The organism is Alienimonas sp. DA493 (assembly GCF_043951915.1).
Lineage (GTDB): Bacteria > Planctomycetota > Planctomycetia > Planctomycetales > Planctomycetaceae > Alienimonas.
In genome coordinates this window covers 1-57148 of the sequence record NZ_JBINJD010000010.1, presented here as the reverse complement: position 1 = coordinate 57148, position 57148 = coordinate 1, and the positions used below count along the sequence as shown (strand labels likewise).

44 protein-coding genes and 1 pseudogene are annotated in these 57148 nt (G+C 71.7%); 24 read left to right on the top strand and 21 right to left on the bottom strand.

The features are described 5' to 3' along the window. Positions 1-146: 146 nt before the first annotated feature. From ACG2DA_RS02845 to ACG2DA_RS02835, 3 genes are all read left to right on the top strand, one after another. Positions 147-521, top strand: a complete 375-nt coding sequence (locus ACG2DA_RS02845) for a hypothetical protein (RefSeq protein WP_395253951.1) — start codon at positions 147-149, stop codon at positions 519-521. 111 nt (positions 522-632) lie between these two features. Then, positions 633-944: a hypothetical protein gene (locus ACG2DA_RS02840; protein WP_395253950.1), complete on the top strand. Its 312-nt coding sequence runs from the start codon at positions 633-635 to the stop codon at positions 942-944. Between the two features lie 78 nt (positions 945-1022). Next, a complete protein-coding gene (locus tag ACG2DA_RS02835) occupies positions 1023-1466 on the top strand; it encodes a hypothetical protein (RefSeq protein WP_395253949.1) in 444 nt (147 codons plus the stop codon). 106 nt (positions 1467-1572) lie between these two features. Here the strand turns inward: ACG2DA_RS02835 and ACG2DA_RS02830 are convergent, their stop codons facing one another. Together ACG2DA_RS02830 and ACG2DA_RS02825 are read right to left on the bottom strand one after the other, a co-directional pair. Then, positions 1573-2388, bottom strand: coding sequence for a 23S rRNA (guanosine(2251)-2'-O)-methyltransferase RlmB (locus tag ACG2DA_RS02830; RefSeq protein WP_395253948.1), 816 nt, complete (start codon positions 2386-2388; stop codon positions 1573-1575). Positions 2389-2436: 48 nt separating this feature from the next. Continuing rightward, entirely contained in the window at positions 2437-2808 is a 372-nt protein-coding gene (locus tag ACG2DA_RS02825) for a PH domain-containing protein (RefSeq protein WP_395253947.1), read from the bottom strand. Between the two features lie 198 nt (positions 2809-3006). Between ACG2DA_RS02825 and ACG2DA_RS02820 the strand changes: the two genes are divergently transcribed. From ACG2DA_RS02820 to ACG2DA_RS02805, 4 genes are all read left to right on the top strand, one after another. Further along, the gene (locus ACG2DA_RS02820; protein WP_395253946.1) at positions 3007-3783 is read left to right on the top strand and encodes a DUF6655 family protein; all 777 of its coding nucleotides are present in this window, start codon (positions 3007-3009) and stop codon (positions 3781-3783) included. Between the two features lie 133 nt (positions 3784-3916). Then, positions 3917-4678: a hypothetical protein gene (locus ACG2DA_RS02815; protein WP_395253945.1), complete on the top strand. Its 762-nt coding sequence runs from the start codon at positions 3917-3919 to the stop codon at positions 4676-4678. A 62-nt stretch (positions 4679-4740) separates the two neighbouring features. After that, entirely contained in the window at positions 4741-5766 is a 1026-nt protein-coding gene (locus ACG2DA_RS02810; RefSeq protein ID WP_395253944.1) for an ABC transporter ATP-binding protein, read from the top strand. A gap of 97 nt (positions 5767-5863) precedes the next feature. After that, positions 5864-7267: an ABC transporter permease gene (locus tag ACG2DA_RS02805; RefSeq protein WP_395253943.1), complete on the top strand. Its 1404-nt coding sequence runs from the start codon at positions 5864-5866 to the stop codon at positions 7265-7267. Here the strand turns inward: ACG2DA_RS02805 and ACG2DA_RS02800 are convergent. Beyond that, entirely contained in the window at positions 7264-9570 is a 2307-nt protein-coding gene (locus ACG2DA_RS02800) for a hypothetical protein (RefSeq protein WP_395253942.1), read from the bottom strand. The two genes, ACG2DA_RS02805 and ACG2DA_RS02800, sit on opposite strands and share 4 nt — an antisense overlap. Before the next feature lie 107 nt (positions 9571-9677). On the opposite strand from ACG2DA_RS02800, the gene ACG2DA_RS02795 reads away from it, so the two are divergent. The 4 genes from ACG2DA_RS02795 to ACG2DA_RS02780 all read left to right on the top strand — a co-directional run bounded on the left by ACG2DA_RS02795 (position 9678) and on the right by ACG2DA_RS02780 (position 15416). Beyond that, positions 9678-12260: a PSD1 and planctomycete cytochrome C domain-containing protein gene (locus ACG2DA_RS02795; RefSeq protein WP_395253941.1), complete on the top strand. Its 2583-nt coding sequence runs from the start codon at positions 9678-9680 to the stop codon at positions 12258-12260. An 8-nt stretch (positions 12261-12268) separates the two neighbouring features. Next, complete coding sequence (locus ACG2DA_RS02790; protein WP_395253940.1) at positions 12269-13729, top strand: DUF1501 domain-containing protein; 1461 nt, start codon at positions 12269-12271, stop codon at positions 13727-13729. Positions 13730-14052: 323 nt separating this feature from the next. Further along, positions 14053-15042 (top strand): endonuclease/exonuclease/phosphatase family protein, encoded by a 990-nt coding sequence (locus ACG2DA_RS02785; RefSeq protein WP_395253939.1) that lies wholly within the window; start codon positions 14053-14055, stop codon positions 15040-15042. Next, the gene (locus ACG2DA_RS02780) at positions 15039-15416 is read left to right on the top strand and encodes a cupin domain-containing protein (RefSeq protein ID WP_395253938.1); all 378 of its coding nucleotides are present in this window, start codon (positions 15039-15041) and stop codon (positions 15414-15416) included. The genes ACG2DA_RS02785 and ACG2DA_RS02780 overlap by 4 nt, the downstream gene beginning before the upstream one ends. On the opposite strand, the gene ACG2DA_RS02775 is transcribed toward ACG2DA_RS02780, so the two are convergent. Then, positions 15417-15728 carry a putative signal transducing protein gene (locus ACG2DA_RS02775; protein ID WP_395253937.1) on the bottom strand — a complete coding sequence of 104 codons (312 nt, stop codon included), beginning with the start codon at positions 15726-15728 and terminating at the stop codon, positions 15417-15419. A gap of 170 nt (positions 15729-15898) precedes the next feature. On the opposite strand from ACG2DA_RS02775, the gene ACG2DA_RS02770 reads away from it, so the two are divergent. Then, positions 15899-17422, top strand: coding sequence for a cytochrome P450 (locus tag ACG2DA_RS02770; RefSeq protein ID WP_395253936.1), 1524 nt, complete (start codon positions 15899-15901; stop codon positions 17420-17422). A gap of 157 nt (positions 17423-17579) precedes the next feature. On the opposite strand, the gene dusB is transcribed toward ACG2DA_RS02770, so the two are convergent. The 6 genes from dusB to ACG2DA_RS02740 all read right to left on the bottom strand — a co-directional run bounded on the left by dusB (position 17580) and on the right by ACG2DA_RS02740 (position 26693). Beyond that, positions 17580-18692, bottom strand: coding sequence for a tRNA dihydrouridine synthase DusB (dusB, locus tag ACG2DA_RS02765; protein WP_395253935.1), 1113 nt, complete (start codon positions 18690-18692; stop codon positions 17580-17582). A gap of 76 nt (positions 18693-18768) precedes the next feature. Then, complete coding sequence (pheT, locus tag ACG2DA_RS02760; protein WP_395253934.1) at positions 18769-20823, bottom strand: phenylalanine--tRNA ligase subunit beta; 2055 nt, start codon at positions 20821-20823, stop codon at positions 18769-18771. A gap of 61 nt (positions 20824-20884) precedes the next feature. Further along, positions 20885-22282, bottom strand: coding sequence for a hemolysin family protein (locus tag ACG2DA_RS02755; RefSeq protein WP_395253933.1), 1398 nt, complete (start codon positions 22280-22282; stop codon positions 20885-20887). A gap of 33 nt (positions 22283-22315) precedes the next feature. Continuing rightward, positions 22316-22894 carry an rRNA maturation RNase YbeY gene (gene ybeY, locus ACG2DA_RS02750; protein ID WP_395253932.1) on the bottom strand — a complete coding sequence of 193 codons (579 nt, stop codon included), beginning with the start codon at positions 22892-22894 and terminating at the stop codon, positions 22316-22318. 38 nt (positions 22895-22932) lie between these two features. After that, the gene (locus tag ACG2DA_RS02745) at positions 22933-25440 is read right to left on the bottom strand and encodes an HD family phosphohydrolase (RefSeq protein WP_395253931.1); all 2508 of its coding nucleotides are present in this window, start codon (positions 25438-25440) and stop codon (positions 22933-22935) included. Positions 25441-25649: 209 nt separating this feature from the next. Continuing rightward, complete coding sequence (locus ACG2DA_RS02740; protein ID WP_395253930.1) at positions 25650-26693, bottom strand: PhoH family protein; 1044 nt, start codon at positions 26691-26693, stop codon at positions 25650-25652. 319 nt (positions 26694-27012) lie between these two features. Between ACG2DA_RS02740 and ACG2DA_RS02735 the strand changes: the two genes are divergently transcribed. The 3 genes from ACG2DA_RS02735 (at position 27013) to ACG2DA_RS02725 (ending at position 30702) form a co-directional block, all read left to right on the top strand. Continuing rightward, positions 27013-27882 carry a hypothetical protein gene (locus ACG2DA_RS02735; RefSeq protein ID WP_395253929.1) on the top strand — a complete coding sequence of 290 codons (870 nt, stop codon included), beginning with the start codon at positions 27013-27015 and terminating at the stop codon, positions 27880-27882. A gap of 221 nt (positions 27883-28103) precedes the next feature. Continuing rightward, entirely contained in the window at positions 28104-30017 is a 1914-nt protein-coding gene (glgB, locus tag ACG2DA_RS02730; protein WP_395253928.1) for a 1,4-alpha-glucan branching protein GlgB, read from the top strand. Between the two features lie 151 nt (positions 30018-30168). Continuing rightward, entirely contained in the window at positions 30169-30702 is a 534-nt protein-coding gene (locus ACG2DA_RS02725) for a LysM peptidoglycan-binding domain-containing protein (protein WP_395253927.1), read from the top strand. Between the two features lie 85 nt (positions 30703-30787). Here the strand turns inward: ACG2DA_RS02725 and xerC are convergent, their stop codons facing one another. The 4 genes from xerC to ACG2DA_RS02705 all read right to left on the bottom strand — a co-directional run bounded on the left by xerC (position 30788) and on the right by ACG2DA_RS02705 (position 33360). Then, a complete protein-coding gene (gene xerC, locus ACG2DA_RS02720; protein ID WP_395253926.1) occupies positions 30788-31726 on the bottom strand; it encodes a tyrosine recombinase XerC in 939 nt (312 codons plus the stop codon). Positions 31727-31844: 118 nt separating this feature from the next. Then, complete coding sequence (locus tag ACG2DA_RS02715) at positions 31845-32078, bottom strand: hypothetical protein (RefSeq protein ID WP_395253925.1); 234 nt, start codon at positions 32076-32078, stop codon at positions 31845-31847. 155 nt (positions 32079-32233) lie between these two features. Next, entirely contained in the window at positions 32234-32995 is a 762-nt protein-coding gene (locus ACG2DA_RS02710) for a hypothetical protein (protein ID WP_395253924.1), read from the bottom strand. A gap of 68 nt (positions 32996-33063) precedes the next feature. After that, positions 33064-33360: a hypothetical protein gene (locus ACG2DA_RS02705; protein WP_395253923.1), complete on the bottom strand. Its 297-nt coding sequence runs from the start codon at positions 33358-33360 to the stop codon at positions 33064-33066. 247 nt (positions 33361-33607) lie between these two features. Here ACG2DA_RS02705 and fbaA point away from each other — a divergent pair, with 247 nt between their 5' ends. Continuing rightward, positions 33608-34639 (top strand): class II fructose-bisphosphate aldolase, encoded by a 1032-nt coding sequence (fbaA, locus tag ACG2DA_RS02700; protein ID WP_395253922.1) that lies wholly within the window; start codon positions 33608-33610, stop codon positions 34637-34639. 114 nt (positions 34640-34753) lie between these two features. Here fbaA and ruvA read toward each other — a convergent pair whose 3' ends face one another. The 3 genes from ruvA to ispF form a co-directional block, all read right to left on the bottom strand. Further along, positions 34754-35377, bottom strand: a complete 624-nt coding sequence (ruvA, locus tag ACG2DA_RS02695) for a Holliday junction branch migration protein RuvA (RefSeq protein WP_395253921.1) — start codon at positions 35375-35377, stop codon at positions 34754-34756. A 76-nt stretch (positions 35378-35453) separates the two neighbouring features. Beyond that, the gene (locus ACG2DA_RS02690; protein WP_395253920.1) at positions 35454-35996 is read right to left on the bottom strand and encodes a crossover junction endodeoxyribonuclease RuvC; all 543 of its coding nucleotides are present in this window, start codon (positions 35994-35996) and stop codon (positions 35454-35456) included. Next, complete coding sequence (gene ispF, locus ACG2DA_RS02685; RefSeq protein ID WP_395253919.1) at positions 35993-36508, bottom strand: 2-C-methyl-D-erythritol 2,4-cyclodiphosphate synthase; 516 nt, start codon at positions 36506-36508, stop codon at positions 35993-35995. Before ispF ends, ACG2DA_RS02690 begins: the two co-directional genes overlap by 4 nt. A gap of 160 nt (positions 36509-36668) precedes the next feature. Between ispF and ACG2DA_RS02680 the strand changes: the two genes are divergently transcribed. Continuing rightward, complete coding sequence (locus ACG2DA_RS02680; protein ID WP_395253918.1) at positions 36669-37622, top strand: hypothetical protein; 954 nt, start codon at positions 36669-36671, stop codon at positions 37620-37622. Positions 37623-37683: 61 nt separating this feature from the next. On the opposite strand, the gene ACG2DA_RS02675 is transcribed toward ACG2DA_RS02680, so the two are convergent. The 3 genes from ACG2DA_RS02675 to ACG2DA_RS02665 all read right to left on the bottom strand — a co-directional run bounded on the left by ACG2DA_RS02675 (position 37684) and on the right by ACG2DA_RS02665 (position 39512). After that, positions 37684-38322, bottom strand: a complete 639-nt coding sequence (locus tag ACG2DA_RS02675; RefSeq protein WP_395253917.1) for a UbiX family flavin prenyltransferase — start codon at positions 38320-38322, stop codon at positions 37684-37686. Between the two features lie 133 nt (positions 38323-38455). Continuing rightward, on the bottom strand, positions 38456-39196 hold the full coding sequence (locus tag ACG2DA_RS02670) for a ubiquinone/menaquinone biosynthesis methyltransferase (RefSeq protein ID WP_395253916.1): 741 nt from the start codon (positions 39194-39196) through the stop codon (positions 38456-38458). Positions 39197-39245: 49 nt separating this feature from the next. After that, positions 39246-39512 (bottom strand): transcriptional regulator, encoded by a 267-nt coding sequence (locus ACG2DA_RS02665; RefSeq protein ID WP_395253958.1) that lies wholly within the window; start codon positions 39510-39512, stop codon positions 39246-39248. Between the two features lie 317 nt (positions 39513-39829). Here ACG2DA_RS02665 and ACG2DA_RS02660 point away from each other — a divergent pair, with 317 nt between their 5' ends. Then, the gene (locus ACG2DA_RS02660) at positions 39830-43084 is read left to right on the top strand and encodes a hypothetical protein (RefSeq protein ID WP_395253915.1); all 3255 of its coding nucleotides are present in this window, start codon (positions 39830-39832) and stop codon (positions 43082-43084) included. Positions 43085-43300: 216 nt separating this feature from the next. Here ACG2DA_RS02660 and topA read toward each other — a convergent pair whose 3' ends face one another. Beyond that, complete coding sequence (topA, locus tag ACG2DA_RS02655) at positions 43301-45997, bottom strand: type I DNA topoisomerase (protein ID WP_395253914.1); 2697 nt, start codon at positions 45995-45997, stop codon at positions 43301-43303. Between the two features lie 309 nt (positions 45998-46306). Here topA and ACG2DA_RS02650 point away from each other — a divergent pair, with 309 nt between their 5' ends. From ACG2DA_RS02650 to ACG2DA_RS02625, 6 genes and pseudogenes are all read left to right on the top strand, one after another. Next, a complete protein-coding gene (locus ACG2DA_RS02650) occupies positions 46307-49309 on the top strand; it encodes a hypothetical protein (protein WP_395253913.1) in 3003 nt (1000 codons plus the stop codon). A gap of 251 nt (positions 49310-49560) precedes the next feature. Then, positions 49561-50277: an ABC transporter ATP-binding protein gene (locus ACG2DA_RS02645; protein WP_395253957.1), complete on the top strand. Its 717-nt coding sequence runs from the start codon at positions 49561-49563 to the stop codon at positions 50275-50277. A gap of 109 nt (positions 50278-50386) precedes the next feature. Further along, the gene (locus tag ACG2DA_RS02640; protein WP_395253912.1) at positions 50387-53128 is read left to right on the top strand and encodes a Gldg family protein; all 2742 of its coding nucleotides are present in this window, start codon (positions 50387-50389) and stop codon (positions 53126-53128) included. Between the two features lie 74 nt (positions 53129-53202). After that, on the top strand, positions 53203-55173 hold the full coding sequence (locus ACG2DA_RS02635; RefSeq protein ID WP_395253911.1) for a DUF4340 domain-containing protein: 1971 nt from the start codon (positions 53203-53205) through the stop codon (positions 55171-55173). A 131-nt stretch (positions 55174-55304) separates the two neighbouring features. Beyond that, positions 55305-55871, top strand: a complete 567-nt coding sequence (locus ACG2DA_RS02630; RefSeq protein WP_395253910.1) for a thioredoxin family protein — start codon at positions 55305-55307, stop codon at positions 55869-55871. Positions 55872-55999: 128 nt separating this feature from the next. After that, a pseudogene (locus ACG2DA_RS02625) lies at positions 56000-57148 on the top strand (hypothetical protein); the annotation flags it as partial.

Below are 57148 nucleotides of genomic sequence, written 5' to 3'. Positions count from 1 at the left end.
GTTATCCTGCGTCCGCTCGCCCAAGTCCCCGATCCCGGTCGGCGGTCTTGCGGCTTTCGAAGGTCCGCCTGATAACCAACTCGCGTTCTCGAGCGGTCCGTCAGACAGGTACCAATTCGCTAGCTGAAACCATTTGGATTGGAGCGATGATCTCGTTACTCAAACGATTCCTCGGACGATCGGCGAGCGTGATCGATGTCGGACAGCCGACCGAAAAGACCGGTAACCAATGGACTGAGGACGACTTCTCACACTTGAATTCCGAGCTTGCGACGGTTGGGGGAAACGAATTCGCGGACTTCTGCATCGCGGAAGGCGACTGCGACATCGCCGGCGACGTGCTCGACAAGTTCCAAGAAATCCTCAAACGTATTCCCACCGACGACGAAGAGGAGTACGACTTTCTCGGCGTGGTGGTTCGGCAGCGGTTAATCAGTGCAAACCTTCTGCCCGAGGGGGATCCGGAGCGATATCAATACAAAGTCGCCCAGTGGGGATCGAGCCTTGCGAAACACGGCTGAGGTTCCCAAGGCGGCGGAGCAGCGGCAAAGCGCCGCGACGGAACAATTCTTCCGAACAGGAGATAAGCCATGGGTCGATGGGGTAATTCGTTCTTCGAAGACGACCTCGCGATGGACGTCAAGGCTGAGTTCGAACAGGCCGTCGAGAACGGCGAAGATCCTCCGGCCGTCGCCGCCGGCCTCCTTCAGACTGCGACCGCACGGGAGATTCTCGACGAATTTCCCGAAGACGAACGCGACGCGACGTTCTGGGAGGAATGCTCCGGGCTTATCTTCGCGGCAGCAGTCCTTCAGGTCGAACATGACGTTGTTCAACCGGAAACACGAAAGCTTGCCGCCGAAGCCATCGCTCAAGAACGACAGACAGGCGCCGACGACGAGCGTCTTCGGCTCCTGACTGATTTAGAGCGACAATTGGAATAGGTGCAGCTCCGTCCTGCAGCCTCGGACCATATCCGTCGACGGCTGCGCAACGCGTTCGTTCCCTGACCGAGCTTCATCATGAAGACACTCGAAATCAAACCGAGAATCGGGGTCGGCCCGATCCGTTTCGGCATGACTCGCGACGCACTTCGTAAGCATCTCGGTGAGCCGGACGCCGACGATGCCGCACGGGAGTGGTACCTCGAGGATATGGCGATCGATTTCGACCCGTCAGGCAGCGTCGTCTTTGTCGAGCTCGCCCGATCGGAGAATTACAAGGCAATGTTAAACGGCAAATGCCTGCACGAACTCGACGCCGATCAGGCGGTCGCGCACCTTCAGGCGATCGCTCCCTACGATGAGAACGATCCTGAGCTCGGATACGCCTATCGATTTCCTGAATTGCAGATGAGTCTTTGGCGCCCCGCGATCCCTGACGGCGAACAAGCCCCGGACGACCCGACCGGCCGGTGTTTCGAATCCGTCGGGGTCGGCGGCGAGGGTTACTTCAATCCTGAATAGAATCGGGTCGCGATCACGTTTCGCACCGCGAATCCTTGCGAGGTCGGCGGACCAATGTCATTGGACGCCCCGGCCTCGAGCCCCGGCTTTGACGTGAGCGGCCGGTTCACCCGGTCACCGGCCGGGACAGCGCCGCGAGGATCGCCCCGCTGGCGACGGCGGCGTTCAAACTCGTCACCGGGCCGACGTTGCCCGGGCCCGGGGGGAGCTGGCAGACCTCGTCGCACAGGTCGAGGGTGCGCTTCCGCAGACCCTTCTCCTCGCCGCCGATCACCACCAGCCACGGGCGGGCGCGGTCGACGTCAAAAGCGGAGCCGGAGGGGACGTCGGCGCCGTCGCCGAGGATGCCGGCGTGCTCGCTGGTGCCGAGCGCCCACAGGCCGGCCTCCTTCGCCTTGGTCAGGGCGGAGGCGAGGTTCGCCGGGGCGGCGTGCGGCACGGCTTCCACCCCGCCGCAGGCCACGTCGTAGGCGGCGGCGGTCAGCGGGGCGGACTGGTCGCGGGTGAAGATCAGCCCCCGCACGCCGAAGAACGCCGCGTTGCGAAAGATCGCCCCCAAATTGTGGACGTCCTGGATGCGGTCCAGCGCCAGCCACAGGCCGGCGGCGTTCGGATCGACCTTCGAGAAGAGCTCACCGAGGCTCACCGGCGGCTTGGGCGCGACGAGGGCCTCGCCGCCGCCGCCGCGGGCGTCCCGGTCGGCGGGGCCTCCGCGGCGGCCCCGCCGGCCGCCGCCCTTCCCACCGGACGAGGGGCGGGCCGGGGCGTCGACCAGCGGCACGCCGGCCTCGTGGGCGGCGTCGAGCACGGCGGCCCAGGCGGGCGTCGGGCGGCCGGCGGGCGGGGAAACGGAGGTGACCGACCCGGGCCGCAGCCGCAGGGCCGCCAGCACGCTGTGGGGGTTACGCAGGGAAAGGCTCATCCCGCCGAACATAGCCGAAACGACCGGCGACGCTCGACGGCAACGGCCTCAGAGCACGTGCGTGGCCAGCAACCGGGCGACCTCGTTCTCGCCGCCGGCGGGAAACTTCCAGACGAACGGGTCGGTCGCCCCCCGCACCCAGACCTTCACGTCGCTGTCCAAGTCCGCCCGGCCGGCGGTCTCGACGCTGAACATCGTGATCTGCTTGTAGGGCAGCGTGAGGTACTCCCGCTTCTTGCCGGTCACCCCCTGCTTGTCCACCAGCACGATGCGGCGGTCGGTGAACACGATCAGGTCGCGGACCAGTTTGAAGGCCTTCTCGATATTCTCCGACGGACCGAGCAGCGATTGGAACTCGGCCTCGATCGCTTCGACGTCGGCCTCGCCGGCGTGACCGAGCAGCGTGCTGAACAGACCCATGGGATCTCGGAGGCGGGGGTTCGGAAGGGGGAGGCGAGCGGTCAGCGTAACGTCCGCGGCCGCCCGGCGGTTCACCGGTCCCGGTCCGGCCTCCCCGGCGGGGGGTGCGTTCTCGGGGCTGATCTTGCGTCGGAGGGCGACCGCGGCCTATGCCCCGGCCGCGCTCCCTCCCGTTGACAACCCGACCGGGTTCTTCTCATGCGTTTCTCGGCCCCCGTCGCGGCGTGCGCGGCCGCCGTTCTGCTGCTGACGGCCACCGGCTGCGCGACCACCCGCAGTTCGGACACCGCCCGCACCGGGATGGAGCAGTTGCTCGTCTCCGACGCGATCGACCGCAGCATCTCCAAGATCGACCTGCGGCCGCTCGCCGGGAAAAGCGTGTTCGTCGATCCGCAGTACCTGGACTGCGTGGACAAGGGCTACCTGGTCAGCAGCATTCGGCACCGGGTGATGACCTCCGGCGCCCGGCTGGCCGCCAAGCCGGAGGAGGCGGACGTGATCGCCGAGATCCGCAGCGGCGGCGTCGGCACCGACCGTCAGCAGAGCTACGTCGGCACGCCGAATATCTCCCTGCCGGGCATCGCCCCGGTCGAGATCCCCGAAGTCAAGGTCTGGAACCGCGACCGGCAGATCGCCACCGCCAAGATCGGCCTGGCGCTCTACGACGCCAAAACCCGTGAGCCGCTGGGCCCCGGCGGCATGAGCCTCGCCCGCAGCGACGATTCGAACTCCTACCTGCTGGGCATCGGCCCGTGGCAGAACGGCTCGGTGAAGCAGTCGATCGCCGTCGGCGAACGCACCGGCCGTCCGATCAATCCGCTGCCGTACTCCGTCGCCGTCAGCGCCCCGCCCGCCGGCGCCTCCTCGGTGCGGCTGGCCGAGGCGAAGGAGGACGAGGAGAAGCCGGTCGCCGCCGAGGCGACCGTCGACGCCGCCGACGATCCCGCCGACGATCCGTTCGAATTCGAACCGTGAGCCCCGGCCGGGTCGGTCCCCCGCGGACCGGTTCCCCCCGGACCGGTTCTCTCCGCCCGAGGCGGACGCCCCTTGACGCTGCGGGAACGCGAAGCGGACAGTCGGCGATCGTGACCTCCCCCGCCCCGCCGCGATGAGCGCCGCCCGCCCGCTGCCGCCCTCCGCGCGGGAGAACGGGGCCTCGGCCGACGCCCCGCCGGTCGACACCCCAACGGACGACGGCCCCGCCCGGCGCCCGGGCCGATTGTCGCCGGCGGAGTGGCGGCGGCGGGCCCTGCACTTCAGCCCCGGCCTGTTGCCGCCGCTGCTGTGGTACGTCCCGCACCGGGTGCCGCTCTCGCCGATCCTGCGGGGGATCCTGCTGACCGTCTTCGTCGCCCTGACGGCGACGGCCTGGTTCCGCTGGCGGGAGGTGCGACGGACCGAGGGCGAGGAGGACGCCTTCAACGGCCGCTTCGCCAGCGTGTTCGGCTACGCCGCCGGGGTGGTGCTGCCGCTGTTCTGCTTCCCCGACCGGCCGGAGTGTGCGTTCGCCGTGCTGGGCGTGCTGGCGTTCGGGGACGGCTCCGCGACGCTGTTCGGCAAACTGGCGGCCGGCTCTCGGTGGGGCGCCCGGTTGCCGTGGAACCGGGAGAAATCGTGGGTCGGACTGCTCGCCTTCGTCCTCTGCGGCACGGCCGGGGCGGCGATTCTGTACCGGGGGGAACTGATGAATCCCGAGGCGGTCACCCCGCTGCCGGATTGGGGAACGGCCGCCCTGATCGGGCTGGGCGGCGCCCTGCCGGCGGGGCTGTGGGAGAGCGCCCGCAGCCGGATTAACGACAACGTCCGCGTCGCCCTCGCCGCGGCGCTCGGCGTGCTGGGCGCCCACGCGGTGCGGGTCGGCGGGTTTTGACCGACCGCCCCGCGGGGGGCCGCAGGGTCGCCGTGCGGCGCCGTCGGCCTTAGGTTCCCGCCGTGACCGCCGCCCTCGCCCCGCCGCCCGCCAACCCCGCCGCCGCGTCCCCCGCCGCCGGGGAGGCCGCCCTGCGCCTGCAAAACCTGCGGAAAACCTTCGGCGACCTCGTCGCCGTGGCGGACGTCAGCCTCGAAGTCGCCCCCGGGGAGGTGTTCGGGCTGCTCGGCCCGAACGGCGCCGGCAAGTCGACCACCATGATGATCGCCTGCGGCGTGCTGCCCGCCGACGGGGGGACGGTGGAACTCAGCGGGGAGGCCCTCACCCCGAGCCGCCGCGACCTGCGGGCCCGGCTCGGCGTCGTCCCGCAGGATCTGGCGATCTACCCGGAGCTGACCGCCCGGCAGAACCTGCGGTTCTTCGGACGCCTGTACGGGCTGGGGGGGACGGAACTGGACGACCGCGTCGCCGACGCCCTCCGCCGCACCGGCCTGACGAACCGGGCCGACGACCGGGCGGAGCACTACAGCGGGGGGATGAAGCGGCGGCTGAACTTCGGCTGCGCCCTGCTCCACCGGCCCAGCGTGCTGATCCTCGACGAACCGACGGTGGGCGTGGACCCGCAGAGCCGGGCCCACCTGCTGGCCAGCGTGAAGGACGTCGCCGCCGAGGGCACGGCGGTCGTCTACGCCAGTCACTATATGGAAGAGGTGGAGGAGGTCTGCGACCGGGTCGCCGTGATCGACGCCGGCCGGGTGCTGGCGGCGGGCACGATTCCGGACCTGCTCGCCCCGCTGGAGAGCGTGCTGCGGCTGTCCGTCACGCCGCCGCCGAACGATCCGGAGGGCGCCGCGCTGCTGCCGCCGGCGTTCGCCGGGCTGTTCGACGTCGTCGCCCAGCCCAGCGGCGCCGTGACCTTCGCCCTGCCCCGCAGCCGCCTGAACGGCGACACGACCCTTTCCGGCGTGCTCGCCCCGGTCCTGGAGCACGTCAAATCCGCCGGCGGCCGCCTGGACTCGGTGCAGACCGACGAGCCGGACCTCGAACGCCTGTTCCTCAAACTGACCGGCAACACCCTACGAGACTAGCCGGGGAGGAGGACGGAGGGATGGAGGCGCGACGCGGCTCGCCCGCGACGCGTCCCGGCCTCCGTCCCCCTCTCGCTTCCCCCCTCACCCACCGTTCATGTCCGCCCTCGTCATCACCGCCAAGGATCTGTTGTTGCTGGTCCGCGACCGGCGGACGGCGGCGATGCTGCTGATCCTGCCGCTGTCGTTCATTGCGATCATCGGGCTGACGACCGGCCGGCTGCCCGGCCTGGGCGGCGAGGCGCCGGCGATCCGCGTCGTGGTGGCGGACGCCATCGACTACGACGCCATCGGGGCCGAGGGCTTCGAGGACCCGCCGGATGCAGAGCTCTCGCCGGACCTGCTGCCCTCCCCGGCCTTCCCGCCCGACGAAGCCGCCGCGGAGCGAACCAAAGCTCGCAACACCGTCGTCGAAGTGCTCGCCGGGCTGAACGCCCGGGAGGTCGGCGGCATCCGGGCGGACACGCCGGAGCACTGGGCGACGATCCTCGACGACCAAATGGCGGCGCCCCTGCCCGAGGACCCGGCCGAGGCCGCCCGGGCGCTGGTCGACCGCGGGCTGGTGGACGAGGCGGTGATCTTCGGCCCGACCTTCTACCGCCGGGGCTACACCGTCGAGCCGGACACGCTGTTCGGCTCCAACGAGGGCCCGCTGGCGCACGGCAACCTCGCCCCGCTGGACGTGACGCTTTACAGCGGCGACGACGCGGAGCCCTCCGGCGGCATCCGGCTGGCGGTCGCCGGGCTGGTGATCCCGCGGCTGGGCCGGCTGCTGATCTGCCGCAACCCCCGGGCCGCGACCGTGCTGTCCGGGGCCTGCGATCGCATCGCCGCGGAGACGGCCGCCGGGCCGCGGGAGATCCCGCTCTCCGAGCCCCCCGCCGGCGGCGGGGTGATCTCCAACGTGTACGACGAGATCGTCCCCGGCTACACGGTGATGTTCGTGTTCTTCCTGGTGAACCTGATGGCCCGCAGCTTCCTGTACGAGCAGGACCTGGGCACCCTCCGCCGGCTCCGCACGACCCCGGTGCGGCCGACGTCGATCCTGATCGGCAAGACGCTGCCGTTCTACGTGATCTCCGTGTTGCAGACGGCGATCCTGTTCCTCACCGGCAAGGCCCTGTTCGGGATGGAGTGGGGGCCGCGGCCCTGGTTGCTGTTGCCGATCGCGCTCGCCTGCAGCGCCGCGGCGACCGGGCTGGGGCTGCTCGTGGCGACGATGGTGAACAGCGAGGCGCAGGTCTCGGCGTACGCCACCAGCACGGTGATCCTGCTGGCGGGGATCAGCGGGTGCTTTATGCCGCGGGACTGGCTGCCCGAGAGCGTGCAAACCCTGAGCCTCGCCACGCCGCACGCCTGGGCGCTGATCGGCTACGACCAGGTGCTCGCCACGCCCCGCCCGGACTCCGGCGTGGTGTGGGAATGCGCCGCCGCCCTGTGCGGGTTCGCCCTCGTCTTCCTGACGCTGGGAGCGTGGCGGTTCGCCAAGCGGGCCGTTTAGTCCCCGGCGACCCGCCGCCACGTGGCGGCGGTGGGGGTTTGCAGGCCGCGGCGGCCCCACCGCACGTTCAGCAGGGGGGCTCGCTTCGGCGTGCGGCCGGTGAGGACGACGGCGTGGCGTCCCCACTCGAGCCACACCGGCACGCTCCGCCAGGCGTCGCCGGCCGCGGACGCCTCCGTCGGGCCCGTCATCGCCGGGGCCGGTTCGCCGCCGACGGCGACCGACACGTCGCAGTTCGTCCGCAGGGCCAACCGGTAGAGCCCCGGCTCCCGCACCGTGACGACCGCGGAGAGGGTGAACGCCGTCCCCGCCGGCGGCTTCGCCTTCTCCAGCCACCCGTCCGGCAGTCCGCCGCTCATGACGACCGGCGCCCCGCCCGCCCACCGCAACTTCGGTCCGTCGAGCAGCGTCTCGTTCTCCGCCACGCTCCGCCCCCGCTGCAGCGGGGGGACGATCGTGACCGTCAGCGGCGCCGACCGCACCGGGGGACCGGGCTCGCCGTCCTCCCCGTCCGGCGTGATCTCCGCCCGCAGCGTGACCGGGCCGAGGCCGAGGGGCCGGGTGTCGACGCGGTAGAAGTGCGTTCGGCGACCGTCCACGTCGTTCAGGGTACGGTCGTCCCCGTCCGGCGTGCCGACTCGCTCCCCGACGACCTCTCGACCGTGCCGCACGACGTACTGATCCGCGTCCCCTCGAACCTCGACGGCGACGGTCAGCGGCTCGCCCCAGATCGCTTCGGTCACGTCGGCGGACAGCCGCGGGCCCCCGGGGCGGTCGCCGTTCCGCACGACCGCCCCCCGCACCGCCCGGCCGCGGCTTTGGGCGGCGTCGGCGGCGACGGCCACGGCGGCGAACTCATGGGCGCCGTCGGGCCGCTTCGTCGTGTCCCAATTGAAGGGCCGGCCCGGCGGCAGCACGGCGATCCGCTGACCGTCGACGTACAGCTCCCACCCGGCGAGCTTCACCGGCTTCCCCTCCGCGTCCGCGGCGCCCAGGGTGATTGGGACGACGCCGCTCAGCGGGGTCTCCGCGTCGCTCTGCGGCATCCCCAGCGTGACGACCGGCCGGCGGGCGTAGGGGTTGCTGAGTGGGTCGCCGACCGCGAGGTACTGGTACGGGCCAGCGACGCTGCGGATCAGCGCCTCCGCCAGCGTCACGCCGCGAAGGCGGTGCAGATGCAGGAAGGGCGAGGGGAACTTGAAGGGCACCGCGTACGGTTCGTGCACCGTACCGCCGCTGGCCGCGGCGCCGAACCGCAGCCAGTCGACCGCCGTCACCTGGCCGTGTCCGCGCTCCGACAGCACGCCGCCGAAGCTGGTGAGGTTGTCCGCGAAGGCCCCGGGGGCGAAGCCGACGAGCGGGCTCCTCCAGTCCTGCGGTTTGACGCCGGCCAGACCGGCGGTCAGGCCGACGAGCGACGGCTCCCGCCGGGGCAGGCTCGTCGTGATGATCTTCGCCCGCACGTTAAGGCCCCGATCGGCGGCCTCCGCCTCGATGCCGGCGACCGCGGCGGCGAACAGCGGTTGGCGGGTCGTACTGCGAACGTCCTTGGTGTCGCAGAAGACCACCGCCCCCGCCGGCCGCGTGCCGTCGGCCGCGGCGGCGGCCCGCAGTCGTGCGACGATCTCCTCCACCGTCTCCCCCCGTCCGGTCGTCACGCCGAGCGCCGTGCTGAGCAGATACCGCCGCCCCGGCCCCACGGTCGGCTGGCGGTCGGCGTCAAAGCCGATCGCCCGGCGGAAGCCGGCCGTCGCCGGGGCGACGGGTTCGTCCTCCTCCCCCCGCTCCGGCTCGGCGAAGGCGGCGTTGGCGTTCGGGGCGAGGTACTCCGCGGCCCGCTTCTGCAAAACCGGCTCGTAAAGGGTCGTCAGCCCGGTCAGGGAGCCGTAGGGCGTGAAGATCTTGTGCGGCCGCGGGCCGTCGCCCCAGACTTCCGCCGAGAGGTCCGCGGCGAGGCGGATCTTCGTGGGGATCGCCGTGCTGTAGGCCACGGCGTCGAGTTGCGGGGCGAGGCCGCGGTCGTTCGCGGCCGTCAACGTCGGCCGCAGAATGCGGTCTCGGAACCGGGCGACGTCCGTCTCCTCCCAGTCCGGCAGGTCGCGTAGCACGACGACCGCCGCGTCGGCCAGGCCCCGGGCGGCGACGTAATGGTTCGCCGCCGTGCGGGACGCGACGCTGTCGCCGTTGACGACCAGCACGACGTTCTCCGGCCCCAAATCGGCCCGGGCGATCGCCGCCGTCCACATGGTCGCCGCGACCAGCAGCACGCGGACGCGGAACGGTCGTTCGGTGCGAATCCTCATGCGGTCAACCTACCGAGATCGCCCCCGGGCGGTCCCGGCCCGATGTATCAAGGCGCGACTATCGGTAGAATGCGCCTCCCGCCCGGCCCGTCCCCCGGACCGACCTCATGCCCGCCCCGCGACACATCTTGCCTTCCCTCCCGCACCTCGCCGCGGCGGCGGTCTGCCTGTCGCTGACCGCGGGCGTCGCCCCCGCGGCCGATTCGGCGCCCGATCCGGCGGCGGTTCAGCACTTCGAAACGCACATCCGCCCGCTGCTGGCCAAGCGGTGCTTCGAGTGCCACGGGGCCGACAAACAGCAGGGCGGCGTGCGGCTGGACCGCCGGGCGACGGCGTTCTCGACGGAAGAACTGAGCACCGGCGCCCCGGCGATCACGGCCGGCGACCCGGCCGGCAGCCGGCTGATCGAGGTGCTGGCCCACGGCGACTACGACACCGGCATGCCCCCCTCCGGCAAGCTGCCCGAAGAGGAAATCGCCCTGCTGACCGACTGGGTCCAGCGCGGCGCCGTCTGGCCGGAGGACGCCGCCCCCGCCGAGGGCGAAGCCGCGGACCTCACGCGGCACTGGTCCTTCCAGCCGGTCGTGCGGCCCGCGGTTCCCGACGCCCCCGGCAGCACGCCGATCGACCGGTTCCTCAACGCGAAGATGGCCGTCTCCGGAGCGGTCGCCGCCCCGGAGGCCGACCGCCGCACGTTGGTTCGCCGGGCCTACCTCGACCTGCTCGGCCTGCCGCCGACCTGGGAGGAACTGCAAACCGCCCTCGCCGACGAGTCCCCGGACTGGTGGCCGCGGCTGATCGACCGCCTGCTGGCCGACCCGCGGCTGGGCCCGCGGTGGGCCCGGCACTGGCTGGACGTGGCCCGCTACGCGGACACCCGCGGATACGTGTTCACCGAATCGATCGAGTACGCCTTTGCCTGGACCTACCGGGACTACGTCAGCGAGAGCTTCAACGAGGATAAGCCGTTCGATCAGTTCGTGACGGAGCAACTCGCCGCGGACCTGCTCGGCCTGCCGGAGAACGCCCCGGAACTGGCGGCGCTGGGATTCCTCACCCTCGGCGACCGCTTCCGCAACGACGGCATCCTGATCGCCGACGACCAGGTGGACGTGACCTCCCGCGGCCTGCTGGGGCTGACGGTGGCCTGCGCCCGCTGTCACGATCACAAGTTCGACCCGATCCCGACGGAGGACTACTACGCCCTGTTCGGCGTGTTCCGCAGCAGCGTGGACCGGGAGGAGCTGCCGCGGATCGGCGAGCCGGCCGACACCCCGGCGGTGCGGGCGTTCCTCACGAAGCGGGGCGAACTGGAGGCCGCCGCCGACGCGGAGCAGGCGAAACAGACGGAGGCGATCGTCGCCGACCTGCGGGCGAAGTTCGGGCAGTACCTCGCCGCCGGGGCCGGCGTGATGCCGGACGACGACCCGCGTCGCAAGGCGCTGCGGGACGCCGCCGTCCGTCACTTCCGCGACACCCTGAAGCGACTCAAAGAAGACGACGCCGCGTTGGGCGAGTGGGTTCGCCTGCAGAACCAAGGCGCAGACGCCGACCCGGAGGCGGTCGCCGCCCTGATCGAACGGTTCGACGCCCCGCAGGCCGACGCGGCCCTCGCGGCGGCGGATCAGTACGCCGTCGTGCCGGAGGGGCAGTTTGAGCGGTTCGCCAATCAGGCGGAGCGGAACGCCCACCGCAACGCGGTAAAGAATCTGGAAACCTTCATCGCCGACAGCCCCCACGCCCCGCCGCGGGCGGAGGCGCTGAGGGACGCCGACCGCCGCGTGCGGAACACCGTCTTTATCCGCGGCGACCGCGGCCGGCGGGGAGACGAGGTCGTGCCGCACGCCCTGCCCTCGATTCTCACCGACGGGGAGCTAGTCGAACTGACGGAGGACCCGAACTCCGCCCGCGGGGTCAGCGGGCGGCGGGAGCTGGCGGCGGCGATCGTCGACCCGGAGAATCCGCTGACGGCCCGCGTGATCGTGAACCGCGTGTGGGCCTGGCACTTCGGCACCGGTATTGTCGCCACGCCCAGCGACTTCGGTTTGCAGGGGGATCCGCCCTCGCACCCGGAACTGCTGGACTGGCTCGCCTCGGAGTTCGTCGCCCACGGTTGGAGCCTGAAATGGCTGCACCGCCAGATCGCCCTGACCGACGCCTACCGCCGCACCGCCGGCCCCGCCGCGGGCTCCGAGATCGACCCCGGCAACCGCCTGCTGACGCACTTCCCCCGCCGCCGGCTCACGCTGGAGGCGTGGCGGGACAGCGTGTTGGCCGCCGCCGGCGTGCTGGATCAGGACGCCACCGGCCGCCCGGTGGAGGCGTTCGGGCCGGAACCGGTCGCCGTCCGCACGATCCGGGCCCGGGTGAACCGGAACGACCTGCCCGGCGTGCTGCGGAACTTCGATTTCCCCGCCCCGGACAGCAGCGCCGCGGACCGCACGGAGACCGCCGTGCCGCAGCAGGCCCTGTTCGCCCTGAACGGCCCGCACCTGTCGGCGTGGGCGGCCTCGTTGGCGCAGCAGACCGGGTCGGACGTCGGCGCCCTGTACCGCCGCGTGCTGCTCCGCGAGCCGACCGCCGCGGAGCGGGAGCGGGCCGAAGCCTATCTCGCCGCCGGCGGGGAGCGCGCCCCGGCGCTGCTGGCGCAGGCTTTGCTGATGAGTAACGAGTTCGCCTTCCTCGAATGACCCCTCCCATGTTCTTCCCCGACGCGCCGCTCTCCCGTCGCCAGATGCTCGCCCGGGCCGGGACCGGTCTGGGTCTGGTCGGCCTCGCGGCGACGCTGGCTCAGGACGCCTCCGCGTTCGCCCGGGAGAGCGGCGGGGCGGGCGCCGTGGGCGGCCTCGGCGGTCTGCCGCACCACCCGCCGAAGGCGAAGGCGGTCATCCACCTGTTCATGAACGGCGGGCTGTCGCACGTCGATTCGTTCGACCCGAAGCCGGAGTTGACGAAGTACGACGGCAAAAGTCTGCCGATCGAACTGCGAACGGAACGGAAGACCGGCGCCGCGTTCGCCAGCCAATACAAGTTCAAGCAGTACGGCGAGAGCGGACTGCCGGTCAGCGAGATGTTCCCGCACGTTGGGGAGCACGCCGACGACCTGTGTTTGCTACGCGGCATGCACGCGGACGTGCCCAACCACGAGCCGTCCCTGATGCTGATGAACACCGGCGACGGGCGGCTGGCCCGGCCGGCGTTCGGCAGTTGGCTGACCTACGGTCTCGGCAGCGAGAACTACAACCTGCCGGGCTACATCGTGCTCTGCCCGGACGGCTACCCGACCGCCGGGGCCGCCAACTGGCGGAGCGGGTTTCTGCCCGGCGTGCACGCCGGCACCCACATGAACCCCCGCCACACGGAGGTGGAAAAGCTGGTCGAACACGTCCGCCCCCGGTTGGGCCCGCGGGAACAGGAAGCCCAGCTCGAACTGCTGCGAGCGATGAACGCGGAGCACGCCGCCCGGGCCGCCGCGACCGCCGGGGCCGACGCCAAGCTCGAAGCCCGTATTCAGAGCTTCGAGACCGCCTACCGGATGCAGGGGTCCGCCTCCGAGGCGTTCGACCTGTCGAAGGAGCCGCAGGAGGTCCGCGATCTGTACGGGCTGGACGACAAGACGACCGCCCTGCACGGCCGGATGTGCCTGCTGGCCCGCCGACTGGTGGAGCGCGGCGTCCGCTGCGTGCAGCTGTATCACGGCCAGGGCCAGCCGTGGGACCACCACGACGACATCGTGCCCCGCCACATGGAGCTGGCCCGCCAGTGCGACAAGCCGCACGCCGCCCTGTTGACGGACCTGAAGCGGCTCGGCTTGCTGGACGAAACGCTGGTGATGTGCGGCGGGGAGTTCGGCCGCACCCCGGTCGTGGAGCTGCCCAAGCCGGGCTCGAACGCCGGCAAGGTGAACGGCCGCGACCACAACCACCACGGCTTCACCGTCTGGATGGCCGGCGGCGGCGTGAAGGGCGGGCACGTCCACGGGGCGACGGACGAGTTCGGCTTCGCCGCCGTCGAGGGCCGCACCCACGTCCACGACCTGCACGCCACGATGCTGCACCTGATGGGCGTGGACCACGAGCGCCTCACCTACCGCCACGCCGGCCGCGACTTCCGCCTGACGGACGTCCACGGCCGCGTCGTGGAGGAGATTCTCGCCTGAGGCGGCCCCGTCCGGCCCGGGACGGACGTTGCCGGTTCGCCACGCCGGCCTCCCTGCCGCGCGGCCCGCAGGATCCCGCCCCGCGACGTTCGGCCGCGGCGAGTCCCGCAGGTCTCACAGTTTCTTCTCCAATGTGGGGCGGAACGAGCGATATCCTGCCTCCCGCCGCCATGCCGATCCTCGCCCGCCGTCCTCCGCTTCGCGAAACCGCCCCGCCGCTCCTCGCGGCGCCGCCCGCCGCTCCGCCCGTCGCGGGGCCCGCGCCCGTGAGTCCGCCGTCGGGACGATCCCGCTCGAGAGCGTCTCAATCCCTCCGTTGGGGGTTGAAGTCGGTCGCGGGCGTGCTTGCCGCGACGGTCGTGGGAGGGATCGCCCTTCGCGTGACGGTCCGCGACGGGTTCGCCCCCCTGGCGCCGACGTTTTACGCCCTCAGCGCGCCGGTATTGACGCTCCTCGGGCTCGCCGCCGCCCTCGCGGCAGCCGGGGCACTGGGCCTGCGTCTGACGGTGAAAGGCGTCCTGATGCTAAGCGCCTTGGGACTGCTCGCGGCGGCGAATACTGCCATCTTTCTTTACGAGGACGTCACATTCGACGACCGGCCCCGGGTCGTCGTCTGGAACGTCGCCCGCGGCGCTGCCGGGTGGGCGAAGGTCGCCGACGCCTTGGAGGCGCATCACCCGACGCTCGCCGTACTGGTCGAAAGCGGCGAGGACGGGAGGGCGGACGCGTTCTGGCGGGAGCGGTTCGGCGGTCAGTTCTTCGTCGAACGCCCGGGAGCCGGGATCACAGTCCTCTCCCGCGGGCCGACCAGCGGCGTGGAACTCGTCCAGTTACCAGTACCAAACTGCGGCGACGGGTTTGCGGTGCGAACGAAAACCCAACTGGGGGGCCAACGGGTCGCCGTACTGGCGGTGGACCTGCCTTCGAACCCGAAAGTCGACCGCGGCCCCGCAATGCGGCACGTCCTCCAACTCGCTCGGGAACTGGCCGCCGAGCGACCGACGCTGATCGCGGGGGACTTCAACACCCCGCCGGACAGCGTGCACTTCGACGCATTGCGGCAGGCCGGGTTCGTCCACGCCTTCGAGCGGCACGGCCGGGGTTACGCCGCCACCTGGCCGGTTCCGGCGCCGGTCCTGCACCTCGATCACCTCTGGCTGAGCCCCGGGTTCGACGTGGGCGAGGTCTCCCACGGCTGGACGTCCCGGAGCGACCACCGCCTCGTGCTGGCGCCGACCCGCGTGGCGCCGGCAGAGTACGCCGCGTTTCAATCCGCCCTCCGCCCCTCCCGAACCGCCCCCGCAGCCGAATGAACCGACCGCGTGCGGAGAAGGTTTCGCTGCCGGACCTGCCGGGCGTGCCCTGCCCCTGCGGGACGGCCCGGCGGGCGTTCGCCGACGCCGCCGACTTCCCCGCGACGGTGCACCTGACGACGATCTCCGCCGACGCGGAAACGCATCACCACCAGCGGCAGACTGAGGTGTACGTGATCCTCGAATGCGGTCCCGACGCGGCGTTGGAGCTGGACGGGGAACGCATCCCGGTGAAGCCGCTGGACGCGATCCGCATCCCGCCCGGCGTGCGGCACCGGGCGGTCGGAGCGATGCGCGTGCTGATCGTGTGCAGTCCGAAGTTCGACCCGGCAGACGAGTACGTCGAACCGCAGGCGGTCCCGTCCGCGGAGTGACTACTCCTCTTCCCGGTGCGGGTGGCGGCGGTGCTCCGCTTCGATTTCGTCCCGCATCTCGCGGATCAGGCGGGAGGCGGCCTCGGCGTCGTGCTCGCGGACCCAGAGCTTCGGCTCGGTGCGGGAGCCCAGTGGGATGCCGCCGCCGCCCACGCCGGAACCTTCCTGCACCACTTTGCAGGGAATCCCGGCTTCGTTGAGGGTCGCGGCGAGACCGGCGGCCTCGGCGTCGTTGGCGCAGCTGGCCACCTCGACGACGTCTTCGTCGTCGGACGGGTTCCAGGCGGGAGCGGGGGAGTTCGGCGTGTTCATCGCCTCATCGTAACCGACCGATCGGTCGCGCCGCCCGCGGCGCCCCCCGGAGACCATGGCGGCGGGATGCTGGGGAGATGTCCCAAGCGGACGTTGACCGACGGGGGCGGCATGCACTAATCCTTCATAGTAGAAATTTTTCCCGGTCCGATTGCGCTTGGACGCGCCCTATGCAGCCCCACGCGACCAACGCCGGATGCCCGTTCGCCGCGGCGGCCGCCGCCGCGACGACCGGCCGCCCCGCCGACCCGACCGCCGCCCCGTCAGTCCCGATGCCCCCGCCGGCCTCCGGGCCGATCACGTTGGGCGATCTGCGGGAGTTCCCCGCCGATCCCGCCGCGTGCATGATGCGGCTGCACAAACTGCACGGCCCGCTGGCCCAGTTGCGGGCCGAGGACGGGATGTCGCTGACGTTCGTGTTCAGCCCGGAGCTGAACCGCACGGTTCTCAGCGACGGCAAACGCTTTCACAGCAAGTTCTTCGCCATCCGCGGCAACCGCCGCAGCGCCCAGCGCCGCGTGACCAGCGGCCTGCTGACGATGAACGGCGCCGACCACAAACGGCACCGCCGCATGGTCATGGAACCGTTCTCCAAGCGGATCATGCCGGCGTACCACGAGGCCATCGCCGAGCTGACCGCCGAGTTGCTGAACGACTGGCAGGTCGGCGGGTCGATCGATCTCCATGAGGAGATGAACGGCTACATGCGGAAGCTGACCAGCGCCATCCTGTTCGGCCTGGACGACCCGGAGCTGGCCTACCGCACCGGCGAGAAGATCGACCGCTGGGTGCACCTGAACCACAACACCGGGATGGGGGCGCTGGTCTCCGATTCGGAGTACCTCGACAGCTACGACGAACTGCTCGACTTGGCCGAGGACCTCGAGGGCGAGGTGCAGGCGATGATCGACGCCCGCCGCGGCAAGCCGCCCGGCCGCGACGTGCTGAGCATCCTCATCGACGCCGCCGAGAAGGATCCGGAGGGCGGCGGCATCACGGATACGGAGCTGATCGGCCACGTCACGCTGCTGTTCGGGGCGGCCCACCTGACGACCGCCCACAGCATGACCTGGACGCTGTTCCTGCTCGCCCAGCACCCGGAGATCGCGCAGGCTCTCGCCGCGGAGGTCGCCGCCGGGGTCGCCGGCGACGCGGCTACCCCCGGCGAGGCGGACGCCCTACCCCTACTGGACCGGGTCATCAAGGAATCGATGCGCTGCCTGCCGGCCAGCGGCTACAGCCAGCGGCTGACGGCGGAGACGGTCGAACTCGGCCCGCTGAAGCTCTCGCCCGGCTCCGCGGTGATCTTCAGCCAGTACATCACTCACCACCTGCCGGAGATCTACCCGGACCCGATGCGGTTCACGCCGGAGCGGTGGGAAGACCTCAAGCCGCCCTCCTACGGCTACATCCCCTTCGGCAGCGGCCCGCGGCTCTGCCTGGGGGCTATGCTGGCGACGACCGTGTTGAAGACGGTGATCCCCAGCGTGCTCAAGCGCTACCGGCTCTCCTGCGTGCCCGGCAGCACGGTCGACGCCAAGATCGTCTCCACGATGCTCGGCCCCACCACACCGGTGCCGATGGAGGTCCACCCCGCCGACGGCCGCTGGCAGCACCGCCCGGTGCACGGCAACGTCAACTCGCTGGTCGACCTCGACCACACGCATGTGCAAGCGTTGCGGAAGGCGGCGTAGGGGCGGCGAGCCGAGCCCTGACCGTGAGGGAGGGGCCTCTCTGGCGGGGCCGCGCGATCCCGCCCGGCGGCGACCGCCGAACGGCGTCCGGGGGAAACGGCCGCACCCGGGTGAACGGCCCCTCCCTCACGGTCGGGGCTCGGGCGCCGCAGGCGGCTCACCAGCGTTCGACCGGTCCTTTCGGCACCGGGACGTGCATGTCCGGCAGCAGGCCGGTGCGGGTGAGTTGGCCGACGGGGCCCTCGTCCCAGACCCGCTTCAGGGCGGCTTCGAACTCGGCCCGGGTCTTCGCCTGCTGGACGACGCCCCGCAGTTCGGCCCGGACCTTCATCGCTTTCAGGTACCAGTGGGCCATCTTGCGGAACCGGGGCACGGCCCGTTCCTCGCCGTGCCGATCGCACAGGTCGCCGAACTGCCGCTTCAGTAAGTCCATGCGGTCCGCGAACGACCCCGGCGGGTCGTAGGAACCGGTCGTCTCCCACTGGACGAGCTGACGAAAAATCCACGGGTTCGCCAAGGCCCCGCGGCCGACGCTCACGCCGTCGCAGCCGGTTTCCTTCAGCATCCGCTCGGCGTCGGCGACCGTGCGGACGTCGCCGTTGCCGATGACCGGAATGCTGCTGACCGCGTCGCAGACCGCGGCGATTCCCGGCAGGCTGATCGTGCCGCTGAAGCCCTGGGCCCGGGTGCGGCCGTGGATCATCACGGCGGTCACGCCGCAGTCCTCGAACCGGCGGGCGAAGTCCGGGGCGGTCAGTTGCTTGTCGTCCCAGCCCAGTCGCATCTTGACGGTCACGGGCACCTCCACCGCCTTCACCACGGCGGAGACGAGGTCCGTGGTGCGGGAGGTGTCCTGCATGAGCTTTGACCCGGCCCCCGTCTTACAAACGCGGTCCACCGGGCAGCCCATGTTGATGTCGATCGAATCGACGCCCCGCCCCTCCACCAGCTTGGCGGCCTCGCTCATCAGGTGCGGGTCGTTGCCGAACAACTGCACGGCGAACGGCGAGTCGCCGGGTCCGGTCTCGATCAGTTCAAGACTCTTTTTGCTCCCCTCCAGCAACCCGCGGGCGTTGACGAGGTCCGTCGTCCCCAGCCCCACCCCGCCCAGCGACCGGGCGATCCGGCGGAACTCCAGATTGGTGAACCCCGCCAGCGGTGAGAGCAGCCAGCGCGTGGGCAGTTCGAGGGCGCCGAAGCGGAGCGTTCGCGGTCCCTTAGCCGCGACCGGAGGGAGCGTTTCGGCGGGCGGGGACAGGGTTGCGGACATGAAAAGATCGTAGGGTCCGCTCCGCGGACCGTGCTCGGTTCACTGGGCTCACTCTGGACGGTCCGCACAGCGGACCCTACTCCCGCAACTCCGCCCCGGCGGCGGCGCTGGCGGCGTTCACCACCTCGACGACGGCGGCGTCGACCTCCTCGCCGGTGAGGGTGCGGTCGGGGGAGCGGAAGGTCAGGCGGGCGACGAGGCTCTTCTTGCCGGCCGGCAGCTTGTTGCCGCGGTACTGGTCGGCGAAGGCGACGTCCGTCAGCAACGCCCCGCCGGATTGGCGGGCCGCGGCGGCGAGGGCGGCCCAAGGGGTCGCCTCGTCCAGCACGAAGTTCAGGTCCCGCTCCACCGTCGGGAACTGCGGCGGCGGGCTGACCTGCGGGACGAACTCGCAAAACGCTTCCAGCGGGGCGAGGTCCAGTTCGCACAGCGTGACCGCCCCGCGGAGGTTCCACGGGTTCGCCGAGAGGACTTTTTCGTCCCCCTCCCCCAGCCAACCCCAGCGTTCGCCGTTCAGCTTCAGCTCCGCGGCCCGACCGGGGGCGAAGGGGGCGTGATCGCAGGGTTCGGCGGTCAGTTCGGCCGTCACGCCGAGGCGGGAGAGCAGCGTCTCCAACACGCCTTTCGCCTGGAAAAAATCCCAGCCGCAGACGAAGCCGAAGCGGGAGGGCTCCGCGGCCGGGTCGCCGGGGTCGGCGGCGAGGTAGGCGCGGGCCAACTCGAACAGGGCGACGTTCGCGTTGCCCTTCCGCTCGTTCTCCCGCCGAGCCTTCAGCAGGCCGGGCAGCAGACTGGGCCGCAGCACGTTCTCCCGCTTCCGGCTGCTGTGTTCGACGGTGAGGAGCGGAGAGTCGCCGTCCGGGCGGAACAGGTTCGCTTCCTGCTCCGAAGTGAAGGTGAGGGTGTAGGCCTCGAAGGCTCCGTAGGCGACGAACGTTTCGCGGAGGACGTCCGCGACGCGGTCGCGGGTCGGGGTGACGGCGACGGCGGTGGGGATGACGGCGTCGTCGGGGACCTGCTCGTACCCGTGGATGCGGGCGATCTCCTCGATCAGGTCCGCCTCGCGGGTCACGTCGCGGCGGCGCCAGCCGGGCGGGCGGAAGGTGGCGGAGCCGTGGTTCCGCTCGGCCGTTTCGAAGCCGAGGCGGTTGAGGATCGCTTCGCTTTCCTCCGCGGAGACCGCCATGCCCAGCAGGGCCGGGACGCGGTCGAACCGCAGCGGGACGGCGTCCGGTTCGGTCGGCGGCGTGCCGGCGATCGTCACGCCCTCTTCCAGCGCGCCGCCGGCCAGTTCCGTGATCAGGGCGGCGCACCGCAGGCTGTGGTCGTTCAGAGCGGAGACGTCCACGCCGCGCTCGAACCGGTGGCTGGCCGCGGTGAGCAGGTTCAGGCCTCGGGCGGCGTCCCGCACCATCTTCGGGCTGAAGTCGGCGGCTTCGAGCAGCACGTCGACGGTGTCGGCGCCGATCTCGCTGTCCTCCGAACCCATCACCCCGGCGACAGCGACGGGGTGGTTCTCGTCGGCGATCACCCCCGTCCCGGCGGGCAGTTCGTAGCTCTTGCCGTCGAGGGCGGTGAATTTCTCCCCCGGTTCCGCGAGCCGGACGACGATGCGGCCGCCGCCGAGCGTTTTCAGGTCGAAGGCGTGAAACGGCTGGCCGGTCTCGAGCATCGCCAGGTTGGTCGCGTCGGCGACGTTGTTGACGCTCCGCTGGCCCAGCGCCGCCAGCCGATCCTTCACCCACTGCGGGCTCTCGCCGACCTTCACCCCGCGGATGATCCGCGCGGTGTAGATCGGGCAGAGCTCCGGAGCCTGGATCTCGACGGGGATCGCGGTTTTCCCCTGCGGCGCGCCGCCTAAGGGTGACGGCCGGTGTTCCCCGACGGGGGCCGGGGCTTTGAATTCTTGGCCGTAGAGGACGGCGATCTCCCGGGCGACGCCGACGTGGCCGAGGCAGTCGCCGCGGTTGCTGGTGACTTCCAGGTCGATCACCACGTCGTCGCCGGTCTCGCCGGCGAAGGGCTCCACGCCCTCCAGGTTCAGCCCGGACATCGTGAGCCGGTCCGTCAGCTCGTCCAGATCGGACGGCAACGCGACGAGTTCGGAGAGCCAGTTGCGGCTGACGAGCATAGGGAACCGTGCAGGCGAGCGTGGGGCGTGAGCCCCATGAGGGCGGAGCGGGCCGCGAAGGTTACGACTCCGGCGGGACGTCCTCCACCCGCACCTTGGTCACCTTGCGGTTGTCGGCCTCCAACACGGTGACGCGGACGCCTTTCCAGTCAAAGGTTTCGCCGGAGGCGGGGACGCGGGCCATCTCGCTCATCACGAAGCCGCCGAGGGTGTCAAAGTCGCCGTCCTCGGGCAGTTCGAAGCCGGCGACCTCGTTGAAGTCGTCCGTCCGCACCCAACTTTCGACCTCGAAGGAGCGTGGCAGCGGCGTGCCGTTGACCTTCGCCGCCCGCAGACGGCTGCGGCGGTCGCGGGGCTCCTCGTCGCCCTCCGGCTCCGAGACCTCCCCCCCCGGGAACGGGAGGCGGCGGATGCCGGTCTCGGCCTCGGTGATCGGGTCGTGTTCGTCGACGATCTCGCCGACGATCTCCTCCAATAAGTCCTCCATCGTGACCAGCCCGGCGACCCCGCCGTACTCGTCCACGACCAGGGCGAGGTGCGTCTGCTCCGCCTTCATGCGGCTCAGCAGGGTGTCCAGCTTGGTGGCGTCGGGGACGAACAGCGGCTCGCGGGCCAGTTCGACCACGCCGGGCTCCGGTTCGCCCGGCTGCCTGGGGGCTCCGAGCGAGGCGAGCAGGTCCTTGGCGTAGAGCACGCCGCGAATGTCGTCCAGGCTCTCCCCGTGCACCGGCAGCCGGCTGTGGCCGCGGGCCATGAACAGCTCGCGGGCCTCCTCCAGCGTGGCGGAGGCCGGAACGGTATCCATGGCCGTGCGGGGGGTCATCACCGCGGCGACGTCCTCGTCGTGCAGTTCGATCACCTGCCGGATCATCCGACCGGCGTTCTCCTCCAGCAGGCCTTCGCGTTCGCCCTCGTCGACGACGCTTTTCAGTTCCTCGCCCAGCACGCTGGCGTCGTCCCGCCCGGGATCCGCCCGACCGGCGAGGCGGTGCATCGTGCGGTCCAGATAGTTCGACACCGCCACGAACGGGGCGAAGGGCGTCGCCAGGGCGCTGGCCAGCGGCCAGGCCCGGGCCAGCAGGGCCTCGGAGGTGACGCGGGCCACCGTCCAGGGCAACACGCTGAGCGCCAGCACGGCGACGGCGGTGAAGGCGGCCCACCCGGCCCAGGTCTCCCACCGGGTCCAGGCGTCGTCGGGGGCGCGCCCGGGCAGCGGCAGGCCCAGCCCGCCGGCCGCCAGCAGCAGGCAGACGACGTTCAGCACGAAGGTGGCCGCCCGGGTGACGACCAGCACCGACTCCCGGTTCTTCAGCACCTCCCCGAAGCGGTCGTCCAGGCCGCGCTCGGCGCACAGGTCGTGGAGTTTGCCGCGCGAGAACTCCCGCAGGCTTTGCGTGAAGACGCCGCAGACGAACGCCGCCGCCCCGGCAAGGGCGGCGTACAGCAACGGGGGTTCCATGGACCTCGGTGGAGGAAAGAGCGGGCCGGCAGTCTAGCCGGAGCGCTCCCCGCCGGATACGCCCGAACCGCCGTGTCCGACGGGACCGGCGTGTCCGGGAGGGACCGCGACGCCGCAGGCCGCCAGCGCCCGGGCCTCGGCGGAGCGCATCACGGCCCGCTGGGCGTCCGTCTGGTCGTCGTACCCGCAGACGTGCAGCGTGCCGTGGGCGACGTAGAGCATCAGTTCCCGCAGGCTGGCGGACAGTTCGTGCCCCGGCGCCCCCTGCACGGGCCAGTCGTGCCCGGCGGCCTCCCGGGCGGCGTAGTCCGGGTTCACGATGATCTGGCCCTCCCGCGGGGCGACCGCCCAGCCGCCGCCGTCCGTTTCGTCAATCCCCCCGCCCTCCTCCAGCAGGAAGCTCAGCACGTCGGTGGGGTAGTCGTGGTCCAGCCAGCGGCGGTTGAGGGCGTGCATCGCCTCGTCGCCGACGATCGCCAGGTCGATCGCCGCGTGGGAGACCCCGCACAGGTCCAGCGCCGCCCCGGCCGCGTCGCACAGCCGCTCCAGGTCCGCGGCGGAGAGCGTGCCGGTTTCGTCCCGGGGGGCGACGGAGATCAGGCGGTCGCTCATCAATGCGGGGGCGCGGGGGCGGCGGTCGGCCGGGCGCCTCAGTCCTTCTGGTCCGGGTACTTGATGCGGCCGTGGTGCATGCCGATCAGGCTTTTCACCAGCGATTCCTCCACGATGCGGATCTCCCGCAACGTGAGGGAGCTTTCGTCGAACTGCCCGTCCAGCAGGCGGTCCATCGTGATGGACTTGACCAAATTTTCGATCCGGCCGGGCGTGGGCTCCGACAGGCTGCGGGTGGCGCTCTCGACGGCGTCGGCCAGCATCATCACGCCGGCCTCGCGAGTCTGCGGTTTGGGGCCGGGGTAGCGGAAGGCGCTCTCCTCGGCGTCGCCCTCGTGGCCCGGTTCGCTTTCGGCCCGCTTGCCGGCCTCGTGGTAGAAGTATTTGACCAGCGTGGTGCCGTGGTGCTGCTCGATGAAGTCGATGATCCGCTGCGGCAGGCCGTGCTGGCGGGCGAGGTCCACGCCGTCGCGGACGTGGCCGATGATGATCAGGGTGCTCATCGCCGGGGCCAGTTCGTCGTGCCGGCCGCGGTCCTCGGCGGTCTGGTTCTCGATGAAGTAATGCGGTTTGAGCATCTTGCCCACGTCGTGGTAGTAGGCCGCGACGCGGAGCAGCAGTCCGTTGGCGCCGATGGCGTCGGCGGCGGTCTCGCCGATCGTGGCCATGGCGATGCTGTGGTTGTAGGTGCCCGGCGCCCGCCGCACGAGGTCCTGGAGCAGCGGGTGGGAGACGTCGCTCATCTCCAGCAGGGAGATGTCCGTCACCACGCCGAAGCTGCGCTCGATGAACGGCAGCGACCCGGCGACGAAATATCCGGCCAGCAGACACCACCCGGCCCCGCGGAGGCCGTTCATCAGCGCCGGGTGGGCGACGGCCCAGGAGTCCGGCAGGTCGGCGACGAACGGTTGGCGTTCGATCAGCCCCACGCACACGCTGACCGTCAAGTAGACGCCAGCCGCGAAAAAGCCCACGCCGATGACGGTCGAGCGGCTGGGCACCCGCGACAGCGGCAGCACCGCCGCCGCCGCCGCGCTGCTGAGCACCAGCAGGTGGCCGAGGTCCGCCGTCGTGCTGAACACCACGATCGCGCTGACGGCCAGCCCGGTCAGCCCGGCGAGCCACTGGTTGTAGGCGACGGCGAAGGTCATCGCGCAGGCCAGCACGGGCACGGCCTCCGCCCGCCAGGGGTCGAAGGAGAGCCACCGCCCGAGAGCCACCGCGGCGACGATCAGGGCCAGATAGGAGGCCAGCCGGCCGGGATCGACGATCAGCCGCGGTTCGTTCCGCTGGATGAACGCCCCGATCAGCCCGGCGATGACGGCCAGCACGCCGGCGACGACGGCCGCCCGGGTCAGCCGGGCCTCCAGCCCCGCCAGTTCCACCAGGGCGGCGTGTTCCTCGGCGAGCAGGTTGGCGGCATCGCCGTCGATCACCTCGCCGGGCGGCACGAGAATCTGCCCGCGGACGAACAGCGTGACGGCCGGCGGGACGGCCCGTTCGGCGGCGAGCTTCGCCTCCTCCGTCGCCGCCGGGTCCGCCGTCAGCGACGCCGGCACCGATCGGATCAACCACCGCTCCACCGGCGCCCGCAGCGCGGAGAGCCCCGGGGCGGCGTTCCAGGCGACGTCCAGGCTCTCCGACTGCGTGAGCAGCCAGTCGATCGTGTGCTGCTGCGCGGGCACCGCCGCTTCGGAGAGCGTCTCCGGCGGGGGGGCCCGCTCCCCGGGGTCCAGGGCGAGGATGAACGTGTCGTCCGCCAGGTCGTTCGCCCGCAGGGCCTCCTCGTTCAACGTGCCGATCTGCCCCAGCGCCTGCAACAGGGGACGCAGTTCCCGCGTGAGGACCTCGAGCCGTTCCGGGGCCGCGGGGCGATCGTCGGCGCTTTCGACGGGGAGCCCCAGCAGCACGCTGCGGAACGTGCCGAACTGGTTGCGGGCGGCGGTTTCGGCGGCCTCCCGGTTCTCGCCGGCCTCCGACACCGCCAGACCGAACGCGGCCCGGGCGGGCGCCGGGACCTGATCCCAGCTCTCGGAGGAGGCCAACGTCTTGAGCTGCCGGCTGAACAGGGCGTCGAGCCCCGCCAGTTTGGAGGGGTCGTTGCGGAAGATCGGCGGGACCGCGGCCCGGGCGGTCGCCCGGCGGCTCTCGGTCTGAATGCTGTCTTCCACCTCGAACGGCACCCGGGCGGCGATACCGTCCCCGGCGAAGTCGCCCAGGCGGGTCTGCCGAGTGGGTTCCCAGCCCTGCACGGCGACGACCAACGCCGCGCAGGCCGCCGCCGCCATCAGCAGCCGGGCCGCCGCCCCGCGGCGGGTCAGCAGGGCGTCCCGCCACGTCTCCGCCGGGGGGGACTTCCCCGAACCGCTGCGGCCGCCGCGGCTCTTCGACGAGGAGGAGCGGGACCGCCCGGAGGATTTGCTCCCGCCGGCCCCGCTCCCGCCGCGCGTTCCGGGCCGGGCCGAGGGGGGTTTCGCCGTCAGCAAACGGCCGGCGGGCGCCCCGCCCCGGGACGGCTTGCTGCGGGTGAGAAACGGGACGTTCACGCCGGGGGCGGGCGCCGGAGGGGGGAGGACCTGCGGGAATGCTACCCCCGAGGCGACCGTCGGGGCGAACCCGTCCCGCCCCGGACGCTCGACCCGATCCCCCCGAGGCGGCAAACCCGCCCCGTTCGGCACGACGGACCGGCACGACGGACCGGCGGGCGGCACGGCCGAGGGAGCTTCGCCCCGGGGGACGGGACGACGGGGCGGCGTCAGCCGTGCGCGTCTTCGTCGTAGGCCTGAACGATGTCGCGGACGAGCTTGTGCCGCACGATATCCGCCCGGCCGAGGTTCGCCACGCCGACGCCCTCCACCTTCGACAACCGCCCCACGGCGTCCTTCAGGCCGCTGGGCACGTCGTCGGGCAGGTCGAGCTGCGTCACGTCGCCGGTGACCACGATTTTCGATTCCTCGCCCATGCGGGTGAGGAACATCTTCATCTGGGTGACGGTCGTGTTCTGGGCCTCGTCCAGGATCATGAACGTGGAATTCAGCGTCCGGCCCCGCATGAAGGCGAGCGGGACGACCTCGATCATGTCCTTCGCCATGTACCGGCGGACCTGCTCGTAATCGAGCATATCGTTCAGAGCGTCCAGCAGCGGGCGGAGGTAGGGGTTCACCTTGGCGAGCATGTCGCCGGGCAGAAAGCCGAGCTTCTCGCCGGCCTCCACCGCGGGGCGGGCCAGCACGATCTTGCGAACGCGGTCGGTCCGCAGGGCGTGAATGGCCATCGCCACGGCGAGGTAGGTCTTCCCGCAGCCGGCCGGGCCGGTGCAGAACACGAGATCCTTCTGTTGGATCGCCTCGATGTACGCCGCCTGCCCCGCGCTGCGGGGCTTCACCTCGCGGCTTTTCTCGTAGAGGGAGACGCCGCTCCCGTCGCCGTCGCCGTTCGTCGAGGCGGAACGATCCGGGAGCGGGCCGGCGAACGGCGACGCCGACGCGGGGGGGAGGGCGGAGCGATCGCCGGGGCCGTCCTCCACGGGGTCGAAGGGGCGGGAGAACTCGCCGGCGAGAGCCCGGGAGACGTCCGCGGTCTCGACGCGGCCGCCGCGGCGGGCCAACCGGGCGAGTTCCTCGAACACCGCCTTGCCGTGACGGACCTGCTCCCGGTCGCCGCGGAGCCGCAGCTCTTCGCCCCGCAGCACGGCGGAGAGGCCGAGTTCGTCACGCACCTTGCGCAGGTGGCGGTCCCGGTGGCCGAAGACCACGCGGACCTGATCCGGGTCGGGGAACCGGAGGACGGCTTCGGACACGATGCGTTGCGGCCGACGGGGTCGGCGGGCCTGACGGGAGGACGGGGAGGGGAAGGACGCCGTGGGGGTGACGCGGGTTCGCCCGAGCCGGCGACCGCCGACGGGATCGGCCCCGGGGCGCCGCGGGGACGCGGCGCCGGCGGGGCGACCTGTGACGTCGGTGAACGGAGTCTCGGGGCCTGATGGTAGGCCGCTCCGCCGCGGGGAAAAGCGGGACCGACCTGAGCGACGATAGGGGTCGCGCTCAAGGCGCCGGTCCGAACGGACGATGGGAACAGGGAGATCGCCCGCTAAGATGGGGCGGTTCCCCGCTTTCCCCTTGCTCCCGCCCAACATGGCCGCGGACCGCCCCCCCCAGCGTTCTCAGGAGAACGGGGAGCCCCGCGACGGGGCTGCCGACGCCGGGGCCGCCGGGCGCGAGGAGGGCGAAGTCGCGTCCTACGAGGTCGGCGCCGGCGTGCCGGAGCCCGACGGCGACGCCGCCCGCCGCCCGTTCCTGCGGGCGGTGCTCTCCGACGGCACCCGCACGCTGCTGGACGAGGAGGGCGATCGGGAGGTCGTGGTGCACGACCGGTTCGCCCGCCTGGACGCCGGCCTGCCCCCGCTGCCGCCCCCGACCGACGACGCCGACGCGGAAGACCTCTCGCCGAAGCCCTTCGTCCACCGCCCGGAGGCCCCGCCGGCCCGATCGACCGCCGCCGGTCCCGCCGCGAAGGACGGCGCCGCGACGAAACGTCCGGGGACGGAGGCGTCCGACGGCGCCGGGGCCGCCCGCGGCAGTTGGCAGCACCTCGCCCCGCCCCCGCCGCGCCCGGTCGTGGTGGCCGAGCCGCCGAAGGCCGAGGAGCCGAAGGCCCCCCCCGCTCCGGCGCCGCCGGCCGTCGCCGCGACCAAAATCGTGCCCGAGGCGGCGCCGCCCCGCCCGCCGGAACCGCGGAACGTCGTCTCGTTTTTCGCCGAGGACGACGAGGACGACGAACCGCGGTCGGTGGACTTCGAAGCCGCCGCGGATCACTTCACCGAGCCGGTGACCGACCGCTACGCCCCCTCCAACGCGGAGGACGAGGACGACCGGCCGGCCGCCTCGCGGCTGGCGGAGGCGGAGCCCGACGACGACGAGGACGACGTCCCGCCGTCGAAGCCGTCCCCGCCGTGGCGGCGGAGCATTTTTCGGGCGTTCTCCGGCTGAGGCGCCGCCCGACCGGCGTGCGGGCTCGCGCCGGGGAGTCCTTCCGCGGGGCCGCTCCCGGGTCCGGCCCGGGTCCGGGTGGGTGAATTGGGACCGGCGGGGCTCGCCCCGAGCGGGGTTCGGGCGGTTCGGAACGGGGGCGGCGGTTGCGGGGGCGAAGCGGCGGGCGGTACGGTCCTCGCCCCGTCCCGCTTCTCCCCGAATCCCCCGGCCGCCTCCGCATGGCCCTGTACGACCACCTCGGCGCCCACCCCGAGGAACGCGACGGGGTCGCCGGCACCCGCTTCGCCGTCTGGGCCCCGAACGCCGAGTCCGTCAGCGTGATTTGCGACGGCAACGGGTGGAACGCGGGCTCGGACGAACTGTGGGGCAGTTCCAGCGGCGTGTGGGAGGGCTTCGTCCCCGGCTTCGGCCGCGGGGACCGCTACAAGTTCGCCATCCGCACCCGCACCGGCGAGTTGCTGGAGAAGAGCGACCCGTTCGCCTTCCACGCGGAGCACCCCCCGCAGACGGCGAGCGTTTGCTGGGATCTCTCCCGCCACCGCTGGGAGGACGCCGCCTGGATCGACCACCGCCGCGACACCGACTGGCTCAAGGCCCCGGTGAGCGTCTACGAGGTGCACCTGGGCAGTTGGCGGCGCCCGGCTGACGGGCGGCGGTACTTCAGCTATCACGAACTCGCCGAGGCCCTCTGCGATCACGCGGAGCAGTACGGGTTCACCCACCTGGAGCTGATGCCGATCACGGAGTTCCCGTTCGACGGGTCCTGGGGGTATCAGGCGACCGGCTACTTCGCCCCGACGAGCCGCTTCGGCACGCCGGACGACTTCATGCACTTCGTCGACACGTGCCACCAGCGCGGCATCGGGGTGATCATCGACTGGGTGCCGGCCCACTTCCCCACGGACGCCCACAGCCTCGCCCGGTTCGACGGCACCTGCCTCTACGAGCACGCCGACCCCCGTCAGGGTTATCACCCGGACTGGAACACGTTGATCTTCAATTACGGCCGGGACGAGGTGCGGCGGTTCCTGACCGCCAGCGCCCGGTTCTGGATCGAGAAATATCACGTCGACGGCCTGCGGGTCGACGCGGTGGCGTCGATGCTCTACCTCGACTACAGCCGCAAGGCCGGCGAGTGGGTGCCCAATAAATACGGCGGCCGCGAAAACCTGGAGGCGATCGACTTCCTCAAGGAACTGAACGTCGAACTGCACCGCGATTTCCCCGGCGTGATGACGATCGCCGAGGAGAGCACCAGTTGGGGCGGCGTGAGCCACCCGACCTACAACGGCGGGCTCGGCTTCAGTTTCAAGTGGGACATGGGGTGGATGAACGACACCCTCCGCTACTTCGAGCGGGAGCCGCTGTATCGCAGCTATCATCAGGGCGAGCTGACGTTCCGCAGCGTCTATCAGTTCAGCGAGAACTACATGCTGCCGCTGTCGCACGACGAGGTCGTGCACGGCAAGGGCTCGCTGCTGAATAAAATGCCGGGCGACGTCTGGCAGAAGTTCGCCAACCTGCGGCTGCTCCTCGCCTGCCAGTGGCTCAACCCGGGCAAGAAGCTCATGTTCATGGGCGGCGAACTGGCCCAGTGGACCGAGTGGAACCACGACGCCCAACTGGACTGGGCTCTGGAGGGCCAGCCGTATCACGACGGCGTGCGGCGGTTCCTCGGAGACCTGAACCACCTCTATAGAACCCGCCCCGCCCTGCACGCCACGGACTGCGACCAACGCGGCTTTCAGTGGATCAGCGGGGACGACGCCGCCCGCAGTGTGCTGGCGTTCCTCCGCAAGACGGCGGACGGCTCCGCCCAGTTGCTCTGTGCGTTCAATTTCACCCCGGTCCCCCGGCCGGACTACCGCCTCGGCGTGCCGGTCCCGGGGTATTACAAAGAAATTCTGAACAGCGACGCCGGCATTTACGAGGGCGGGAACGTCGGCAATCAGGGGGGCGTCTACAGCGAGGAGATCCCCTCCCACGGCTTCAAGCACAGCGTGCAGATCAGCCTGCCGCCGTTGGGGGCGGTCGTGTTTGACGCCCTCACCGGTCAGGCGGTCCCCCCGCGGCCGGCGAAATCGATCGACGGCAAGGCGTTGCCGTCGAACGACGCCAAGCGGTCCCGGTAATCGTTACGACGCGGCCAGCCGGACCGCGCCCGAACCGTTCGCGCCGCGCGCGGACGATCGGCTGACGGACGACCGGCGGGGGCGTCGATGTCGGAGGCGAACCTGTCGCGCACCAAGGAGGGCGCCCCCGCTCCTCCTTCGCCGCAACGCCGTGAACCGGGACCTCCGCATCGGGCTGTCGCTTTCCCTGCTGGCGCTGGGCGTGGCGGGAGCGTTCTGCTTCCGGGCCGACCCGGCCGCCGTCGATCCGGCCCTCGCCGGGGTCGAAGCGGACGCCGACGCGGCCGACGCCCCGCCGGACCTGGCCCCGCCCCCGCCGCCCGTGCGGCTGGCGCCTCCGGCGACGCCCCCCGCCGTCGCCGCGGCGCCCGTCGGCCCGCCGCCGCTGCCGGTGCCCGCCGTCGGCCCGCCGCCGGTCCTCCCGCCGGCGGCCCCGCTGGCGTCCGCGGAGACGCTCCCCCCGTTTCCGGAGCCGCTCGACGAGTTCCCCGAGGAGCCAGCGCCCCCCCCCGCCGAACCGCAGACCTACACCGTCGCCCCCGGTGACACCCTCACCGGCATCGCGGAGCGGACGCTGGGCAGTCACCGCAAGTATCACGCGATCTACGAGGCGAACCGCGACGTGCTGGAGCACCCGGACGCCCTGCGCGTCGGCATGACGCTGCGGATTCCGGACCGCTTGTAGGGTCCGCTGTGCGGACCGCGTTCCCTCCGACTGAGAGGCCGAGCTCTCCGGCTGAGGGGGTTCAGGTCGGTCCGCACAGCGGACCCTACGGGACGCGGCGGTCGGCGTGACCGCGGGCGTGCGGGTGGGCGGCGTCGTAGGTCTCCTTGAGGCGGGCGGTGGAGACGTGCGTGTAGATCTGCGTGGTGGTCAGGTTGGCGTGCCCGAGGAGTTCCTGAACGCTGCGCAGGTCCGCCCCGCCGTCCAGCAGGTGCGTGGCGAAGCTGTGACGCAACGTGTGCGGGCTGGTTTTGCCGTCCAGGCCGGCGGTCTGGATGTGCTTGTCGAGCATCCGGGCGACGCTGCGGGTCGTCAGGCGGCCGCCGAATCGGTTGAGGAACATCGCGGCCCGGTCCTCCGCCGTGGCCTTCTCCGCCGGCCTGCGGACGGCCAGCCACGCCTCCAGGGCCCGCGCGGCGTGTTCGCCAATCGGGCTGATCCGCTCCTTCTTGCCCTTCCCTCGCACCCGCAGCACGTCGGCGTCGCGGTCCCAGTCCTCCACGTTCAGCCCGGCCAGTTCCGCGACGCGGAGGCCGGCGGAGTACAGCGTTTCCAGCATCGCCCGGTCCCGCTTGCCGGATTTCGTCTCCGGGTCGGGCGTTTCGAGCAGGATCGCCGCCTGCTCGACGGAGAGAAAGTGCGGCAGCTTGCGGCCGGTGCGGGGGGTGCGGAGAGCCTTGGCGGGATTGCTGCTCACCTCCCCCCGCCGTTGAAGGAACCGGAAGAAGCTCCGCAGGCAGGCCAGCCGGCGGGCGACGGTGCTCTTGGCGTAACCGCAGGCGTGCAGGTAGGCGAGGTACTCCCGCAGCACGGCCACGGTGAGGTCCCGCGGGTGGGCCGCCGAGCGGGCCGGCAGCGTGGTGCAGGCTTCCTCGAGGAACTCCAGCAGGCTGTCGAAGTCCTCGCTGTAGCCCTTCACCGTGTGCTCGGAACTTTGCTTCTCGACCCGCAGGTGCCGGAGGAACAGGTCGATCGACTCGTGCATGGTTCTCTCGTGAGCCCGAAGCGCAAGCGAGGGGGGTGACGTGGCGGAGAGATCGGCCGTCGAACCGTGAGCCGAGCTTCGCCCCCCCGCTTGCGCCTCGGGCTCAGGGGGGACCGGCTCACCCCTCCCGAATGCGTTCCGCCAACAGCGCCACGTCGGCGGCGGTGAGGGAAAGCGACGGGTCCGCCGCGTGGGCCGCGAGGCGGGCGAGGCAGTCGGCGACGCGGTCCGCCCGGAACAGGTAGACGAAGCGTTCCTCACCCCGCGTCAGGGCGACGACCCGCACGCCGGACGACGGCGGAGCGGCGGCCGGGGGGGCAACGGGCGACGGCTGGGGCCGGCGAGTCAGCATCCGCGATCCTCCGTGACCCGGTCCGAGGGCGATCCGGGGGAGGCATCGGTCGCGGCGCCCCGCCCGGCGGAGCCGAACGCCGCCGGGTCCGGTTGGGGGGGCGGGCCGTTCGCCGCTCAACCCCGGGGCCCGGGCGTCAGTGAGGGGACCGAGCGTCAGTGGGGGTCCAGGCCGCGGAAGGTGTACTCCCGCTCCGCGAGGCCGCCGTGGAGTTCGAGCATCTCGCGGATGCTGCGCCGGCAACAGAACCGGATGAAGTCCTCGCTTCGGTTGATCTGGGCTTCCCAGCCGCCGCTGCGGAGGTCGCCGGAGAGCGCCCGGCGGTCGCGGAGGGCGGCGGCGACGTCCTCGTCCGCCCCGTCGTACAGGCGGACGTAGCTCATGTACGGCAGCGGTTCCGGCAGGCCGTCCCCGGCAACGGCCGCCGCGGCGGGATCCGGCGCCGTGACGGCGAGCGGCGCCGGGCTCTGGGCGCGAAACAGGTCGGCGCCGCTGCGGACGGCCCGCTTCCAGGTCGGCGTTTCGCTCTCCAGCGCGTCGTCGATGGCCCGGCGGGCGCCGGGGTCGGTGGCGGGGCCGGGCAGGAAGATCGCCGGCTCCCGGGCGTACCAGGCCGTCTTCAGCCCCACCCGCGGCGGGTAGTACGGGGAGTAATCGGTGACCGCCCCCAGCACGATGGAATCCGCCCCCACCAGTTTCGCCAGGGCGATCGCCTCCGTCGGGTTCGACGGGTCGAGCCCGCTGGTGGTCATCGCCACCTCGACCACCCCGACGGGAATCACCTCGAACCCCGGCACCTGCTGGAGTTCCGTGGCGTAGGCGAGGGCGAATCGGCGGCCGTCGGCGGAGCGTTCGGCGGAGAGATTCAGGAACGGGGCGACCGCGACCACCGGCAGGTTCGGGGCCGGGTTGACCACCGACGTCTGCACGATCAGGCAGCCCGGCAGAACGAGGGCCGCGGCCAGCAGCGTCGCCGCGACGGCGCTCAGGCGGCCCGCCGCGCCCCGGCGGACGCGGGGCCGACGTCGGGGCCCGCCAGGTCGGGAGCCGCCGAGTCGCCCTCCATCGTGCGGGCGGCGTGCAGCAGGTCGGCGAAGTCGGGGCTGACCAGCAGCTTTTCGTCCGCGAAGTCGCTGAGCCACATCTGCGTGTCCGGCCGGTCCGCCGTGGAGACCCCGCAGGCGCCGAGCAACTCGCGCAAGGTGACCGTCACCGAGGGCGAGGGCGGCTCCGCCCGATCGTACGGATCGGGACCGGCGAACAGGCGGAGGGTGGGCGGCATTCAACGTCATCGCGGAACGGACGGCGGGCCGGACTCCGGTCGGGCCGGGAGCGGACGCTCCCGGGGGCCGCACGGGCGGTTCGTTCGTCATCGGTCCCGCAACCGGCAGGACTGCACCCCGCCCTCCCAGTCGGTCCCCGGCGGGCGCGAAGGTTCGCGGCCGTGGACCGCCGAGGCGTCGGCCGGTAGTCTTCCGGCGCGCCGAGCGCCCGTTTCCACATCGATTTCTCCCCAACCCCGGTTCCCAATGCCCGTCGCCACGCCCGCCCAATACGCCGAAATGCTCGACGCCGCCCAGGCGGGCGACTACGCGTACCCGGCGGTCAACATCACCAGCCTGGTCACGCTCAACGCCGCGTTGAAGGGCTTCGCCGACGCCAAGAGCGACGGCATCATCCAGGTCTCCACCGGCGGCGGGAAATTCGCCAGCGGGCTGAACGTGGGCGACAACGTCCTCGGCGCCATCGTGCTGGCCGAGGCCTGCCACCGGCTCGCGGAGCGGTACGACATCTTCGTCGCCCTGCACACCGACCACTGCCCGCCGGACGCCGTCGACAGCTTCCTCAAGCCGCTGATCCAGGCCACCGCCGATCGCCGGGCCGAGGGCAAGGGCAACCTGTTCCAGAGCCACATGCTCGACGCCAGCAACCTGCCGCTGGAGGAGAACATGGCGCTGTCCAAGGAGCTGATGAAGCTCTGCGCCGAGCAGGAGATCATCCTCGAGGTCGAAGCCGGCGTGGTCGGCGGCGAGGAGGACGGCGCCGCCGGCTCCCACGACACCCCGGCCGACAAGCTCTACACCACCCCCGAGGACATGCTGGCCGTCTACGAGGCCCTCGACGGGCTGGGCCGGTACATGTTCGCCGCGACCTTCGGCAACGTGCACGGCCACTACAAGCCGGGCAGCGTCAAGCTGAAGCCGGAGATCCTCAAGGAGGGTCAGGCCGCGGTTATGAAGAAGTTCGGCGAGAAGGCCGAGTTCGACCTCGTCTTCCACGGCGGCAGCGGCACGGCCAAGGAAGAGCTGGAGGAAACGCTGGCCTACGGCGTCGTGAAGATGAACATCGACACCGACACCCAGTACGCCTTCACCCGCCCCGTCGCCGGGCACATGTTCGAGAACTACGACGGCGTCCTGAAGGTGGACGGCGAAGTCGGCAACAAGAAGGTCTACGACCCCCGCAGCTACCTCAAGAAGGCCGAGCAGGGCGTCGCAGCCCGCCTCACCGAGGCCTGCGAGCACCTGCACAGCACCGGCAAGACGATCTTCAAGAAGTAGGGTCCGCTCCGCGGACCGTTCTTCTACGGTTCCGAAGCCCGACGCCTCGCCCTCCACGGGGCGGGGCGTTTTCTTTACGCGGACGTCACTCCCCACGGTCCGCGGGAGCGGACCCTACCCGCGGCCCAGCCGGTAGATCTCCGTCAGCAGGGTCTCCACCGTCTTGCCCTTCGCCCCGGCCTCGCGGGCGGCTTCGACCTTTTTGCGGGCCTCCGCCTGGGAGTGACCGAGGGCGACGAGGGCTTCGACCGTTTCCCGCTCCACGTCGGTCTTGCGCGATTCGCCGTCGGGCAGGTCGCGTTCGGGCATGAGGGCGAAGCGGGTCATCTTGCGACGGAGCTTCGCCACGATCCGCTCCGCCATCGCGGCGCCGATGCCGGGGAGCGTGGTGATCTCCTTGACGTCCGACTCTTCGATCGCCGCGGCGACGTCCCGCACCGGGCGGACCATCGCCCGCAGGGCCTTCTTCACGCCGACCCCGTCGACGCTGCAGACCAGCTCGAAGAACTCCCGCTCGACCGGGGTGAGGAACCCGATCAGCCGCGGCGTCAGCCGGCCCTTCTGCGGGTTGCCCTCGATGAACTCGATCGTCCGCAGCGTGACCTCTTCCCCCCGCTTCGGGCCGAGTTGTCGGCGAACGAAGTCCGGCACGTAGACCTCGTGCTCGAAGGGGCCGCATTCGAGGTACGCCGCCGTTTCGGACAACTCCGTCAGGCGGCCGGTGATTTTCGTGATCATGCGGAGATCGTAGGGTCCGCTCTGCGGACCGCGCTGGGAGAATCGAAGTCGTTGAGAACGGTCCGCACAGCGGACCCTACGCCGCGACGGCCCGCAGGCGGCCGAACACGCAGAGCGCGGCGGCGGCGGCGTCGGCGACGTCGTTCGGTTCCAGCACGTCCTTCAGGCCCAACTCCGTGCTAACGGACCGTTGCATCTGGGCCTTGTTCGCCCGGCCGTTGCCGCAGGCGCGGGCCTTGATAGCCGTCGGAGCCAGCGCCTCTACCGGCACCCCCTCCTCGCCGGCGGCCAGCAGGATGGCGCCGCGGCAGTGGGCGAGCTTCAGACTGCTGGAGTAGTTCCGGCCGTGGGCGAACACCTGCTCGACGGCGATCAGCCGGGGGGCGAACTCGCGGATGAGCTCCCGCACCCCGCCGCCGATCTCCGCGACGCGGACGGCCAGCGGGTCGTCGACGTTCGACCTCAACACCCCGCCCTCCACCAGCCGCGGACCGCGGGGGGTGTGCTCCAGGACGGCGTAGCCGGTGCGGTTCAGCCCGGGGTCCAGCCCCAGACAGCGGGCCGGGCCGGCGGTTTGCTCGGCGCCGGCGGGCAGCGGCAGGACGGCGGCCTTGTTCACCGTTCCTCCCGGACCAGCAGCACGACGGCGTCGGCCGTCATCGCCTCGCCGCGGCCGACGGGGCCGACGGCCTCGCCGCTCTTCGCCTTCACGTTCACCACGTCCGGCTCCACGCCCAGCAGATCCGCCAGGCGGGCGGCGATGGTCAGTTTGAAGGGGCTGAGCTTCGGCCGCTCCGCATGCACGGTGCAGTCGAGGTTCCCCACCCGCCAACCGCGGTCGGCGGCCTGCTGGACGGCTTCGCGGAGGAAGTCGGCGCTGTCGCGGCCGGCGTTCTCGGGGGCGTCGTTGGGGAACAGTTCCCCGATGTCCCCCGCACCGCAGGCGCCGAGGATCGCGTCGGTCACCGCGTGGGCCAGCACGTCGGCGTCGCTGTGGCCGACGAGGTGGAACCCCGCGGGCACCTCCACCCCGCCGAGCAGCAGCGGCTTGGCGATGTCGCTGTCCCGGACCACGCGGTGGGTGTCGTGGCCCGCCCCGACGCGGAACGGCAGGGGCGATGAAGGCGACATGAGTACAGTCTTCGGTGCGATCACCGCGCAAACCGGCGGGGCGTCGCGGACAGTAGTCCCCGCCCGCAGAACCGGCAAGATCGGCCGCCGCCCGGCGGGCCCCCGGCGCCCGAAAGGTCCGTTGACCGCCGGCGACGTCCGAACCTAGCGTCGCCGCCGCATGCGTCGCCCCCCGTCCCGCCGCCGTCCTGCTCGTTGTGCGCCGGGGGTCGCGGCGGGGTGGGTCGCGGTCTGCGGGGTCCTGCTCGGCTGCGGCCTGACGGCCGGCTGCGCGATCTTCGATCAGTCCGTCGAGGCGATGACCCCCGGCGGGTACGACGAGAGCCCCGTCGACGACCCCCGGATGACGGCGCTCCGGCCGGTCATCGACCAGATCCTGCTGGAAGTCGTGCTGGTCGAACGACCGGCCGACGACCCGCTGCTGGGGCGGGCGCTGTGGGACTCGGTGGGCGAGATCGGCGCCGTGGACGCCGACCGGGCCGAACGGCTGCGGAACGCCGGCTTCCGCGTCGGCGTGGCCAGCGCCGACCCGCCGGAGGCGGTGCGGGCCCTGATCGAACGGCGGGAGGTAATCGGTTCCCCCCTGCCCAACAGCCGCACGACCCGACTGGGCGCCGGCGGTCAGGACGAGGAGGTGAAGCTGAATCGGGTCACGCTCCGCGTCGGCGGCGAAACCACGCTCCCCACCGCTCCGAACGAAGGCGAACTGCTGGTCGTCACCCCGGCGGCGAAGGGCAAACCCAGCCGCACCGAATCGTTCGACTCCGCCACCGGGCAGGTCCGTATCGGCTGCCGCACGCCGCAGAAGGGGTGGGTCACCTTCGACCTGACCCCCGAAATTCACCACGGCCCCCGGGCGATGCGGGCGGCGCCCGGGCCCGCGGGGCTGGAGACCGTCCACGGCCAGCGGGTGCGGGCCTGGCCGGACCGCTCGTTCGAGGTGACGCTGACGGTCGGCGACAGCGTGATCCTCGGCCTGCGGGAGGACGCCGCCCCGGACTGCCTCGCCGCGGCCCTGCTCGCCGCGGAGAAGAACGGCCACGCCACCGACCGCGTGCTGGTCGTCCGCCTCGCCGACATCCGCCAGATCGAAGGCCGCAGCGAGGGGCGGTAGGGTCCGCTGTGCGGACCGTCGTGAACGTTTCGCTCCTGAAAAACAGTCCGCACAGCGGACCCTACGTTCCCCAGCGCGTCACCAGATCGCGGTCCACGCTGAGTTGATCGACGATCCGGCCGACGACGAAGTCGATCAGGTCGTCCACCCCGCTCACCCCGTGATAGAAGCCGGGCATCGCCGGCAGCAGCACGGCCCCGGCGGCGGCGACCGTCTGCATGGTGCCGAGGTGAATCGCCGACAGCGGCGTCTCCCGCGGCACGACGATCAGCGGGCGGCGCTCCTTCAGGTGCACCGCGGCGGCCCGATGGATCAGGTTGGAGCAGAGCCCCCCGGCGACGCTCGCCAGCGTGCCCATCGAGCAGGGGCAGATCACCATCCCGCCGGTGCGAAACGACCCGCTCGCCGGCCCCGCGGACCAGTCGACGTGCCGGTGCACCGTCAGCGCGCCGACCCCCGCGGGCACGGCCTCGGCGGGGCGTTCCGACCAGGGGAACCGCACGGCGAACAGCGTTTCGAGGTCCAACGAAGCCGGGGCCAGTTCGGCGCCCAGTTCGTCCCGAAACACCTGCACCGCCGCGGGGCTGAACACGGCGTGCACGTCCCGCCCCGCGGCGAGCAGAACCTGGAGCAGCCGGACGGCGTACGCGGCGCCGCTCGCCCCGGTCACGCCGACCACCAGCGGGGGTTCAGCCTTCATCGCATCGCGTCCAACAGAGCCGGGTGAGCCCGGAGCGCAAGCTCCGGCCGTCGGCGCAGCCGAGCGTCGTCAACAATTGGCCGCGGACGAGGCGCCGCCGGAGCATGCGCACCGGGCTCACGGCGGATTTCGCTCACGGCTTCCTCGCCGTGTAAAAGGTCGCGGCCCCGAAGCCGAGGGGCTTGTACGTGCACTCCGTGAAGCCGGCTTCGCGGAACAGATCGCACAGCTCCTCGCCGTCCGGGAAGACGGCGGCGCTCGCGGGCAGGTAGTCGTAGGCGCTCTCCGGGTTCCCCGCGGCCCAGCGGCCCAGTCGGGGAACGACGCCGAGGAAGTAGAGCTTGAACAGCGGCGAGAGCAGCGGGTTCGTCGGCCGGGAGGTTTCGAGAATCAGCAGCACGCCGCCGGGGGCGAGCACGCGGTGGAACTCAGCGAGGCCGCGGCGGGTGTCGGCGACGTTCCGCAGCCCGAAGCCGACCGAGACCGCGGTGAACGCCCCGTCGGCGAACGGCAGAGCCTCGCCGTCGCCCTCCACCCAGGCGATCTCGCCGCGGCGGTCCTTGCGGGTCGCCTCGGTCAGCATTTGGTGGGTGAAGTCCGCCCCGACGACCCGCAGGTCCGGCCGCCGCGTCTTCAGGGAGAAGGCGAGGTCGCCGGTGCCCGTGCAGCAGTCCAGGGCCGGCCCGGCCCCGAGGTCCGCCCGGCTGATCCGCCGGCGCCACAGCACGTCCAACCCGCCGGTCATCAGGCGGTTCATCAGGTCGTAACGCCCGGCGATCGCCCCGAACATGCGACGCACGCGCTCGGTCGATTTGTCGACCGGGGGGCTCGCCGCGGGCGTGTCGTCGGCGGGCGGGGCGAGGGTCGCAGTCATGACGCGGGATCATCCGCGATCCCGGCGGCAGGTTCACCCGCGGCCCGAGCTAATCCGCCAGCAGTTCGTCCCGTTCCCGCTTGGTCATGTCGAGGTCGAACATCAGGTATTTGATGTCGAGCCGGAGCTGGGACAACGCCTCCTGCACGACGCCGAGGATGCGGCGGCGGCGCTTCACGCTCTCCACGACCTGCCCGAACGGCTTTTCGAGGGCCGGCTGGTACTCCGGCGGCAGGGCCGCGATCTGCTTGGCGAGTTCGACCAGTTCGTTCGGCAACTCGTCGTCGTGGCGGGGCAGCCGGTTGCGGGAACTGATCACGGGAACGGACCGGAAAAATTTTTTGGAGGAAATAAGCTCCGCGGCGACCTCCGGTCCGTCGTCGGCCGCGTTCGTGAGCTATGCCGATGCTCGCCCGCCGACGGTGGGCCTGTCAACGGGGCAGTTCTGCGGTGCGGCGCCCCGCCCCCGCGACGGCGCCGTCGAGCCCCCGCCGACGCGGACCTTCGGGCGCGAACGGCGGCCGGCGAGCGGTCTTCCCCCCGGAGGCCGATCGGACCTAGCTTCGCGGCGGACCGCCGGCGCCCGCGGTTCGCAGCGTTATCCCGATCGCCGTTCCCCGCCCCCGGTTGCGCATGCGTCGCCGCGATCTCCGCCGCCGCCCCCGGCCGGTCCTCCCCGGCGCGCTGCTCGTCGCGCTCGCGGCGCTGGGGACGCTCGGCCCGCCCGCCGCGGGATTCGCCCAGGAACCGGTCGAGCTGCGGATCCCCGAGGAGACGGAGCCCGCCGCCCCGGAGGCCGCCGACGACGCGATCCCCGACCTCGACGCGGCCGCCGACGCCGCCCGGCCGCGGTTCTTCACCGATCCCTGCGGGGAGGCCTGTGCGGTCGAATGGCGGGCGACCGCCCCCGGTGACCTCACCCCGGCGAAGGTGGCGTTCAACGCGGAATTCGGCGCCGCGGAGCCCGGCTGCGCCCAGGCGGTCTGGGTCAAGACCCGCCCGGACATGGTACTGCGGTTCGACCGGGCGCTGCCGCCCTCGGCGGCGATCGACGAGCTGACGGCGTCCGTCGCCGTCTTCACCACGCTGCGGTGCGCCGCGGCGGTGCGGGTTTCGTTCCCGAACGCGATCGATCCGAACACCGGCCTGCCGGCGACGGCCTGGATCGCGGGCCGACCGGCCCCCGCCGCGACGTTCGAGTGGCGGACGCTGACCGCCGCGACCACGGAGTCGGCGCTGAACGACGCCCGCCGCCGGGTGCGGCTGTCCCTGGGGCCGGACCCGTCCACGGGCGACGCCGCCGCGGACCTCACCGGCGCCGTCGTCGACCGGGCCGGCGTGCTGCTGTGGACCGACGGCGGCACCGGCGGACCGGCCGGGGTGCGGGTGGACGACCTGCGGGTCGGCCCGCTGGTCGGCGTGGAGGCGCTGAACCTCGACCCGACGGCCGAGGCCTACGTCACCCCGCCGGACCCGAAGCGGCGGCTGGTCGTCAGCGGCGGCCGGGTCGCGCTGGACGACGAACCGTTCTTCCCGCGGCTGACCTTCGCCCACGGCGTCGATCCGGAGCTGCTGGCGATCTCCGGGTTCAACCTCATTCAGGTGCGGGACTGGCGCGACCGGGACCTGCTGGATTCCATCGCCGCGGCGGGGCTGGGCGCCGCCGCTCAGCCCCCCAGCCCGGGCGAGGCGGGGGCCGGGCCGGCCGACCTGAACCAGCCGGTCGACGCCGGGCTGGCACCGTTCGGCCCGGGCACCGACCCGATCTGGCTGTGGAACCTCGGTCCCCGGATCCCCGGGGAGCCGGCGTGGGTGGCGGCGACGGAGGCGTGGGTGGACGCCGTCCGGGCCGCGGACACCGCCCGCGATCGGCCGACGCTCATCGGGGTGACGGGCTCGGAGCGGGCCTACTCCCGGATCGCGGACCTGCTCGGGGTCAGCCGGATGGTGCTGGGCACGGCGTTGCCGCTGTGGGAGCACACCGCCCTGCTGCGCGAGGTCGCCGACCGCAAGGCCCGGCCGGGCGAGCCGCTGTTCACTTGGATTCAAACCGCCCCCCACGGCCGCACCGCCGCGATGCGCGAGGCGGCGGGGCTGGAGCCGGCCGTGCTGGAGCCGGAATTGATCGCCCGGCAGGCGCTGGGGGCGGTCGCCGGCGGCGTGAAGGGGCTGGGCTACTGGATCACCGAACCGCTGGACGATTCCACGCCGGCCCGGACCGAGCGGCGGCTGGCCCTCACGCTGACGAACCTGCAACTGGCGGCAGTCGAACCGGTTCTCGCCTCGGCGACGAACGTCGCCCCGCTGCGGATTCTGCCCGCGACCACGGGCGACCCACGGGAGGCCAACCGTCCGCGGGGCGGCTTCGGCGCCCAAACCAACCTGTTGGCCGGATCGTCGATCGGCGATCAGAACACCCGCGGGGTGGGCGCCGGCGGCTCGGACGGCTTCGGCGGCGGCTTCGGTCCGTCCGCCGTGCTGAGCCGCACCGCGGACCTCGGCGGAGGGACCGGCGCCACCGACGCCCGCCCCGCCGGGCAGGCGACCGGCGCCCTGCTCAGCGACGGGGCCGACCGGCTGGTCGTCGCCGTCTGGCACGGCAAGGACGACCAGTTCGTCCCCGGCCCGGCGCCGTTCACCTCCGCGCACTTCACCGTCCCCGGCGCCCTGCCGACCGCCGCCGCCTGGCGGATCACCCCCACCTCCGTCACCTCCCTGCCCCACGAGCAGGTGACCGGCGGGATGCGGGTCACGGTTCCGAACTTCGGCGACGGGGCGATCGTGCTGGTCACGCCCAACCATCAGGGCGTGAACCACCTGCGGCGTCGCGTCGCCAAGTTGGCGCCCGGGGCGGCGACCGCGGCGGTGCACCTGGCCCGCCTCAAGATCGAACGGACCCGGGAGACCGACAACCGCCTGCGGCGCCCGCGGTTCGACCCGCGGGAGGTCGACGCCCTGCTCCGCAGCGCCGAATCGAAGCTGCACGACGCGGAGCGGATGCTCAAGCAGCACGACTGGGACCGGGCCTTCGCCGCCGCGGAGCTGGCCCGCCGGTTCGCCCGGTCCGTGCAGCGGATCCACTGGGACCAGTTGGTCGAAGAAAGCCGCCTCGAAGGCATTCCCAACGCCAGCCCGCACCTGATCGCGTTCTCCACCCTGCCGGACCATCTGGCGCTGATGCAGCGCCTGAACGTCGCCGGCCGCGGTCGCCCGGTCGCCCTGCTGCCGACGCCGCGGCGGGACCGGACCGCCGACGCCGAACCCCTGCCCTCCACGGAGGAGAACGACGCGCCCGAGACGCCGGCGGAGCGGTTCGACGGCCGGGTGTACTACGGGGCGCCGCCCTCGGTCGCCGCGGCCGCGGTGCTGGACGAGGGGGAGCTGCGGCTGAGCGCCCAGCCGAAGACCGGCTACGACCGCCCCACGCTGCTCGACCGCGGGCTGGTCGTGGTGGAGACGGCCCCGGTGAACATCCCGCCCGGGGCCGCCGCGGTGATCCGCGGCGAGGTGAAGGTCAGCGGCCCGGTGCTCGGCAACGGCGAGGGCGTGACCGTCCACGACAGCTGGGCCGAGGAGTTGGGCGGCCTCCGCTGGACCGGCGCCGAGCCGGCCTTCGACGCCGAGGCGAACGACGGCTGGGTCCCCTTCGTGCTGATCCGCCCGCTCCCCCCCGCCCCGGACCGCACGCCGCGGGCGAACCCGGACGGCACCCGGCCGATCACCGTGACCTTCGGCCTGCACGGCGTGGGCGTGGCCCGCTTCCGCCGGGTGACGGTGGAGGCGGCGAACCTGTCTTACTCCGCCCCGGTCGAGGAAACCCCGGAGCCGGTCCCCGCCCCGATGCCCCGCCTGCTCGACCGCCTCGGCGGGGCCCTGCGGCGGTTCTGAACGCCCGCCGGAGCGATCGAGATCCGATGTCGTACTCCCCTCTCCCCCTTGGGGGAGAGGGGTTGGGGGTGAGGGGGTCCGCGCAGCGGCCTGTCGGCGGGGACCGCACTACCGACGAAGAACGCGGGTGAAGGTTCGTCCCCCTCACCCCTGGCCCCTCTCCCTCAAGGGAGAGGGGGGAACGAAGCAGCCGCCCGAACCCCGATCGTTCCTCCGTTATTTTGCGGCGGCTTTCTTCCGCTTGGGGGCGGCCTTCTTTTTGGCGGTCGTTTTCTTGGCGGCCTTTTTGCGGCCGCCGCGTTTGCCCCCGCCCTTGGCTTCCTTCTCGGCGATCAGGCGGACGGCCTCGTCCATGGAGACGTTCTTGGGGTCGGCGTCCTTGGGCAGCGTGGCGTTGATTTTGCCGTGCTTCACGTAGGGGCCGTATTTCCCCTCGAAGATCTGCACCGGCTTGCCGTCCTTGGGGTGCTCGCCGAGGTCCTTCAGCGGGTCGGGGGCGGCCCGCTTCTTGGACTGCTTGAGCATCGCCTCCGCGACCGGCAGGGTCACGTTGAAGACGTTGTACGACTTTCCCTCGTGCTCGAAGGTGTGGGTCTTCTTGTCAAAGTTGCCGTACTTTTTGTTGTGGAGCACGTACGGGCCGTACGGGCCGACGCCCACCTTCACCACGAGACCGTCCTCGCTGTGGTGGCCCAGCCGGCGGGGCAGCGCCAGCAGGGCGGCGGCCTCCTCCGCGGTGATCTTCTCCGGGTCGAGGAACTTGGGAATGCTGGAGCGCTTCGGCTTGGGCCGTTCGTCGGTCGCCTCGCCGAGCTGCACGTAGGGGCCGTACGGCCCGCTTTTGACGTACATCTCCAGCCCCTCCTCGGGGTGCACGCCCAACGACTGCGGGCCGCGGCGCTTCTCCTCGATCAACTTTTCGGCCAGTTCGTCGTTGAGGTCCGCCGGGGCGACGTCCGCCGGCAGGCTCGCGGTGAACTTCTGGCCGTCCAGTTCCGCCTCGAAGTAGGGTCCGTAGCGGCCGACCCGCACGTCCGGCGTGACGTTGTCCAGCCGCAGGGTGCAGGCGTCCCGGGGGTCGATGCTCTCCTCCTTGCTCTTCACCTGCCGGTCGAGGCCCTCCTCGCCCTTGTAGAACCGCTCCAGGTAGGGCAGCCGCTGGCCCTTGCCGTCGGCGATCTCGTCGAGCTGGTTCTCCATCTGGGCGGTGAACTGGTAGTCCACCAGATTGGGGAAGTTCCGCTCCAGCAGGCGATTGACCGCCAGCGCGGTGAAGGTCGGGACGAGCTGGTTGCCCTGTTTCTCCGCGTAGCCGCGATCCTGAATCGTGCTGAGGATGCTCGCGTAGGTGCTCGGCCTGCCGATGCCCTCGGCTTCGAGGCGTTTGACCAAGCTCGCCTCGGTGTAGCGGGCGGGCGGCTTGGTCTCGTGCTTGACGGCCTCGGGGTTCGGCCCCTCCGTTCCGATAAGCGCAAGAACGTCGCCCTCCATCAATGCGGGCAAGAGCGAATCCTGATCGTCCAGCGCCTCTGCCGGGTCGTCGGAGCCTTCCACGTAAGCCCGCAGGAAGCCGGGGAAGTCGATCCGCTTGCCGGTCGCCCGGAAGGTCAGCGGGGTCGCTTTGTCCCCGCCGGTCGGGGCGGCGTCGATGAGGACCGTTTGGAAGGTGAACCGGGCCTCGGCCATCTGGCAGGCGACGGTCCGCTTCCAGATGAGGTCGTACAGCTTGCCCTCGGCGCCGGCGAGGCCCAGCTCCTTGGCCGTCTTCATCTTGGTGCCGGCGGGGCGAATCGCCTCGTGGGCCTCCTGGGCGCCCTTGCTCTTCCCCTTGAACTTGCGGGGCGAGGGGCTGAGGAACTTGTCGCCGTAGCGCTTCTTGACGGTGTCCCGGGCGGCGGTGGTCGCCTCGCCGGAGAGGTTCACGCTGTCGGTCCGCATGTAAGTGATGTGCCCGTCCTCGTACAGCCGCTGGGCGGTCTGCATCGTGCGGCGGGCGGTCATCCCCAGCTTGCGGTTCGCCTCCTGCTGGAGGGTGCTGGTGGTAAACGGCGGGTAGGGCTTCCGGGTGCTCTGGCGTTCCTCGACGCTCTTGACGGACCAGCTCGCCCCCCGTTTCAGCACGTCGGCGATGCGGGTCGCCTCGGTTTCGTCCAGGTGGGTGACGTCCGCGGTCGGCTTGAGGCGGCCGGTCGATTCGTCGAAGTCCCGCCCGCTGGCGACGCTCTTGCCGGCGGCTTCGGTGAGGGTCGATTCGATCGAAATCTCGTCCCCCGCCTTGCTCAGCCGGGCGGCGAGGTCCCAGTACTCGGAGCTGCGGAAGGCGAGCCGCTCCATCTCCCGCTCAGTGAGCATCCGCACCGCGACGCTCTGCACGCGGCCGGCGGAGAGGCCGCTGCTGATCTTCTTCCAGAGCAGCGGGGAGAGCGTGTAGCCGTAGAGCCGGTCGAGAATCCGGCGGGTCTCCTGGGCCTCGACGAGGTCCGTGTCCAAGGCCCGCGTCTGGCCGACGGCCTTCTGGATGGCGTCCTTGGTGATCTCGCTGAACACCATCCGCTTCACCGGGACCTTCGGCTTGAGCAGCTGGATGAGGTGCCAGCCGATCGATTCGCCCTCGCGGTCTTCGTCCGTCGCGATGAGCAGTTCCTTGGCCCCCTTCATCGCCTCCTTGAGCTCCGTGACCCGCTTTTTCTTGTCGGCGGAGACGATGTAGAGCGGTTCGAAGTCTTTTTCCGTATTCACGCCGAGGTTCGCCCACGGCTCGCCCTTGACCGCCTTGGGCACCTCGGCGGCTTTGCCGGGCAGATCGCGGACGTGGCCGAAGCTGGCCAGGACCTGATAGCCGGAGCCGAGAAAGCTCTGGATTTTCTTGGCCTTCGCCGGGGACTCGACGATGACGAGGGTGTGGCCGGCCAAGGGGTTCGTCCGTGAGGAGGGGGGGCGGAGCGGCGGCGGCGGGCGGGGCGACAGGGCCGGCGTTCGCCGGCTGCCTTGTCGGGTCGAATCGGGCGTCCTTATCATGCGCCGCTTCGGACCGACCCCCGCCGGGCGGTTCGACGGGGCGGCATCGTTAGGCCGGCCCGAATCGACTGTCAAGCAGATTGGCGTCGAACCCCAAGAGTACCGCCGACCACCCCCGGGTTCGCCCCGGCGTCGCCCCCCGGAGGTTCCGGGGCGGGCCGGCGCCGCGCCGGCGCCGCCGCACGGACTGCCCCAAAGGCTCATATGGCCTCCCCGTTCGAGATCTTCCGCCGCAACCAGTGGCTCGTCGTGGCCCTGTTCGGCCTGTCCATCTTCGCCTTCGTCCTGCTGGACCCGCTGACCAGCGGCGGCGGGGACAACGGCCTGTTCCCCATCGTGCTGGGCGTGCTGCTGGGCGGCGTCGCCGCCTGGCTGATCTCCAACACCACCGGCCGCGCTGCCGTGATGTGGGCCGCCGCCGGCGCCGTCGCCGGCGGCCTGTTCGTGGGTCTGTCCGGCAACTTCTTCGGCGGCGACGTCGCCGTCCGCACCGCCGAGGGCGATCTCACCCGCAACGACCTCTACGAACTCCAGCGGCGGAACCAGATCGCCAACCAATTCTTCGTCGGCCTGAAGGACAAGCTGGAGGAACGCGAACCGGACAACGAAGCCCTCCGCGGCACGCCCCCGCCGAACTTCAACTACGTCGGCGTGCGGCCCGGCCCGTTCGGGTTGCAGCAGATCCCCAACATCCTCAGCCAGTTCGACCCGAACGCCCCCGAGGAGTTCGGCCTGGTTTTCGCCTACCTGCTTGAACAGGAAGCGGACGAGGCCGGGCTGGAGATCTCCGACGACTACGTCAACGCCCTGATCAACTCCCACTACGGCGTCTCCCCCACCCGGGAGGAGATCCGCGAACTCCGCACCCGCATGGGCGTGGGCGAAACCGACCTGTTCGACGCCATTCGGGCCGAACTGCGGCACCGGCGGATGTTCGAACTGCTGGCCCCCAACCCGACCTCCCTGCCCACCGACGCCTGGGAGCTGTACCGCAAACTGAACCAGACCGCGGACGTCGCCTACGTCTCGCTGCCGGTCGAGGAGTTCGTCCCGCAGGTCGCCGAGCCGAGCGAGGCGGAAGTTTCGCAGCTGTTCGAAGACTACCGCGGCCAGCAGCCGGACCCCGCCACGGGACTCGGCTTTCTGCGGCCGGCCCAGATCTCGCTGGGCTACCTGACGGTCGACCGCGACGCCGTCGAGGAGTCCGTCGACGCCCCGACTGATGAAGAGGTGCGGGCGTACTACGAGGCGAACAAGTCGGAGTTCCGTAACCCTGCCTACACGGAATGGCTCTCCGAACAGCGGCAGATGGAGAACCAAAGCGAGATCGATTCGCTGCTCGAAGGCGGCGCGGGCCCCGGCCTGCCGACCCTCTCCCCGGACGCCCCCGCCGACGCCCCGGCGATGCCCGCGGAGGACCCGCAGCCGCAGCCGACCGACGAGCCGCAGCCCGCCCCCGCCGAGGAACCGACCGCTGAGGAGCCGGCGGAGGAACCCTCCGAGGAGCCCGCGATGACCGCTCCGACCGAGGAGCCGGCCCCCGCGGATCCGGCGGGCGACGACGACGGCGAGGAATCCCCGGAACCCGCCGCGACCGGCGAGAGCGACGAGCCGGCGATGACCGAACCGGCCGCCGAGGAAGGCGAACCCCAGCCGCAGCCGTCCTCCGAAGAACCGCAGCCCGAAGAGCCCTCCTCCGAAGAGCCGGAGTCCGGCGAAGAGGCGGGGTCGGAGGAAGAGGACGGCGACTCGACCGCTCGTATGCGGGCGTTCGAGGCCCGCGGCTTCGCCTCGCTGCCGGCCGAGCCTCAGGAAGAAGAGACCCAGGAGGAGAACGGCGAACAGCCCCCGGCCGAGGAGGAAGAGACGGAGACCGCCGCGGCGGAACTGGAAGCCGAAGCCGAAGGCGACGAACCGGCGATGACGGAACAGCCCGCCGCCGAGCAGCCGCCGGCCGAGCAGCCGCCGGCCGAGGAGGAAGAAGCGACCGAGGAGCCGCCCGCCGAACCGGCGATGACGGAACAGCCCGCCGACGCCCCCGCCGAGGACTCGGCGGAGGAGCCGGCCGAAGGCGCCGACGCCCCACCGGCGCCGACCCGCGAGAAGCCGGAGGAGTTCCTCCCGTTGAACGCCGAACGCACCGAGGAGATTCGGGAGCGGCTCAAGCGTGACGCCGTCTCCGAGGAAATGACCCGCCGGATCGACGCCGCCCGGGACTTCATGTTCCTGCTGGGCGAGGAGGTCTGGTCCGAGGTGCCCAGCCCGGACGACCCGGCGAGCGACGTGACCGAGGAGGAAGCCGAAGAACTCCGCACCGCCGCCCGCGAGACGATCGCCGAGCGGATGGCGACCTACGCCGAGGAGAACGGCCTGACCTACAACCGCTTGCCGTTCCTGGGTCTGAACGAACTGATCGACGGGGATTACCCGGTCGCCACCGCGGAGATCCCCGGCAGTGCCCGGACCGGTCAGCCGCAACTGGCGATCGCCCCGCTGCTGGGCAACTTCCAGACCCCGCTGTTCAACGACGTGCGGGTCGGCGAGACGCCGGACGGCTCCGCCCTGTACGCCATCTGGAAGGCCGACCAGCGGCTCCCCGCGGAGCAGGAATTGACGGACGAGGGCGTGCGGGAGGCCGTCGTCGCCGCCTTCAAACGGCAGAAGGCCGCCGAGGCCGCCGCCGCCCGGGCCGACGAACTGGCCGAGCAGGCCTCCGCCGAGGGCGTGACGCTCCAGCAGGTCGTCGAAGGCCAAACCGTCACCGGCGCGGAGGGCGGCGCCCCGCTGGAGATCCAGGAGACCGGTCCGTTCCGCCGGCTGCGGGTCAACCGCCCGACGGGTCTGGAAGCGTTCCTGTCCGGCCCCAGCCCGGCCCGCAATCCGGTGCCGACGTTCGAGAACGGCCTCGTTTCCGAGGAGTTCCTCGACGCGGCGTTCGACGACCTCGCCCCCGGCGAGGCGGCCGGCGTGCCCGGCTTCCGGCCGGACCGCTCCCTCACCGTGGAGCTGAAAAGCCGGCAGCCGTCCGACGAAGAGCTTTCGACGCTGTACGAGAACTTCCTGGAGGAAGCCGCCGCGGAACCCCGCCTCTACCGGCAGGCCGGGATCGAGGAGCGCCGCGTCGCCCTGGAGGCGTTCATCAACGGCTTGTTCGAGAAGTACGGCGTCGACCGCGGGGCGATCGGGGCGATGGACCGGGACGGGTAAACCCCGTTCCACACCAACCCGAAGCGTCAGCGAGGGCCGGCCGTCGTGACCGGCGCCCGCCGTGCGGGTCCTCCCGCGGACGCCTCGGGCAAGTCCTCCCCGTGACGCCCCCCCTTCCCAACGTCCCGTCGCGAGAGTTCGTACCGCACCGCATGACGACCGCCGCAGCGTCCCCCGCCCCCGCCGAGATCGCCGCCGCCGCGTCCCCCGGGACCGGCTCCGCCGCCGACGGCGCCGCCGACCCGACGGCGATGATCGAGGCGAACGGCCTGTCGAAGTTCTACGGTCCGTTCGCCGCCGTGCGGGACGTTTCCTTCGCCGTGCCCAAGGGGCAGGTCTGCGCCTTCCTCGGCCCCAACGGAGCCGGCAAGAGCACGACGATGCGGATGCTGACCGGGTTCCTCGCCCCCAGCGCCGGCACGGCCCGGGTGGGCGGTTACGACGTGGCGGAGGACCGCATCCCCGCCGCCCGCACGCTCGGCTACCTGCCGGAGAACGGGCCGCTGTACCAGGAGATGAGCCCCGACGGGTTCCTCCGCTACGTCGGCAAGGCCCGCGGGCTGTCGGCCGAACGGCTGAAGGCCCGGGCGGAGTACGTGCGGGAGGCGTGCAGCCTGGGCCCGGTGTGGGGCAAGCCGATCGCCAAGCTGTCCCGCGGCTACCGCCAGCGGGTCGGCATGGCCCAGGCGCTGCTCCACGACCCCGGCGTGCTGATCCTCGACGAACCGACCGGCGGGCTCGACCCGAACCAGGTGGCCGGCGTGCGGGACCTGATCGGCCGGCTGCGGGAGGAGGGCAAGACCCTGCTGATCTCCACCCACATCCTCCGCGAGGTGCGGGCCGTCTGCGACCGCGTGCTGCTGATCGCCGCCGGCCGCCTCGTCTTCGACGGCCCCGCGGGCGAGCTGGCCGGCAGCGAGGAGGAGATGGAGGCGAAGTTCCGGGAACTCACGGCCGCCAAAAAGTAGAAGGTTTCAGGGCAAAGGTGAGTGGAAGCCGCCGTGAGCGCGGCCCTTCAACCTGCCTCCTTCAACCTTCAACCCGACGTATCAACGACGTGAATTCGCTTATCCGGTTATGAGCACGTTCCTCACCCTGATCCTGCTCCCCGCGGTCCTCGCCGCCGTGGGGTTCGTGATTTATCGGCTGGTCGTCAGCCCGGCGCTGCGGGCGGTGTTCTGGCGGACCTTCGCCGGGTACTTCAGCGGGGTGCTGGGTTATCTGTTCATCGTGGCCTTCACGGTCGCGGCGAGCCTGATGGCCTTCAACACGACCTTCTTCGCGGCGAACCTCGCCACGCTGGACCAACTCAGCGCCGGGTTCCCGGTGTTGCTGCTGTTTTTGGTGCCAGCCATCACGATGACGGCCTGGGCGGACGAGCGGAAGCTCGGCACGGACGAGTTGCTGTTCACCCTGCCGGCCAAGGAGGTCGACGTGCTGCTGGGCAAGTACCTGGCGACGTTGGCCGTCTACACCGTGGCCCTGTTGTTCAGCCTGACGAACCTGCTGGTCCTGTGGGCGATCGGCTCGCCGGACCCGGGGCCGATCTTCACGACGTATCTCGGCTACTGGCTGGTGGGGGCGGCGCTGTGCTCGGTCGGCCTGCTGTGCAGTTCGCTGACGGGCAGTCCGGCGGTGGCGTTCGTGCTGGGGGTGGCGGCCTGCGCGATCCCGGTATTCGTGGGCGACCTGCCGAGCGCCGCCTTCGGATTGAACCTGCCGAGCGGGTTCTTCCGCAGTCTCAGCGTGCCGGAGCAGTTTCGCGACTTCACTCTGGGCCTCGTACCGCTGGGCGGGGTGGTGTATTTCCTCAGCCTCGCCGCGTTCTGCCTGTACGCCAATCACGTGGTGATCCGCCGCCGGCTGTGGGCCGGGCGACGGGCCGGGATGGGCTGGCAGTACGCCGTCCGGACGGTCAGCCTCGCCCTGTTGCTGATCTCGTTGAACGTCCTCGCCGGCCGCACCACCGCCCGGGCGGACCTGACGGCGGAGAACGTCTACACCCTCGCCCCGATCACCAAGACGGTGCTGGACGAAGTCAGCGCCGACCGGCCCGTCACCGTGCAGGCGTTCGTCTCGCCGCAGGTCCCGCGGGCCTATGCGGCGATCCGTAAGCAACTCGTCGGTTTGCTGCGGGAGTTCGACCGTCGCGGCGGCGACGCGGTGACGGTCCGCATTGTGGAGACCGAACCGTTCTCCGACGCCGCCGAGGACGCCCGGGCCTTCGGCATCGAACCGCGGGAGGTCGTCACCGTCCGCGACGGCCGGGCGGTCACGGACAGCGTGTACCTCGGGCTGGTCGTGACCGGCCCCGGCGATGAGGTCGTCGTGCCGTTCGTCGGCCCCGGGGCCCTGCCGGAGTACGAACTGACCCGGTCCGTCCGCACCGTCTCCGGCGAGGAGCGGCTGACGATCGGCGTGCTGCGGACCGACGCGAACCTGATCGGCGGCCAGGGCGACTGGCAGATCGTCCGGGAGCTCGAACTGCAATACGACGTGGAGCCGGTCAGCCCGGACGGCCCCATCGACGCCGAAAAGTACGACGTGCTGCTGGCCGTCGCTCCCTCCAGCCTGGAGGAGCAACAGGCGACGAACTTTCTGAACTACGTGGAAAGCGGCAGGCCCGTCCTCATCTTCGACGACCCGTACCCGCTCACGCTGAACCCGACCGGCACGATCTCCAACGCCCCCCGCCTGCCGAAGCCGCGGCCCGGGGGGATGGCGGCGATGTTCAACCAGCAACCGCCCGTCCCCAAGGCGGACGAGGGCCGCCTGACCCGCGTGCTGGACGCCCTCGGCCTGCGGTGGCCGTACGACGTGATCGTCTACGACCCGTACAACCCCTATCCGGAGTTCGGCGACCGGGTGACGGACGAGTACCTGTTCGTCCGCGACCGGGAGGACACCCCCAGCGTCGAGGAGCTGAACCCGGACAGCCCGATCACCGCGGGACTGGACCAGGTGCTGCTGTTCTACGCCGGCTCCGTCTCCCCGGCGGACGGCGCCGAGGAGGGCTTCACCCCCCTGCTGAAGACCGGCCCCGGCGGCGGGGTGATCGAGTGGGACGACTTCGCCCGGGCCAGCTTCGACCCGTTCGCCGGCGGGCAGGTGTTCATCCCGAACCGTGACCCGCAGGGCGACCCCACCCCCCAGCCGAGCGTGCTCGCCGCCCGCGTGCAGCGACCGGCGCAGGGCGACGACAAGGGGGTGAACGCAGTATTCGTGGGCGACCTCGACATGATCTCCGACCTGTTCTTCGCCCTGCGGGACGACCCGAACGCGTTGGAGCAGGGTCTGGCGTTCGACAACATCGCCTTCGTCCTGAACGCGGTGGACGTGCTGGCCGGGGAGGAGGCCTTCCTGCCGCTGCGGCGGCGCCGGGCGGACCGTCGCACGCTGACCGCCGTGGAGGCCGCGACCGCCCGGTTCCTGGAGGAACAGCGGGAGAAGACCGAGGCCGCCCAGAAAACCTTGGACGAGGCCGTCGCCGCCGCCCGGAACCGGTTCGAGGCGGAACGGGAGGCGCTGGAGGCCCGGGACGACCTCTCCCCGCAGGCGAAGGCCCAACTGCTGGCCGCCGCCGAGCGCGAGGAGCAGCGCCGGCTGGCTCTCGAGGAGGAGCGGCAGAACCAGGCGCTCCGGCAGGCGGTGAAGCGGGCGGAGGACGAGAAGGAGCGCCGCGTCGCCGCCGCCGAGGGCCGCTTCCGCGCCTACGCCGTCGCCCTGCCGCCGATCCCCGCGGTGGCGCTGGGCCTGTTCGTCCTGCTGGTCCGGTTGCTCAAGGAGCGCCGCGACCTCGACCCGGAGCGGGTCGTGTAGGGTCCGCCGTGCGGACCGTCTGCAACCCGATCGGAACCCCGAGTGAACGGTCCGCACAGCGGACCCTACAAGAAATGACCGAAACCGCCCGCACCGCCGCCTTCGCCGCCGTCGCGGCCGTCAGCGTCGCCGTCGCCGCGTTCCTTTCCTGGCCCGGCCCCACGCCGGAGACCGCCGGGTTCGAGCAGGTCGGCACGCCGTTCTTCACCGCCTTCGCGCCGGACGCCGACGATCCGGACGCCGCCGGCAACCTCTCGAAGATCGGCCGGTTCACGATCACGGCGTTCGATCCCGACACCGGCGCGATCCAGGAGTTCCGCGTCACCCGCAACGAGGAGACGGGCCTGTACGGCCTCTCCCCCTACGGCTATCCGGCGGAGGCGGCGGAGAAGCTCGCGGAGGTCGCCACGGCATTGGGTTCGGTCGAACGGACCGCCCTGCAGAGCCGGCGGGAGTCGGACTGGGCGGACCTCGGCGTGGTCGACCCGGCCAGCGAGGACGTCGACCGATTGGAGGGCCGCGGCCTGCGGATCGAACTGACCGGCGACGACGGCAACACGCTGGCGGACCTCATCATCGGCAACGCCGTGGAGGGCCGCGACGGCTACTTCTACGTCCGCGAGCCCCGCGACGACAGCACCTACATCGCCAAGCTGGAGGACCTGGGGCTGTCCGCCGCCTTCGCCGACTGGATCGACCCGCAGGTGTTGGACGTGCAGGCCTCGGAGGTCCGCCGGATCGCGCTGCCCGCGGAGGTGTTGGACGCCGCGGCCGGGACGATTTCGCTCCGCGACCCGCTGACGGCGGTGCGGGACGGCGCCGCCGGCGAGTGGGCCCCCGCCCCGGACACGCCGGTCCCCGCCGGTCAACAGATCGATCAGGCCGCCGCGAACGAACTGGCCCGCACCGTGACCGGGCTGCGGATCGTCGGCGTCCGGCCCAAGCCGGCCGGTCTGCAGCCGGACCTGCGGGTCTCCGACGAGGTCGCCGCCAACCCGATCGCCATGCGGCTGATCCGCGACAGCCTGCTCGACAAAGGGTTCGTCCCGGTCGAGGTCGCCGACGGGCGGGCGCGGGTGATGGGCGCCGCCGGCGAGGTGACCGTCGTCGCCGCCGACGGCGTCGCCTACGATCTCGCCTTCGGCGAGTTGTTCACCGGCACCTCCCACGACTTCGCCGTCGGCGACGCCGGCGAGGGGTACAAAACCCTTGAGGCGAAGTCGGACGGCAAGACCGACGAGGAAGGCGACGACGAGACCGACGCCGAGGAGGAATCCCGCGGCCGCTACCTGTTCGTCACCGCCCGCCTCGACGCCGCCGCCCTCGGCGAGCCGCCCGTCGAACCGCAAGCCCCGGCCGCGGAGTCGGACGGCGCGGAGTCGGGCGCGGACGAGGAAGCGTCCGAAGACGGCGAGACCGACGACGCTCAGGCGCAATACGAGCAGGACCTCGCCGCCTACCGCACGGCGAAGGCGGAGTACGATCGCAAACTCGCCGACGCCGCGGAGCGGGTCGAGGAACTGAACCGCCGCTACGGCGACTGGTACTACGTGGTGGACGCCGCCGACGTGGCGGAGCTCTCCCTCCGCCCCGCCGCCCTGCTGACCGACGCCCCCGCCCCCGAGCCCGCCGACGGCGAGGGCGCCGCCCCGGCCGGCACCTCGCCGATCGAAGCCCCCGGCAACCTGCAGGACCTCATCAACGGCCTCTCCCCCGGCATGGGCAACGAACCGACGGACGCTCCGCAGGAGGAACCGGCCGAAGCTCCCGCCCCCGCTCCCCAGCCGGCTGCGGACGCCGCCACCGAGGACGCGGCGATGACGGAGGACGCCGCGGCAGCGACGGAACCGCCGGCCCCCGTCGAAGGGAGCGAAACGGAGCCCCCCCGCACGCCCGTGACCGCTCCGCGACCGACCGGCACGCCTGAGACGCCCGACCCTACCGACGAAGCGAACGCTGACGAAGGAAACGGCAACGCCGGTTCTCCGGAGGAGTCCGACGACGCGGGTCCCCCGGCCGACGAAGGGGCGAACGGGGGCGACTAAACGGGCGCACGGCCGAGAACTCGCGGCCGGCGGGCCATGGGGGCCTTCCTGAAGGGGTCGCGTCGGGCGGCGGAAGTCGAAGCGATGGACAGACGCTCGCCTCCCGTCCCCCCGAGCAACGGAGTCTCGCCGTGCACCCCTTCGCCCCCGCCGCCCTCCTCCTCACCGCCTTCGCCCCCCCCGCCGCCCCGCCACCGACCGCCGCGACGCCGGTCGCCCCGACCCCGGTCGCTCCCGTTTCGATCGCCACCGCGACGCCGACCGTCGGGGCCGTCCGCATTGTAAAAACCCCGGCTGCCGAGCCGGTCTGGCGGACGGACCTGTCCGCCGCCTTCGCCGAGGCGGGCCGGACCGGCAAGCCGGTGCTCGTGCTGTTCGGGGCGGAGTGGTGCCACTACTGTCACAAGCAGGACGACGACACGCTGTCGGACGCCGGCGTGAAGAAGGCCCTCGCCGAGGGCTTCATCCCCGTCCGGCTGGACGTGGACGAGCACCGGAAGGTGTCCGAAATTCTCCAGGTGGATCAGCTCCCGCAGGCGGTGATTCTCTCTCCGAAGGCGGACTTGCTGGGCCGGACGAAGGGCTACCACACGGCGGCGAAGTTCAAGACGGCGCTGTCGCGGGCGAACGCCAAACACGCCGCCGCCCGGAAGGCCGCCCGCGTCGCCGCCGCCCCGGCGGAGACGCAGACTCACTGAGCGGCCCGGCGCCGCCCCGGCTCGGGCCGCCGGGTCGGCCGGCCGCGCGTCCGGCCTCGGGGCGACCCGGCGGGTTCGGAGACCGCCGCGCGGTTGAAGCTTTGGCCCGGCGGCGGTAGCGTTCGGGGATGCCCGCGCCCGCCACCGGACCCGATTCTGACGACAGCTGGGAGGACCTCGCCGGGGACCTCTTCGGAATCGATTTGACGAAGTCCGCCGCCGCCGAGGAAGACGACGACGACTTCCTCGACCCGCCGGCGCCTAAGGGCAAAAGCAAGGGCGGCGAAGTGACCGCGGCCGACGAGGTCGCCGCCCCCACCGCCGCCCGCGTGAACCACGCCGGCGACGTCTCCCCCGACGAGGTGGAAGCCCTCGACGACGCCGAGGAGAGCGACGAGGACGACCCGCTGGCCGACCTCGGCGACGGGTTCTTCGTCGATGAGGACGACGAGCCGAAGCCGGCCCCGAAGAAATCCGGCGGCCGTCGGTCGCAGCCCGCCAAGGCGAAGGCCAAAGACGAGGACGAGGAGCCCAAGGCGAAGCCCCGCCGCCGCTCCCGGGCCGCCGCGAAGAAGCACGAGGAGGACGACGCGGAGGAGAAGCCCCGCCGCGGTCGCCGCTCCAGCTCCAAGAAGCCCGTCGCCGCGAAGGCCAAGCCGCCGGTGGAGGACGACGACGATTCGGACTTCTTCGGCTTCGGCGACGACGACGAGGATGAAGACGACGTCCTCGCGGAGGAGGCCGAGGTTGACGACGACGATGCGGACGACGACGACGCCGACGCGGACGCCGCCGGGGCAGACGAGTTCTGGGAAGCGCTGGACGACTGGGACTGGGACGGCGGCGGCTCCTCCGAGGAGAAGGCGTCCTCCGGCAAAACCTCCGACCGCGGCGGCTCCGGCCGGTCCGGCGGTCGCGGCGCGAAGTCGGAGTCCGGCCGCTCCTCTGGCGGACGCTCGTCCCGCTCCCGCAACACGGATCGCGACGACGCGGAGGAGCCCAAACGCTCCTCCCGACGCAGTCGGGCCGCAGCCGAGACCTCCGAAGACGAAGACCGCCCCAAGCGGCGCCGCGGTCGCGGCCGGGGTCGGTCCTCCTCGAAATCGGAGTCGACGCGGGCTGAGGAAGCGGACGACTTCGCCGCCGCCCTGGACGCGGACGACGAGGACGACTTCTCCGCCGGCCTCGGAGACGACGAGGGCGACGAGACGCCGACCCGCGCCTCCCGCTCCCGGGACGAAGACGCCGACGACGACGAGGAGCGGCCGCGCCGTCGC

What these genes read in the sequence shown, in the direction of transcription:
- ACG2DA_RS02845 (WP_395253951.1), top strand. Translation starts at nt 147, where the DNA reads ATGATCTCGTTACTCAAACGATTCCTCGGACGATCGGCGAGCGTGATC.
- ACG2DA_RS02840 (WP_395253950.1), top strand. Translation starts at nt 633, where the DNA reads ATGGACGTCAAGGCTGAGTTCGAACAGGCCGTCGAGAACGGCGAAGAT.
- ACG2DA_RS02835 (WP_395253949.1), top strand. Translation starts at nt 1,023, where the DNA reads ATGAAGACACTCGAAATCAAACCGAGAATCGGGGTCGGCCCGATCCGT.
- ACG2DA_RS02830 (WP_395253948.1), bottom strand. Translation starts at nt 2,388, where the DNA reads ATGAGCCTTTCCCTGCGTAACCCCCACAGCGTGCTGGCGGCCCTGCGG.
- ACG2DA_RS02825 (WP_395253947.1), bottom strand. Translation starts at nt 2,808, where the DNA reads ATGGGTCTGTTCAGCACGCTGCTCGGTCACGCCGGCGAGGCCGACGTC.
- ACG2DA_RS02820 (WP_395253946.1), top strand. Translation starts at nt 3,007, where the DNA reads ATGCGTTTCTCGGCCCCCGTCGCGGCGTGCGCGGCCGCCGTTCTGCTG.
- ACG2DA_RS02815 (WP_395253945.1), top strand. Translation starts at nt 3,917, where the DNA reads ATGAGCGCCGCCCGCCCGCTGCCGCCCTCCGCGCGGGAGAACGGGGCC.
- ACG2DA_RS02805 (WP_395253943.1), top strand. Translation starts at nt 5,864, where the DNA reads ATGTCCGCCCTCGTCATCACCGCCAAGGATCTGTTGTTGCTGGTCCGC.
- ACG2DA_RS02800 (WP_395253942.1), bottom strand. Translation starts at nt 9,570, where the DNA reads ATGAGGATTCGCACCGAACGACCGTTCCGCGTCCGCGTGCTGCTGGTC.
- ACG2DA_RS02795 (WP_395253941.1), top strand. Translation starts at nt 9,678, where the DNA reads ATGCCCGCCCCGCGACACATCTTGCCTTCCCTCCCGCACCTCGCCGCG.
- ACG2DA_RS02790 (WP_395253940.1), top strand. Translation starts at nt 12,269, where the DNA reads ATGTTCTTCCCCGACGCGCCGCTCTCCCGTCGCCAGATGCTCGCCCGG.
- ACG2DA_RS02780 (WP_395253938.1), top strand. Translation starts at nt 15,039, where the DNA reads ATGAACCGACCGCGTGCGGAGAAGGTTTCGCTGCCGGACCTGCCGGGC.
- ACG2DA_RS02775 (WP_395253937.1), bottom strand. Translation starts at nt 15,728, where the DNA reads ATGAACACGCCGAACTCCCCCGCTCCCGCCTGGAACCCGTCCGACGAC.
- ACG2DA_RS02770 (WP_395253936.1), top strand. Translation starts at nt 15,899, where the DNA reads ATGCAGCCCCACGCGACCAACGCCGGATGCCCGTTCGCCGCGGCGGCC.
- dusB (WP_395253935.1), bottom strand. Translation starts at nt 18,692, where the DNA reads ATGTCCGCAACCCTGTCCCCGCCCGCCGAAACGCTCCCTCCGGTCGCG.
- pheT (WP_395253934.1), bottom strand. Translation starts at nt 20,823, where the DNA reads ATGCTCGTCAGCCGCAACTGGCTCTCCGAACTCGTCGCGTTGCCGTCC.
- ACG2DA_RS02755 (WP_395253933.1), bottom strand. Translation starts at nt 22,282, where the DNA reads ATGGAACCCCCGTTGCTGTACGCCGCCCTTGCCGGGGCGGCGGCGTTC.
- ybeY (WP_395253932.1), bottom strand. Translation starts at nt 22,894, where the DNA reads ATGAGCGACCGCCTGATCTCCGTCGCCCCCCGGGACGAAACCGGCACG.
- glgB (WP_395253928.1), top strand. Translation starts at nt 28,104, where the DNA reads ATGGCCCTGTACGACCACCTCGGCGCCCACCCCGAGGAACGCGACGGG.
- xerC (WP_395253926.1), bottom strand. Translation starts at nt 31,726, where the DNA reads ATGCACGAGTCGATCGACCTGTTCCTCCGGCACCTGCGGGTCGAGAAG.
- ACG2DA_RS02715 (WP_395253925.1), bottom strand. Translation starts at nt 32,078, where the DNA reads ATGCTGACTCGCCGGCCCCAGCCGTCGCCCGTTGCCCCCCCGGCCGCC.
- ACG2DA_RS02705 (WP_395253923.1), bottom strand. Translation starts at nt 33,360, where the DNA reads ATGCCGCCCACCCTCCGCCTGTTCGCCGGTCCCGATCCGTACGATCGG.
- fbaA (WP_395253922.1), top strand. Translation starts at nt 33,608, where the DNA reads ATGCCCGTCGCCACGCCCGCCCAATACGCCGAAATGCTCGACGCCGCC.
- ruvA (WP_395253921.1), bottom strand. Translation starts at nt 35,377, where the DNA reads ATGATCACGAAAATCACCGGCCGCCTGACGGAGTTGTCCGAAACGGCG.
- ispF (WP_395253919.1), bottom strand. Translation starts at nt 36,508, where the DNA reads ATGTCGCCTTCATCGCCCCTGCCGTTCCGCGTCGGGGCGGGCCACGAC.
- ACG2DA_RS02680 (WP_395253918.1), top strand. Translation starts at nt 36,669, where the DNA reads ATGCGTCGCCCCCCGTCCCGCCGCCGTCCTGCTCGTTGTGCGCCGGGG.
- ACG2DA_RS02675 (WP_395253917.1), bottom strand. Translation starts at nt 38,322, where the DNA reads ATGAAGGCTGAACCCCCGCTGGTGGTCGGCGTGACCGGGGCGAGCGGC.
- ACG2DA_RS02670 (WP_395253916.1), bottom strand. Translation starts at nt 39,196, where the DNA reads ATGACTGCGACCCTCGCCCCGCCCGCCGACGACACGCCCGCGGCGAGC.
- ACG2DA_RS02660 (WP_395253915.1), top strand. Translation starts at nt 39,830, where the DNA reads ATGCGTCGCCGCGATCTCCGCCGCCGCCCCCGGCCGGTCCTCCCCGGC.
- ACG2DA_RS02650 (WP_395253913.1), top strand. Translation starts at nt 46,307, where the DNA reads ATGGCCTCCCCGTTCGAGATCTTCCGCCGCAACCAGTGGCTCGTCGTG.
- ACG2DA_RS02645 (WP_395253957.1), top strand. Translation starts at nt 49,561, where the DNA reads ATGATCGAGGCGAACGGCCTGTCGAAGTTCTACGGTCCGTTCGCCGCC.
- ACG2DA_RS02640 (WP_395253912.1), top strand. Translation starts at nt 50,387, where the DNA reads ATGAGCACGTTCCTCACCCTGATCCTGCTCCCCGCGGTCCTCGCCGCC.
- ACG2DA_RS02635 (WP_395253911.1), top strand. Translation starts at nt 53,203, where the DNA reads ATGACCGAAACCGCCCGCACCGCCGCCTTCGCCGCCGTCGCGGCCGTC.